Annotated in this window: 51 protein-coding genes and 1 riboswitch; of the genes, 45 read left to right on the plus strand and 6 right to left on the minus strand. The window is 73.2% G+C overall.

The features are described 5' to 3' along the window. Positions 1–166: 166 nt before the first annotated feature. The 17 genes from carA (at position 167) to AB0B63_RS29825 (ending at position 18,844) form a co-directional block, all read left to right on the plus strand. Positions 167–1,372, plus strand: coding sequence for a glutamine-hydrolyzing carbamoyl-phosphate synthase small subunit (carA, locus tag AB0B63_RS29745; protein WP_208570160.1), 1,206 nt, complete (start codon positions 167–169; stop codon positions 1,370–1,372). Next, positions 1,365–4,793 carry a carbamoyl-phosphate synthase large subunit gene (gene carB, locus AB0B63_RS29750; RefSeq protein WP_357024764.1) on the plus strand — a complete coding sequence of 1,143 codons (3,429 nt, stop codon included), beginning with the start codon at positions 1,365–1,367 and terminating at the stop codon, positions 4,791–4,793. The genes carA and carB overlap by 8 nt, the downstream gene beginning before the upstream one ends. A 92-nt stretch (positions 4,794–4,885) precedes the next feature. Continuing rightward, positions 4,886–5,020 carry a hypothetical protein gene (locus tag AB0B63_RS29755; protein ID WP_357024767.1) on the plus strand — a complete coding sequence of 45 codons (135 nt, stop codon included), beginning with the start codon at positions 4,886–4,888 and terminating at the stop codon, positions 5,018–5,020. Next, positions 5,017–6,069 (plus strand): quinone-dependent dihydroorotate dehydrogenase, encoded by a 1,053-nt coding sequence (locus AB0B63_RS29760; RefSeq protein ID WP_357024851.1) that lies wholly within the window; start codon positions 5,017–5,019, stop codon positions 6,067–6,069. The genes AB0B63_RS29755 and AB0B63_RS29760 overlap by 4 nt, the downstream gene beginning before the upstream one ends. A gap of 104 nt (positions 6,070–6,173) precedes the next feature. Continuing rightward, positions 6,174–6,380 carry a hypothetical protein gene (locus AB0B63_RS29765; protein ID WP_357024770.1) on the plus strand — a complete coding sequence of 69 codons (207 nt, stop codon included), beginning with the start codon at positions 6,174–6,176 and terminating at the stop codon, positions 6,378–6,380. Further along, positions 6,377–7,651, plus strand: coding sequence for an adenosylmethionine--8-amino-7-oxononanoate transaminase (locus AB0B63_RS29770; RefSeq protein WP_357024773.1), 1,275 nt, complete (start codon positions 6,377–6,379; stop codon positions 7,649–7,651). Before AB0B63_RS29765 ends, AB0B63_RS29770 begins: the two co-directional genes overlap by 4 nt. 75 nt (positions 7,652–7,726) lie before the next feature. Then, on the plus strand, positions 7,727–8,566 hold the full coding sequence (gene pyrF / locus AB0B63_RS29775) for an orotidine-5'-phosphate decarboxylase (protein WP_357024776.1): 840 nt from the start codon (positions 7,727–7,729) through the stop codon (positions 8,564–8,566). Between the two features lie 174 nt (positions 8,567–8,740). Beyond that, positions 8,741–9,058 carry an integration host factor, actinobacterial type gene (mihF, locus tag AB0B63_RS29780; protein WP_067309448.1) on the plus strand — a complete coding sequence of 106 codons (318 nt, stop codon included), beginning with the start codon at positions 8,741–8,743 and terminating at the stop codon, positions 9,056–9,058. 25 nt (positions 9,059–9,083) lie between these two features. Further along, positions 9,084–9,584 (plus strand): guanylate kinase, encoded by a 501-nt coding sequence (locus tag AB0B63_RS29785; RefSeq protein ID WP_357024780.1) that lies wholly within the window; start codon positions 9,084–9,086, stop codon positions 9,582–9,584. 160 nt (positions 9,585–9,744) lie between these two features. Next, positions 9,745–10,008, plus strand: a complete 264-nt coding sequence (rpoZ, locus tag AB0B63_RS29790; RefSeq protein WP_007075826.1) for a DNA-directed RNA polymerase subunit omega — start codon at positions 9,745–9,747, stop codon at positions 10,006–10,008. Positions 10,009–10,022: 14 nt separating this feature from the next. Beyond that, positions 10,023–11,231, plus strand: coding sequence for a bifunctional phosphopantothenoylcysteine decarboxylase/phosphopantothenate--cysteine ligase CoaBC (gene coaBC, locus AB0B63_RS29795; RefSeq protein WP_357024785.1), 1,209 nt, complete (start codon positions 10,023–10,025; stop codon positions 11,229–11,231). Positions 11,232–11,320: 89 nt separating this feature from the next. Next, entirely contained in the window at positions 11,321–12,514 is a 1,194-nt protein-coding gene (gene metK / locus AB0B63_RS29800) for a methionine adenosyltransferase (protein WP_208570167.1), read from the plus strand. A 59-nt stretch (positions 12,515–12,573) separates the two neighbouring features. Then, the gene (locus AB0B63_RS29805) at positions 12,574–14,529 is read left to right on the plus strand and encodes a primosomal protein N' (RefSeq protein ID WP_307799817.1); all 1,956 of its coding nucleotides are present in this window, start codon (positions 12,574–12,576) and stop codon (positions 14,527–14,529) included. Between the two features lie 190 nt (positions 14,530–14,719). Then, positions 14,720–15,703: an AAA family ATPase gene (locus AB0B63_RS29810; RefSeq protein ID WP_357024788.1), complete on the plus strand. Its 984-nt coding sequence runs from the start codon at positions 14,720–14,722 to the stop codon at positions 15,701–15,703. 111 nt (positions 15,704–15,814) lie between these two features. Continuing rightward, positions 15,815–16,375, plus strand: a complete 561-nt coding sequence (gene def / locus AB0B63_RS29815; RefSeq protein WP_208570169.1) for a peptide deformylase — start codon at positions 15,815–15,817, stop codon at positions 16,373–16,375. Positions 16,376–16,382: 7 nt separating this feature from the next. Beyond that, positions 16,383–17,309 (plus strand): methionyl-tRNA formyltransferase, encoded by a 927-nt coding sequence (gene fmt / locus AB0B63_RS29820; RefSeq protein ID WP_208570170.1) that lies wholly within the window; start codon positions 16,383–16,385, stop codon positions 17,307–17,309. Then, positions 17,306–18,844, plus strand: a complete 1,539-nt coding sequence (locus AB0B63_RS29825; RefSeq protein WP_357024792.1) for an RsmB/NOP family class I SAM-dependent RNA methyltransferase — start codon at positions 17,306–17,308, stop codon at positions 18,842–18,844. The genes fmt and AB0B63_RS29825 overlap by 4 nt, the downstream gene beginning before the upstream one ends. A gap of 149 nt (positions 18,845–18,993) precedes the next feature. On the opposite strand, the gene AB0B63_RS29830 is transcribed toward AB0B63_RS29825, so the two are convergent. Further along, positions 18,994–19,884 carry a septum formation family protein gene (locus tag AB0B63_RS29830; RefSeq protein ID WP_208570172.1) on the minus strand — a complete coding sequence of 297 codons (891 nt, stop codon included), beginning with the start codon at positions 19,882–19,884 and terminating at the stop codon, positions 18,994–18,996. 258 nt (positions 19,885–20,142) lie between these two features. On the opposite strand from AB0B63_RS29830, the gene rpe reads away from it, so the two are divergent. The 8 genes from rpe (at position 20,143) to AB0B63_RS29870 (ending at position 27,194) form a co-directional block, all read left to right on the plus strand. Continuing rightward, positions 20,143–20,823, plus strand: coding sequence for a ribulose-phosphate 3-epimerase (gene rpe, locus AB0B63_RS29835; RefSeq protein ID WP_208570173.1), 681 nt, complete (start codon positions 20,143–20,145; stop codon positions 20,821–20,823). Between the two features lies 1 nt (position 20,824). After that, on the plus strand, positions 20,825–21,784 hold the full coding sequence (locus tag AB0B63_RS29840; protein ID WP_307799820.1) for a response regulator: 960 nt from the start codon (positions 20,825–20,827) through the stop codon (positions 21,782–21,784). Between the two features lie 62 nt (positions 21,785–21,846). Beyond that, positions 21,847–22,016: riboswitch (FMN riboswitch) on the plus strand. A 140-nt stretch (positions 22,017–22,156) separates the two neighbouring features. Then, the gene (gene ribD / locus AB0B63_RS29845; RefSeq protein WP_219469743.1) at positions 22,157–23,218 is read left to right on the plus strand and encodes a bifunctional diaminohydroxyphosphoribosylaminopyrimidine deaminase/5-amino-6-(5-phosphoribosylamino)uracil reductase RibD; all 1,062 of its coding nucleotides are present in this window, start codon (positions 22,157–22,159) and stop codon (positions 23,216–23,218) included. A 1-nt stretch (position 23,219) separates the two neighbouring features. After that, complete coding sequence (locus AB0B63_RS29850; RefSeq protein ID WP_244253372.1) at positions 23,220–23,912, plus strand: riboflavin synthase; 693 nt, start codon at positions 23,220–23,222, stop codon at positions 23,910–23,912. Beyond that, positions 23,909–24,604 carry a nicotinamide riboside transporter PnuC gene (pnuC, locus tag AB0B63_RS29855; RefSeq protein ID WP_208570175.1) on the plus strand — a complete coding sequence of 232 codons (696 nt, stop codon included), beginning with the start codon at positions 23,909–23,911 and terminating at the stop codon, positions 24,602–24,604. The genes AB0B63_RS29850 and pnuC overlap by 4 nt, the downstream gene beginning before the upstream one ends. After that, on the plus strand, positions 24,601–25,878 hold the full coding sequence (locus AB0B63_RS29860; RefSeq protein ID WP_357024799.1) for a bifunctional 3,4-dihydroxy-2-butanone-4-phosphate synthase/GTP cyclohydrolase II: 1,278 nt from the start codon (positions 24,601–24,603) through the stop codon (positions 25,876–25,878). Before pnuC ends, AB0B63_RS29860 begins: the two co-directional genes overlap by 4 nt. A gap of 2 nt (positions 25,879–25,880) precedes the next feature. Then, a complete protein-coding gene (gene ribH / locus AB0B63_RS29865; RefSeq protein WP_357024854.1) occupies positions 25,881–26,381 on the plus strand; it encodes a 6,7-dimethyl-8-ribityllumazine synthase in 501 nt (166 codons plus the stop codon). A gap of 120 nt (positions 26,382–26,501) precedes the next feature. Then, positions 26,502–27,194, plus strand: coding sequence for an alpha/beta fold hydrolase (locus AB0B63_RS29870; protein ID WP_357024802.1), 693 nt, complete (start codon positions 26,502–26,504; stop codon positions 27,192–27,194). A 74-nt stretch (positions 27,195–27,268) separates the two neighbouring features. Here AB0B63_RS29870 and AB0B63_RS29875 read toward each other — a convergent pair whose 3' ends face one another. From AB0B63_RS29875 to AB0B63_RS29885, 3 genes are read right to left on the minus strand one after another with little or no spacing between them, the layout of a single operon-like run. Then, the gene (locus AB0B63_RS29875) at positions 27,269–28,012 is read right to left on the minus strand and encodes an amino acid ABC transporter ATP-binding protein (RefSeq protein WP_357024805.1); all 744 of its coding nucleotides are present in this window, start codon (positions 28,010–28,012) and stop codon (positions 27,269–27,271) included. Between the two features lies 1 nt (position 28,013). Continuing rightward, positions 28,014–28,883, minus strand: a complete 870-nt coding sequence (locus tag AB0B63_RS29880) for an amino acid ABC transporter permease (RefSeq protein ID WP_357024808.1) — start codon at positions 28,881–28,883, stop codon at positions 28,014–28,016. Positions 28,884–28,888: 5 nt separating this feature from the next. Further along, the gene (locus tag AB0B63_RS29885; protein ID WP_208570179.1) at positions 28,889–29,758 is read right to left on the minus strand and encodes a transporter substrate-binding domain-containing protein; all 870 of its coding nucleotides are present in this window, start codon (positions 29,756–29,758) and stop codon (positions 28,889–28,891) included. A gap of 238 nt (positions 29,759–29,996) precedes the next feature. Here AB0B63_RS29885 and AB0B63_RS29890 point away from each other — a divergent pair, with 238 nt between their 5' ends. The 9 genes from AB0B63_RS29890 (at position 29,997) to pheT (ending at position 38,100) form a co-directional block, all read left to right on the plus strand. Beyond that, the gene (locus AB0B63_RS29890; protein ID WP_132265090.1) at positions 29,997–30,260 is read left to right on the plus strand and encodes a phosphoribosyl-ATP diphosphatase; all 264 of its coding nucleotides are present in this window, start codon (positions 29,997–29,999) and stop codon (positions 30,258–30,260) included. 46 nt (positions 30,261–30,306) lie between these two features. Continuing rightward, the gene (hisG, locus tag AB0B63_RS29895; RefSeq protein ID WP_208570180.1) at positions 30,307–31,152 is read left to right on the plus strand and encodes an ATP phosphoribosyltransferase; all 846 of its coding nucleotides are present in this window, start codon (positions 30,307–30,309) and stop codon (positions 31,150–31,152) included. Positions 31,153–31,208: 56 nt separating this feature from the next. Further along, positions 31,209–31,682, plus strand: coding sequence for a PH domain-containing protein (locus tag AB0B63_RS29900; protein ID WP_208570181.1), 474 nt, complete (start codon positions 31,209–31,211; stop codon positions 31,680–31,682). A gap of 346 nt (positions 31,683–32,028) precedes the next feature. Further along, a complete protein-coding gene (gene infC / locus AB0B63_RS29905; RefSeq protein ID WP_357024813.1) occupies positions 32,029–32,679 on the plus strand; it encodes a translation initiation factor IF-3 in 651 nt (216 codons plus the stop codon). Positions 32,680–32,698: 19 nt separating this feature from the next. Continuing rightward, a complete protein-coding gene (rpmI, locus tag AB0B63_RS29910) occupies positions 32,699–32,893 on the plus strand; it encodes a 50S ribosomal protein L35 (protein ID WP_088645193.1) in 195 nt (64 codons plus the stop codon). Between the two features lie 32 nt (positions 32,894–32,925). Beyond that, the gene (gene rplT, locus AB0B63_RS29915) at positions 32,926–33,318 is read left to right on the plus strand and encodes a 50S ribosomal protein L20 (RefSeq protein WP_067305147.1); all 393 of its coding nucleotides are present in this window, start codon (positions 32,926–32,928) and stop codon (positions 33,316–33,318) included. A 31-nt stretch (positions 33,319–33,349) separates the two neighbouring features. Further along, positions 33,350–34,189: an RNA methyltransferase gene (locus AB0B63_RS29920; protein ID WP_357024817.1), complete on the plus strand. Its 840-nt coding sequence runs from the start codon at positions 33,350–33,352 to the stop codon at positions 34,187–34,189. A 211-nt stretch (positions 34,190–34,400) separates the two neighbouring features. Beyond that, the gene (gene pheS, locus AB0B63_RS29925; RefSeq protein WP_219469765.1) at positions 34,401–35,480 is read left to right on the plus strand and encodes a phenylalanine--tRNA ligase subunit alpha; all 1,080 of its coding nucleotides are present in this window, start codon (positions 34,401–34,403) and stop codon (positions 35,478–35,480) included. A gap of 40 nt (positions 35,481–35,520) precedes the next feature. After that, positions 35,521–38,100 carry a phenylalanine--tRNA ligase subunit beta gene (pheT, locus tag AB0B63_RS29930; protein ID WP_357024822.1) on the plus strand — a complete coding sequence of 860 codons (2,580 nt, stop codon included), beginning with the start codon at positions 35,521–35,523 and terminating at the stop codon, positions 38,098–38,100. A 55-nt stretch (positions 38,101–38,155) separates the two neighbouring features. Here the strand turns inward: pheT and AB0B63_RS29935 are convergent, their stop codons facing one another. After that, the gene (locus AB0B63_RS29935) at positions 38,156–39,034 is read right to left on the minus strand and encodes a Crp/Fnr family transcriptional regulator (protein ID WP_244253374.1); all 879 of its coding nucleotides are present in this window, start codon (positions 39,032–39,034) and stop codon (positions 38,156–38,158) included. Positions 39,035–39,207: 173 nt separating this feature from the next. Here AB0B63_RS29935 and AB0B63_RS29940 point away from each other — a divergent pair, with 173 nt between their 5' ends. The 10 genes from AB0B63_RS29940 to argH all read left to right on the plus strand — a co-directional run bounded on the left by AB0B63_RS29940 (position 39,208) and on the right by argH (position 50,823). Next, positions 39,208–40,026, plus strand: coding sequence for a hypothetical protein (locus AB0B63_RS29940; RefSeq protein WP_357024825.1), 819 nt, complete (start codon positions 39,208–39,210; stop codon positions 40,024–40,026). Continuing rightward, positions 40,023–42,302 (plus strand): hypothetical protein, encoded by a 2,280-nt coding sequence (locus AB0B63_RS29945; protein WP_357024828.1) that lies wholly within the window; start codon positions 40,023–40,025, stop codon positions 42,300–42,302. The genes AB0B63_RS29940 and AB0B63_RS29945 overlap by 4 nt, the downstream gene beginning before the upstream one ends. Further along, the gene (locus tag AB0B63_RS29950; RefSeq protein WP_357024831.1) at positions 42,299–43,120 is read left to right on the plus strand and encodes a hypothetical protein; all 822 of its coding nucleotides are present in this window, start codon (positions 42,299–42,301) and stop codon (positions 43,118–43,120) included. Before AB0B63_RS29945 ends, AB0B63_RS29950 begins: the two co-directional genes overlap by 4 nt. A 201-nt stretch (positions 43,121–43,321) precedes the next feature. Beyond that, the gene (gene argC / locus AB0B63_RS29955) at positions 43,322–44,323 is read left to right on the plus strand and encodes an N-acetyl-gamma-glutamyl-phosphate reductase (RefSeq protein ID WP_357024834.1); all 1,002 of its coding nucleotides are present in this window, start codon (positions 43,322–43,324) and stop codon (positions 44,321–44,323) included. Positions 44,324–44,438: 115 nt separating this feature from the next. Then, complete coding sequence (gene argJ / locus AB0B63_RS29960) at positions 44,439–45,611, plus strand: bifunctional glutamate N-acetyltransferase/amino-acid acetyltransferase ArgJ (RefSeq protein ID WP_357024837.1); 1,173 nt, start codon at positions 44,439–44,441, stop codon at positions 45,609–45,611. Continuing rightward, entirely contained in the window at positions 45,608–46,534 is a 927-nt protein-coding gene (argB, locus tag AB0B63_RS29965) for an acetylglutamate kinase (protein WP_357024840.1), read from the plus strand. The genes argJ and argB overlap by 4 nt, the downstream gene beginning before the upstream one ends. Further along, the gene (locus AB0B63_RS29970; RefSeq protein ID WP_357024843.1) at positions 46,531–47,838 is read left to right on the plus strand and encodes an acetylornithine transaminase; all 1,308 of its coding nucleotides are present in this window, start codon (positions 46,531–46,533) and stop codon (positions 47,836–47,838) included. The genes argB and AB0B63_RS29970 overlap by 4 nt, the downstream gene beginning before the upstream one ends. Next, the gene (argF, locus tag AB0B63_RS29975; RefSeq protein ID WP_208570192.1) at positions 47,835–48,764 is read left to right on the plus strand and encodes an ornithine carbamoyltransferase; all 930 of its coding nucleotides are present in this window, start codon (positions 47,835–47,837) and stop codon (positions 48,762–48,764) included. The genes AB0B63_RS29970 and argF overlap by 4 nt, the downstream gene beginning before the upstream one ends. Next, positions 48,761–49,270 (plus strand): arginine repressor, encoded by a 510-nt coding sequence (locus tag AB0B63_RS29980; RefSeq protein ID WP_208570193.1) that lies wholly within the window; start codon positions 48,761–48,763, stop codon positions 49,268–49,270. The genes argF and AB0B63_RS29980 overlap by 4 nt, the downstream gene beginning before the upstream one ends. 89 nt (positions 49,271–49,359) lie before the next feature. Beyond that, a complete protein-coding gene (gene argH, locus AB0B63_RS29985; protein ID WP_219469788.1) occupies positions 49,360–50,823 on the plus strand; it encodes an argininosuccinate lyase in 1,464 nt (487 codons plus the stop codon). Positions 50,824–51,571: 748 nt separating this feature from the next. Here argH and AB0B63_RS29990 read toward each other — a convergent pair. After that, complete coding sequence (locus AB0B63_RS29990) at positions 51,572–51,979, minus strand: DNA-binding protein (RefSeq protein ID WP_357024847.1); 408 nt, start codon at positions 51,977–51,979, stop codon at positions 51,572–51,574. A 170-nt stretch (positions 51,980–52,149) separates the two neighbouring features. On the opposite strand from AB0B63_RS29990, the gene AB0B63_RS29995 reads away from it, so the two are divergent. Continuing rightward, positions 52,150–52,755, plus strand: coding sequence for a DNA-3-methyladenine glycosylase (locus tag AB0B63_RS29995; protein WP_357024857.1), 606 nt, complete (start codon positions 52,150–52,152; stop codon positions 52,753–52,755). Positions 52,756–53,061: the final 306 nt, after the last annotated feature.

The following is a 53,061-nucleotide window of genomic DNA, read 5'->3' on the forward strand; positions in this document are numbered from 1 at the left end:
ACGTAGCGAAGCGGAGTCCCGCAGTCCGGATCGGAGGTGGGCGCGTGATCCGAGCGAGGAACGTAGCGAAGCGGAGTCCCGCAGTCCGGATCGGAGGTGGGCGCGTGATCCGAGCGAGGAACGTAGCGAAGCGGAGTCCCGCAGTCCGGATCGGAGGTGACGTGTGATGGGTAGGCGCAGATCGGCGATCCTGGTCCTGGAGGACGGGCGCACCTTCCACGGTGAGTCGTACGGCAGTGTCGGGGAGACCTTCGGCGAGGCGGTCTTCAACACCGGGATGACCGGTTACCAGGAGACCCTGACCGACCCGTCCTACCACCGGCAGGTGGTGGTGCAGACCGCCCCGCACATCGGCAACACCGGGGTCAACGGCGAGGACGACGAGTCCGACCGGATCTGGGTCGCCGGGTACGTGGTGCGCGACCCGGCCCGGATCGGTTCCAACTGGCGGGCCACCGGCGGGCTGGAGGACCGGCTCGGCGTCGAGGGTGTGGTCGGCATCGCCGGGGTGGACACCCGGGCGCTCACCCGGCACCTGCGCGAACGTGGTGCGATGCGGGTCGGCATCTCCAGCGTCGAGGACGACCCGCGCGCCCTGCTGGAGCGGGTCCGGCAGTCCCCGCAGATGGTCGGCGCGGACCTCTCCGCCGAGGTGAGCACCGCCACCCCGTACGTGGTCGAGGCCGAGGGTGAGCACCGCTACACCGTCGCCGCGCTGGACCTGGGCATCAAGCGCAACGTGCCGCGGCGGCTGGCCGCCCGGGGGGTCACCACCCACGTGCTGCCCGCCAACTCCAGCATCGACGACCTGCTGGCCACCGGCGCGGACGCGGTCTTCTTCTCGCCCGGCCCGGGTGACCCGGCCACCGCCGACGGGCCGGTGACGCTGGCCCGGGAGGTGCTGAGCCGGCGGATCCCGCTGTTCGGCATCTGCTTCGGCAGCCAGATCCTCGGCCGGGCGCTCGGCTTCGGCACCTACAAGCTGGGCTACGGCCACCGGGGCATCAACCAGCCGGTGCTCGACCGGGCCACCGGCAAGGTCGAGGTGACCAGCCACAACCACGGCTTCGCGGTGGCCTGGCCGGGCCGCGAGCCCGGGGCGGCGGCCGGCGCGGTCGTCCCCGACGAGGTCATCGAGACCGAGTTCGGTGGCGTGCAGGTGTCGCACGTCTGCCTCAACGACAACGTCGTCGAGGGGCTGCGGGCCGTGGACGTGCCCGCCTTCACCGTCCAGTACCACCCGGAGGCGGCAGCCGGTCCGCACGACGCCGACTACCTCTTCGACCGCTTCGCCGAGCTGATCGAGGGCCGTGGCCCCGACGGGCAGCCCGGTGCGGGCCGGAACCACAGCGAGGGGCGCACGAATGCCTAAGCGCGACGATCTCAAGCACATCCTGGTGATCGGCTCCGGGCCGATCGTGATCGGTCAGGCCTGCGAGTTCGACTACTCCGGCACCCAGGCCTGCCGGGTGCTGCGCAGCGAGGGGATCCGGGTCAGCCTGGTCAACTCCAACCCGGCGACCATCATGACCGACCCGGAGTTCGCCGACGCCACCTACGTCGAGCCGATCACCCCGGAGTTCGTCGAGCTGGTCATCGCCAAGGAGCGCCCCGACGCGCTGCTGCCGACCCTGGGCGGGCAGACGGCGTTGAACACCGCGGTCGCCCTGCACGCGGCGGGCGTCCTCGACAAGTACGGCGTCGAGCTGATCGGCGCGAACATCGAGGCGATCAACCGGGGTGAGGACCGCCAGCTGTTCAAGGAGATCGTCGCCAAGGCCGGCGTACGGCTGGGGCTGGCCGACCCGGCCGGCCTGGTGCCCCGGTCGCGGGTCTGCCACTCGATGGACGAGGTCCGGGAGACCGTCGCGGAGCTGGGCCTGCCGGTGGTGATCCGGCCGTCGTTCACCATGGGCGGCCTGGGTTCCGGCATGGCGCACACCGACGAGGACCTGGAGCGCATCGCCGGGTCCGGCCTGGCCGCCAGCCCCGTGCACGAGGTGCTCATCGAGGAGAGCGTGCTCGGCTGGAAGGAGTACGAGCTGGAGCTGATGCGCGACCGGCACGACAACGTGGTGGTGGTCTGCTCGATCGAGAACATCGACCCGATGGGCGTGCACACCGGCGACAGCGTCACCGTCGCCCCGGCGATGACGCTCACCGACCGGGAGTACCAGAACCTGCGTGACCTGGGCATCGCGGTGCTGCGCGAGGTCGGGGTGGACACCGGCGGCTGCAACATCCAGTTCGCGGTCAACCCGGCCGACGGCCGGATCGTGGTGATCGAGATGAACCCCCGGGTGTCCCGGTCGTCGGCGCTGGCGTCGAAGGCCACCGGCTTCCCGATCGCCAAGATCGCCGCGAAGCTGGCCATCGGCTACACCCTCGACGAGATTCCCAACGACATCACGTTGAAGACCCCGGCCGCGTTCGAGCCGACGCTGGACTACGTGGTGGTGAAGATCCCCCGGTTCGCGTTTGAGAAGTTCCCCGGCGCGGACCCGGAGCTGACCACCACGATGAAGTCGGTCGGCGAGGCGATGAGCCTGGGCCGTAACTTCACCGAGGCGCTCAACAAGGCGATGCGCTCGATGGAAACCAAGTCGTCGGGTTTCTGGACCACCCCGGACCCGCAGGGGGCGACGCGGGAGAACACCCTCGCGGCGCTGGGGACGCCGCACGACGGGCGGCTCTACACCGTCGAGCGGGCGCTGCGGCTGGGCGCGTCGGTCGCCGAGGTCGCGGCGGCGTCCGGCGGTATCGACCCGTGGTTCCTGGACCAGATCGTCAGCCTGGTCGAGCTGCGGACCGAGATCGTGGCCGCCCCGGTGCTCGACGCCGACCTGCTGCGCCGGGCCAAGCGGGCCGGGTTGTCCGACCGGCAGCTCGCCGCGCTGCGCCCGGAGTTGGCCGCCGAGGACGGCGTGCGCACCCTGCGGCACCGGCTCGACGTGCGCCCGGTCTACAAGACGGTGGACACCTGCGCCGCCGAGTTCGAGGCGACCACCCCGTACCACTACTCGACGTACGACGAGGAGACCGAGGTCGCCCCGTCGGGCCGGCCGAAGGTGCTGATCCTCGGGTCGGGGCCGAACCGGATCGGGCAGGGCATCGAGTTCGACTACTCCTGCGTGCACGCCGTCCAGGCGCTGCGCGCCGCCCCGCTGCCCGGCCCGGACGGTTCCGGTGCCGGGTCGGGTGCCGGCGGTGGGTCCGGCTCCGGCGGTGGGTCCGGTGCCGGCGGCTACGAGACCGTCATGGTCAACTGCAACCCGGAGACGGTGTCCACCGACTACGACACCGCCGACCGGCTCTACTTCGAGCCGCTAACCTTCGAGGACGTGCTGGAGGTGTGGCACGCCGAGGACTCCTCCGGCAAGGCGGCCGGCGGCCCCGGCGTGGTCGGGGTGGTCGTGCAGCTCGGCGGGCAGACCCCGCTGGGGCTGGCGCAGCGGCTCAAGGACGCCGGGGTGCCGGTGGTCGGCACCTCCCCGGAGTCGATCCACCTGGCCGAGGAGCGCGGCGCGTTCGGCCTGGTGCTGGCCCGGGCCGGCCTGCGTGCCCCGGCACACGGCATGGCCACCTCGTACGACGAGGCGAAGGCGATCGCCGACGAGATCGGCTACCCGGTGCTGGTCCGCCCGTCGTACGTGCTCGGCGGGCGGGGCATGGAGATCGTCTACGACGACGCCACGCTGCGCGACTACATCGGGCGGGCCACCGACATCTCCCCGGACCACCCGGTGCTGGTCGACCGGTTCCTCGACGACGCCATCGAGATCGACGTGGATGCGCTCTGCGACGCCGACGGTGAGGTCTACCTGGGCGGCGTGATGGAGCACATCGAGGAGGCCGGCATCCACTCCGGCGACTCGTCGTGCGCGCTGCCGCCGATCACGCTGGCCGGTTCGCACCTGACCGAGGTACGCCGCTACACCGAGGCGATCGCCCGGGGGGTGGGGGTACGTGGCCTGCTCAACGTCCAGTACGCCCTCAAGGACGACATGCTCTACGTGTTGGAGGCGAACCCGCGGGCCTCGCGTACCGTCCCGTTCGTCTCCAAGGCCACCGCCGTGCCGTTGGCGAAGGCGGCGGCCCGGATCGCCCTCGGCGCGACCATCGCCGAGCTGCGCGCCGAAGGACTGCTCCCGGCGACCGGCGACGGTGGGGTGCTGCCGCCCGACGCCCCGATCGCGGTCAAGGAGGCGGTGCTGCCGTTCAAGCGGTTCCGCACCCCGGCCGGCAAGGGTGTCGACTCGTTGCTCGGCCCGGAGATGAAGTCCACCGGCGAGGTGATGGGCATCGACACCAGCTTCGGGCACGCCTTCGCCAAGAGCCAGTCCGCCGCGTACGGCTCGCTGCCGACCACCGGGAGGATCTTCGTCTCGGTGGCCAACCGGGACAAGCGGGCCATGATCTTCCCGGTCAAGCGGCTGGCCGACCTGGGCTTCGAGATCGTCGCCACCACGGGTACCGCCGAGCTGCTGCGCCGGCACGGCATCGCCTGTGAGCAGATCCGCAAGCACTACCAGGCGGGCGAGGGCGCGGACGCGGTGTCGATGATCCTCGCCGGTGACGTGGCCCTGGTGGTGAACACCCCGCAGGGCTCCGGCGCGAGCGCCCGCTCGGACGGCTACGAGATCCGTAGCGCCGCCGTCACGGCCGACATCCCGTGCATCACCACCGTGCCGGGGGTGGCTGCGGCGGTGATGGGCATCGAGGCCCGCATCCGGGGCGACATGCGGGTACGCCCCCTCCAGGAACTCCACGCCGCCCTCCGGGCCGCCCAATGACCCCCCACCCCCCGCTCGGCCCGCGCTCCCCGCTCAGGCCGGTGATCAAGAGGTTTCGGTCACCGGACGGCGGTTGTGGTGACGCAAACCTCTTGATCACCGACGAGGGCGCCACCGACGAGGGCGCCACCGACGAGGGCGTCACCCACGAGGGCGCCGGCCGGGGGAGCGCCACCGACGAGGGCGCCGGCCGGGGGAGTGTCGGTTGGGGGGCCGGGGCGTGGTGATGTTCGAGAAGGGGGTCCGGAGGGCCCTGTTCCGGATCGGGGGCGGGGACGCCGAGGCGGCGCACGAGTGGACGTTGCGGCGGTTGGCGACCCTGTCGCGGCGGCCGGCGGCGCTGGCCCTGCTGCGGGCCCGCAACCTGCACCGGGCACCCCGGACGGTGTTCGGGGTGGAGTTCCCCAACCCGGTGGGCCTGGCGGCGGGGATGGACAAGAACGGGGTGGCCCTGCCGGCCTGGCCGGCGCTGGGGTTCGGCTTCGTCGAGGTGGGCACGGTCACCGCGCACGCCCAGCCGGGCAATCCCCGGCCCCGGCTGTTCCGGCTGCCCGACAGCGCGGCCGTGATCAACCGGATGGGCTTCAACAACGCCGGCGCGCAGGCCCTGGCCGACCGGCTGGCCGCGCTGCCCCGCCCGCTCGGGGTGCCGCTGGGCATCTCGCTCGGCAAGTCCAAGGTGACCCCGCTGGACGAGGCGGTCGAGGACTACCTCGCCTCCTACCGGGCGTTGCGGGGGCACGGCGACTACTTCGCGGTCAACGTCTCCTCCCCGAACACCCCGGGTTTGCGGTCGTTGCAGGACAAGGCACACCTGGATGCCCTGCTGACCGCTCTGGTGGGGGAGAAGCCCGTCCTGGTGAAGATCGCCCCGGACCTCACCGAGCCGGCCGTGGCCGAGCTGTTGGAGGTCTGCCTGGCCCGGGGTGCGGCCGGTGTGATCGCCACCAACACCACCCTGGACCGGGCCGGTCTCGCCCCCGCCGACGCGGAACGTGGCGCGCAGGCCGGCGGCCTGTCCGGTCGTCCGCTGACCGGACGGGCCCGGGAGATGGTCGCCTTCGTCCACCGGGAGACCGGCGGTCGGCTCCCGGTGATCGGCGTCGGTGGCATCCTCGACCCGGACGACGCGGCCCGGATGTTCGACGCCGGTGCCAGTCTGGTGCAGCTCTACACCGGTTTCATCTACCGGGGCCCGGCTCTGGTCCGGGCCGCCGCCCGCGTCTCGACCGGGTCCGGGGTGCCGACGGGTGATCCGGCGGTGAGCGGCCGGTGATCCGGCGGGCGCGTCCGGTGTATCCGGTCGTGCCCGCCGTGGTGCCGCCCGGGAGCGGATCCGACCCCGGCCGGGCCGCCGCGCGCCGCCACGGGCGCGGGCGCGTGACACCCCCGCGGGTCGCCGCCGCCGCAGCCCTGCGGCGGTCCGGGGGCATCGCCGTCCCTGTCGCCGCGCAGCCGGGGCGGGGCGTGGCCGTCGGGGCCACCGCGCGGCAGGTCCAGACCCGCCGCCGTCGCCGTCAGGGCAGCAGAGCAGCGCAGGCCGCCGGTGGTGCGGCGGCTGACGAGGGTACGGAGGAACGCGCGTGACGCCCGAGCAGATCCTGGCCGTCGACCGGGCCCGTGTCTGGCACCCGTACGCGGCGCTGCCGCCGGCTCACCCGCCCTACGTGGTGCACAGCGCCGAGGGTGTCCGGCTGCGGCTGGCCGACGGCCGGGAGCTGGTCGACGGGATGTCGTCGTGGTGGGCGGCGATCCACGGTTACCGGCATCCGGTGCTGGACGCGGCGGTCACCGACCAGCTCGGCCGGATGAGTCACGTGATGTTCGGTGGGCTCACCCACGAGCCGGCGGTCCGGCTGGCCGAGACGCTCGTCGAGTTGGCCCCGGACGGCCTGGAACACGTCTTCCTGGCCGACTCGGGCTCGGTGTCGGTCGAGGTGGCGATCAAGATGTGCCTGCAGTATCAGCGGGCCACCGGCCGGCCGCAGCGCCGTCGGCTGGCCACCTGGCGGGGCGGTTATCACGGGGACACCTTCCACCCGATGAGTGTGTGCGATCCCGAGGGTGGGATGCACCACCTGTGGGGCGACGTGCTGCCCCGGCAGGTCTTCGCCCCGGTGCCGCCCGGTGGCTTCGCCGACCCGCCCGACCCGGCGTACGTGACGGCGCTGACCGACGCGGTCGCCCGGCACGCCGACGAGTTGGCCGCGGTGATCGTCGAGCCGGTGGTGCAGGGGGCCGGCGGGATGCGCTTCCACCACCCGGGGTACCTGCGGGTGTTGCGCGAGGTGACCCGGGCGCACGGGGTGCTGCTGATCTTCGACGAGATCGCCACCGGGTTCGGCCGGACCGGGCGGATGTTCGCCGCCGGGCACGCCGGGGTGACCCCGGACGTGCTCTGCGTGGGCAAGGCGCTCACCGGGGGCTACCTGACCCTCGCGGCGGCGCTGTGCACGCCGGAGGTGGCCTGGGGGATCTCCGCCGACGGGGTGTTGGCACACGGCCCGACGTTCATGGGCAACCCGTTGGCGTGTGCGGTCGCCAACGCCTCCCTGGGGCTGTTGCGGGCCGGTGACTGGGTCGCCGGGGTGGCCCGGGTGGGTGCGGGGCTGCGGGCCGGCCTGGAGCCGTTGCGCGGGACGCCAGGGGTGGTGGACGTGCGGGTGTTGGGTGCGATCGGCGTGGTGCAGTTGGATCACGAGGTGGACGTGGCGGCGGCGACGGCCGCCGCGGTGGCCCGGGGCGTGTGGCTGCGCCCCTTCCGCGATCTGGTCTACGCCATGCCGCCGTATGTGACCGGGGAGGACGACGTGGCCCGGATCGCGGCCGGGATGACCGCCGCGGTGGCGGCCGGCTGACCGGCCGGCCGGGTCCGACGCCGCGGTGGCGACCGCCGCTCGCGGTGAACGCAGGAGCAGACGAGAGGAGCATCGATGGAGACCTTCGGATTTCGATTGCACCGGGCGGTGGCGGAGCGTGGGCCGCTGTGCGTGGGCATCGACCCGCATCCCGGGCTGCTGGCCCGCTGGGGGCTGCCGGACGACGTTGACGGCTTGGAGCGGTTCGCCCGGACCGTCGCGGAAGCGCTCGGTGACCGGGTTGCGGTGATCAAGCCTCAGTCGGCCTTCTTCGAGCGATTCGGGAGCCGCGGAGTGGCGATTCTTGAGTCAACTATCCGACAGTTGCGCGAAGCTGGCGCGCTCGTTCTCCTCGACGTCAAGCGTGGCGACATCGGTTCGACCGTCGCCGCGTACGCCTCCGCGTACCTTGATCCATCCAGCCCGCTGTATGTCGACGCGGTCACGGCGAGCCCCTACCTGGGAGTAGGTTCGCTGGCCCCGATGTTCGAGTCGGCCGTCGCGCACGGTGGCGGAGTGTTCGTGTTAGCGCTCACCTCCAACCCCGAGGGGGCTCAGGTGCAGCGTGCCGTCACGGCCGGTGGGCGGACGGTCGCGCAGCTTGTTATCGATGAGATTTCGCAGCTCAACAGGGGTGTGGAACCGCTCGGCAGCATCGGGTTGGTGGTCGGCGCGACCATCGGCGACACCGGTCACGACCTGTCCCGGGTCAATGGCCCACTGCTCGCGCCGGGGCTCGGTGCCCAGGGTGCGACGGCCGCAGACCTACCCACCGTGTTCGGTTCGAGCCTGTCCGCAGTGCTGCCGTCGTACTCCCGGGAGGTGCTCAACGCGGGCCCGGACGCCGACGCGTTGCGGGCCGCCGCGGACCGGGCGGTGGCCGACTGCCGGCACATCCTGGCTGCCCGACACTGACTGACGGCTCGGTCACTTTACGTTGATCATCGCGCGTCCACGTTGCCGAAAGCTCCGCCGAACGCTAGTTTTCCCCGCGCTGGGAACCACGGACCCCTTTGGTTTTCAGCGACACCACGTTTCACAGAGCGACGGTGCGTTCCGCCCGTCGCGATAGGGACCTGAGGAGAACTGGTGCCGCTCCCGTCACTGACCCCCGAGCAGCGCGCTGCCGCGCTGGAAAAGGCCGCGGAGATCCGCAAGGCCCGTGCTGAGCTGAAGGAGCAGCTCAAGCAGGGCAAGACCACCCTGGCCGCCGTCCTTGCGCGAGCCGAGTCCGACGACGTCGTCGGCAAGCTCAAGGTGTCGGCCGTGCTGCAGGCGATGCCGGGTATCGGAAAGATCCGGGCCACCCAGATCATGGAGAAGCTCAAGATCGCCGACAGCCGCCGTCTGCGTGGTCTGGGCGAGCAGCAGCGTAAGGCGCTGCTTGGAGAGTTCGCCGCCAACTGATCGCCGCAGCAGGTAGAAACAAGCGGTGAGCACGGTTGACGAGGCGTGCCCGGCGGCGCGGCTCACCGTCCTGACCGGACCTTCGGGTGCCGGTCGGGGCGGTGTGGTCGGAGCGGTCCGGGCACGTTCTCCCGCCGTGTGGGTGCCGGTCCCGGTGACCACCCGGGCACGTCGCCCCGGCGAGTCCGACGGCGTCGACCGGCTCTTCCGGGAGCCGGCCGAGTTCGATCGGATGATCGCCGCGGGCGAATTGCTGGAGTGGTCCCGGGCCGGGCCGTACCGGCGGGGCACCGCGCGTGCCCCGCTGATCGACCGACTGACCCGGGGGTGGCCGGTGCTGCTCCCGTTGGACCCGCCCGGGGCGCTCGTGGTGACCGAGGCCCTGCCATCGGCCCGGCTGGTGCTGCTGCTCCCGCCCGGACACCGCGCGGACCCGGCCCTGGCGGCCCTCGTCGAGCGCACCGTCCACCACGACCACACCGAGCGTGCTGCCGCTGAGCTGGTAAGCTTGCTCGGTTCGTCCTAATCTGGCTCCCGTCCGACCGCAGACCGTGTTCGAGCGACCAGCAGTGTTCGAGCAACCAGCAGTGTTCGAGTGACCAGCCGCGGTCGAGCGACCAGCCGCCTCCGCGCGGCGAGCGACCAGCCGCGTCCGCGCGGACACCTTTCAGACGCAGAGGTATTTCGTGGGATCCATCGCCAACCCCGAGGGCATCACCAACCCGCCGATCGACGAGCTGCTCGAGAAGACCACCTCGAAGTACGCGCTGGTGATCTTCGCTGCCAAGCGTGCGCGTCAGGTCAACGCCTACTACAGCCAGCTCGGTGAGGGCCTGCTCGAGTACGTCGGCCCGCTCGTGGAGACCACCCCGCAGGAGAAGCCGCTCTCCATCGCCATGCGCGAGATCAACGCGGGCCTGCTCACCGCCGAGCCGACCGACCAGCCGTAACCCCCGTACCCCCGATGTCCGCCGAGATCGTGCTCGGAGTCGGCGGTGGCATCGCCGCCTACAAGGCGTGTGAGCTGCTGCGGCTCTTCACGGAGTCGGGTCACCGGGTCCGGGTCGTGCCGACCGCGTCGGCGCTCCGCTTCGTCGGGGCGCCGACCTGGGCGGCGCTGTCCGGCCAGCCGGTCGCCGACGACGTCTGGGCCGAGGTGCACGAGGTCCCGCACGTCCGGCTCGGCCAGCGGGCCGACCTGGTGGTGGTCGCGCCGGCCACGGCGGACCTGCTCGCCCGGGCCGCCCACGGCCTCGCCGACGACCTGCTCACCAACACCCTGCTCACCGCCCGCTGCCCGGTGGTGCTCGCCCCGGCGATGCACACCGAGATGTGGGAACACCCGGCCACCGTCGCCAACGTGGCCACCCTGCGGTCCCGGGGGGTGCGGGTGATCGAGCCCGCCGTGGGCCGGCTCACCGGGGCGGACAGCGGCAAGGGCCGGCTGCCCGACCCGGCCGAGATCTTCGCGGTCGCCCGCCGGGCCCTCGCCCGGGGCGTCGACGCCCCCGCCGACCTGGCCGGTCGACACCTGGTGGTCACCGCCGGCGGCACCCGGGAGCCCCTCGACCCGGTCCGCTTCCTCGGCAACCGTTCCTCCGGCAAGCAGGGGTACGCCTTCGCCCGCGCGGCCGTCGCCCGGGGCGCCCGGGTCACCCTGATCGCCGCCAACGTCGCCCTGCCCGATCCGGCCGGGGTCGACCTGGTCCGGGTGGGCACCACCGAGGAGTTGCGCACGGCGACCCTGGCCGCCGCCGTCGACGCCGATGCGGTGGTGATGGCGGCGGCGCCGGCCGACTTCCGTCCGGCGACGTACGCGCCCGGCAAGATCAAGAAGTCGGACGACGGCAGCACGCCGACCATCGCCCTCGTCACCAACCCGGACATCGCCGCGGAGCTGGGTCGAACTCGTCGTCCGGAGCAGGTGCTGGTGGTGTTCGCCGCCGAGACCGGTGACGCCGAGGCCAACGGCCGGGCCAAACTCGCCCGCAAACGCGCCGACCTCGTCGTCGTCAACGAGGTCGGCGTCGACAAGGTCTTCGGGGCCGAGACCAACGCGGCCACCGTGATCGGCGCCGACGGTGCCGTGCACCGCCTGCCTGAGCAGGCCAAGGAGGATCTGGCCGACCGCGTCTGGGACCTCGTGCTCGCCCGGTGGCCCGCCCGGTCCTGAACGGTGGATGCCGACTCGCCGGGTCGTGAGCGGTACGTGAGGGTGACTAGACTGCTGCGCAACGATTATCTAAAGAGCTTAGGAGTGCCGTGACACGCCGCCTCTTCACGTCCGAATCGGTCACGGAAGGCCACCCGGACAAGATCGCCGACCAGATCAGCGACGGGATCCTCGACGCCCTGCTGACCCAGGACCCGCACAGCCGGGTGGCGGTCGAGACCCTGATCACCACCGGTCAGGTCCACGTCGCCGGTGAGGTGACCACCAAGGCCTACGCCGACATTCCGACCATCGTCCGCGAGACGATCCTCGGTATCGGCTACGACTCGTCGAAGAAGGGCTTCGACGGCGCCTCCTGCGGCGTCAGCGTCTCCATCGGCGCCCAGTCGCCCGACATCGCGCAGGGCGTCGACAACGCCTTCGAGCTGCGCACCGGGGCCTCGGAGAGCGCGCTGGACGCGCAGGGCGCCGGCGACCAGGGCATGATGTTCGGCTTCGCCTGCTCCGAGACGCCGGAGCTGATGCCCCTGCCGATCGCGCTGGCACACCGGCTGGCCCAGCGGCTGTCCGCGGTGCGCAAGGACGGGACCATCCCCTACCTGCGGCCGGACGGCAAGACCCAGGTCACCATCGAGTACGAGGGGCTGCGTCCGGTCCGGCTGAACACCGTCGTGGTGTCCAGCCAGCACGCCGCCGACATCTCGCTGGACTCGCTGCTCACCCCGGACGTGCGCGACCACGTCATCGCCCCGGAGCTGCAGAACCTGGGCCTGGACACCGAGGGCTACCGGCTGCTGGTCAACCCGACCGGCCGGTTCGAGATCGGTGGCCCGATGGGTGACGCCGGCCTGACGGGTCGGAAGATCATCGTCGACACCTACGGCGGGTACGCCCGGCACGGTGGTGGTGCGTTCTCCGGCAAGGACCCGTCCAAGGTGGACCGCTCGGCCGCGTACGCGATGCGTTGGGTGGCCAAGAACGTCGTCGCCGCCGGCCTGGCCGAGCGCTGTGAGGCGCAGGTCGCGTACGCGATCGGCAAGGCCCACCCGGTCAGCCTGTTCATCGAGACCTTCGGCACCGAGACGGTGCCGGTGGCCGCGATCGAGAAGGCGGTCGGTGAGGTCTTCGACCTGCGGCCGGCCGCCATCATCCGGGACCTCAACCTGCTCCGCCCGATCTACCGGCAGACCGCCGCCTACGGCCACTTCGGCCGGGAGCTGCCGGAGCTGAGCTGGGAGAGCACCGACCGGGCCGCCGACCTGAAGTCGGTAGCGGGCGCCTGACCGGCACCACGCCCAGCGACCGGCGACCCGCGGACGGGTCGCCGGTCGCGCGGGTTTGCGTGGACGTCCCGCTGCCGCACCTCGACCGGCCCTTCGACTATCTGGTCCCCGCCGGCCTGGCCGCCGACGCGGTCCCCGGGGTGCGGGTCAAGGTGCGCTTCGCCGGTCAGCTGGTCGACGGGTGGCTGCTGGAGCGGGTCGACGCCTCGGCGCACGGCGGCAGGTTGGCCTACCTGGAGAAGGTGGTCTCCGCGGAGCCGGTGCTGGCCGCCGAGGTGGCCCGGCTGGCCCGGGCGGTCGCCGACCGGTACGCCGGCAACCTCGCCGACGTGCTCCGGCTGGCCGTGCCGCCCCGGCACGCCCGGGTCGAGAAGGAACCCCGCACCGCCCCCGAGCCGCCTGTCGCCGATCCGACAGTTCCCGTTCCTGGCGGCGGCGCGGCGGCGCGGCGGCGGGCGGTACCCGACCCGCGCGGGTGGCGGGACTACCCGGCCGGCCCGGCCTACCTGACGGCGCTCGCCGACGGGCGGGCCCCCCGGGCCGTGTGGTCGGCGCTGGCCGGGGAGGACTGGGCGGCCCGGTACGCCGACGCGGTCGCCGCCACCCTCGCCGGTGGCCGGGGCGCCCTGGTGGTGGTCGCCGACGCCCGGGACCTCGACCGGCTCGACGCGGCGTTGACCGCGCTGCTCGGCCCGGGGCGGCACGTGACCCTCTCCGCCGCGCTCGGCCCGGCCCGCCGCTACCGGGCCTTTCTGGCCGTCCGGCGGGGCGACGTGCCGGTGGTGATCGGCACCCGGGCCGCCATGTTCGCCCCCGTCGACCGGCTGGGTCTGGTGGCGATCTGGGACGACGGTGACGATCTGCACGCCGAGCCGCGCGCCCCCTACCCGCATGCCCGGGAGGTGCTGCTCACCCGGGCCCGGCTCGGCGAGGCCGCCGCGCTGGTCGGTGGCTGGACCCGGACCGCCGAGGGGCAGCTGCTGGTGGAGACCGGGTGGGCCCGTGAGGTGGTGGCGGACCGGGCGACGCTGCGGGCGCGTACCCCGGCGATCGCCCCGACCGGGGACGACCCGCAGCTGGCCCGCGACCCGGGCGCGGCGACGGCCCGGCTGCCCAGCCTGGCCTGGACCACCGCCCGGGACACCCTGCGCGCGGACGCGCCGGTGCTGGTCCAGGTGCCCCGCCGGGGCTACCTGCCGTCGGTCTCCTGCGCCGACTGCCGGACCCCGGCGCGCTGCCCGCACTGCGCCGGCCCGCTGGCGTTGCGCGCCGCCGACGCCCCGCCGGCCTGCCGCTGGTGCGGCCGGGTCGCCGCCGCGTACGCCTGCCCGCAGTGCGGGGGGCGACGGCTGCGGGCGGCGGTCACCGGGGCCCGGCGGACCGCCGAGGAGCTGGGCCGGGCCTTTCCCGGGGTGCCGGTGCGCACCTCGGGCCGCGACGAGGTGCTGACCGACGTCCCGGCCGGCGCGAGCCTGGTCGTCGCCACCCCCGGCGCCGAGCCGGTGGCCGAGGGTGGGTACGGCGCGGTCCTGCTGCTGGACTCCTGGGCCCTGCTCACCCGGGCCGATCTGCGGGCCGGCGAGGAGACGCTGCGCCGGTGGCTGTCCGCCGCCGCCCTGGCCCGGCCCGCCCCGGCCGGTGGCAAGGTGGTGGTGGTCGCCGACGGCGCGCTCGCCCCGGTGCAGGCGTTGCTGCGGTGGGACCCGGGCTGGTTCGCCGCCCGGGAGCTGGCCGAGCGTCGGGAGCTGGGTTTCCCCCCGGCGGTGAAGATGGCCAGCGTCACCGGCGGCGCGGACGCGGTGGCCGACCTGCTGGCGCAGGCCCGGCTGCCCGACGGGGCGGAGGTGCTCGGCCCGGTCCCGGCCGATCAGGACCGGGAGCGGATGCTGGTCCGGGTGCCCCGGTCCCGGGCCGCCGCGCTGGCCGAGGCGCTGCACACCGCCGCCGGGGTACGCAGCGCCCGCCGGGCCGCCGACCCGGTCCGCCTCCAGGTCGACCCGCTCAGCCTTTTCTGAGTCACCAGTCAGCTTTGGAGTGCACCTGGCCAGTTGTCCGTCGCACACCGCGTGCGGCGGGAGGCGACGGGCCGCGTGATAGCATCGCCCGTCATACCCGGGCGCACGATGGCGCGACGAAGGCGCAAACGCGTCGGGCCGACGCCGGATCGATGAAGTCAAGCAGCCGGTGAGCAGGGGTGGGTCAGTCGTGACCGTTCGTCAGTCGATCGTCTTCAACGGTGACCTCGGCAGCGGCAAGAGCACCGTCTCCGTCGAGATCGCCCAGCGGTTGGGCCTGCGCCGGGTCAGCGTCGGTGACCTCTACCGGCAGATGGCGCAGGAGCGGCAGATGACCGCCCTCCAGCTCAACCTGCACGCCGAGCTGGACCAGGCCGTCGACGGCTACGTCGACCAGCTCCAACGCGACATCGCCGCGTCCGGCGAGTCGCTGGTGATGGATTCCCGGCTGGCCTGGCACTTCTTCACCCACGCGCTCAAGGTGCACATGATCACCGAGCCGGCCGAGGCGGCCCGCCGGGTGCTGCTGCGCCCCTCCGGCCCGGCGGAGAGCTACACCTCGCTGGACGAGGCGGAGGCCAAGCTGCGCGAACGCAGCGAGAGCGAGCGTAACCGGTTCATCCTGCGTTACGGCGTCGACAAGGCCCGGCTGCGCAACTACGACCTGGTCTGCGACACGACCCGCGCCTCCGCCGAGGAGGTCATCACCCACATCGTCGACGTGTACGAGGGTCGCCTCGGTGCCGACGTGCTGCGTGACGCCCCGCCGCTGCTGCTGCTGGACCCGGCCCGGGTCTACCCGACCGAGGACGTCGCCACCCTGCGCGGGCTCGACGGGTCCGAGTTCGTCGGCGGGCTCGCGGCGGCCGGCGACGAGGCGCTCGAACCGCTGCGGATCGGCTTCACCGGCGATTACTTCTTCGTCGTCGACGGGCACCGTCGGCTCAGCGCCGCCCTACGCAACGGGTTCTCCCTGGTGCCGGCGCAACTGGTCGCCGAGGTGGACGAGCCGGTCGTCGGGCAGACCAGCGCCGTCGACTACTTCGCCGCCCACGTGCGCCCGAGCCTCGTGCACGACTGGGAGGCCGCCCACGGCACCCGGCTCCCGCTGCCCGCGCACGCCCTGCTCGGCGACCACGCGGTGCTGGCCGGCGAACCGGGCGCCAACGCCTGACGTCGGCGTCAGCGGCACCATCCCGACCCGTCGCGGTACGCCGGCCGACACCACCTCGGCACTCCGTAGACTGGTACGGCACCACGCCGTCCAACGAAGGAGCCACCCCGCGTGACCGTCCAGCCCATCCGTCTGTTCGGGGACCCGGTGCTGCGCACGCCGGCCGATCCGGTCGTCGACTTCGACGTCGAGCTGCGTAGGCTCATCGCCGACCTCACCGACACGATGCGTGACCGTGGCGGCGCCGGGCTGGCCGCCCCCCAGCTCGGGGTGGGCCTGCGGGTCTTCACCTTCGAGGTGGACGACGTGCTCGGCCACCTGGTCAACCCGGTGCTGGAGTTCCCCGACACCGAGGAGCAGGACGGCCCGGAGGGCTGTCTGTCCATCCCCGGGCTCTACTTCGACACCAAGCGCCGGCAGAACGTCGTCGCCAAGGGCTACAACGGCTACGGCGACCCGTTGCAGATCGTCGGCACCGGGCTGATGGCGCGCTGTGTCCAGCACGAGACCGACCACCTCGACGGGGTGCTCTTCCTCGACCGGTTGGACCCTGCCGGGCGCAAGGAGGCGATGAAGGCGATCCGCCAGGCCGACTGGTACGACGACGCCGCCCCACCCACCGTCAAGGTCAGCCCGCACGCCGCCGGTGGCCCCTTCGGTCTGGGCCGGTGACCCGCCGATGCGTCTGATCTTCGCCGGCACCCCGGCGGTCGCCGTCCCCGCCCTGGCCGCCGTGCACGCCTCCGGGCACGACCTGGTGGCCGTGGTGACCCGCCCCGACGCCCCCGCCGGGCGGGGCCGGGGGGTGCTCCGCTCACCCGTCGGCGCCTGGGCCGACGAGCACGGCGTCGAGGTGCTCACCCCCGCCCGGCCCCGGGAGCCCGAGTTCCTCGACCGGCTCGGCGCGCTGGCACCCGACTGCGTGCCGGTCGTCGCGTACGGCGCGCTGGTGCCCCCGGCGGCGCTGGAGATCCCCCGGTCCGGCTGGATCAACCTGCACTTCTCGCTGCTGCCCGCGTGGCGGGGCGCGGCACCCGTGCAGCACGCGGTGCTGCACGGCGACGAGCTGACCGGGGCCAGCGTCTTCCAGCTGGAGCAGGGGCTGGACACCGGCCCGGTCTACGGCACCCTCACCGACGAGATCCGCCCCACCGACACCTCCGGCGACCTGCTGGAGCGGCTCGCCCACTCCGGTGCCGGGCTGCTGGTGGCCGTCCTGGACGCGATCGAGGCGGGCACCGCCCGGGCCGAACCGCAGCCCGCCGACGGGGTGTCGCTGGCCCCGAAACTGACCGTGGACGACGCCCGGGTGCGCTGGACCGACCCCGCCTTCGCGGTGGACCGTCGGATCCGCGCCTGCACCCCGGCCCCCGGCCCGTGGACGACCTTCCGGGGCGAGCGGGTCAAGCTCGGCCCGGTCACCCCGGTCGGCAACGGCCCCGAACTGAAGCCTGGAGAACTGCTGGTGGAGAAGTCCCGCGTGCTGGCCGGCACGGCGACCGTACCCGTTCAACTCGGTGAGGTGCGCGCAGCCGGCAAGCGGGCCATGCCGGCGGCCGACTGGGCGCGCGGCGTGCGGGCCGGTGCCGGGGAGGAACTCGCGTGACCGGGCCGACGCAACGACCCGGGCGCCCTGTCGACGGCGGGCGACGTGAGCAACGCGGCGACGACCGGCGACCTGATCGGCCGGGTGGCGGCTTCCGGGGGGACCGCCCCGCCCGCACCGGCGGCTGGGGTGGCCGCGACGACACGCGGGGCGGGCGGCCGGGCCGACCGGTCCGCCCGGCCGTGGACCTGCCCCGGTACGCGGCGTACCAGGCGGTCGCGGCGGTGCACCGCGACGACGCGTACGCCAACCTGGTGTTGCCGGTGATCCTGCGCGAGCAGGGGCTGACCGGTCGGGACGCCGCCTTCGCCACCGAGCTGACCTACGGCACGCTGCGTCAGCTCGGCACCCTGGACACCATCCTCACCGCCGCGGCCGGCCGGGACGTCGAGCGGATCGACCCGCCGGTGCGTGACGCGCTGCGGCTCGGCGCCTACCAGCTGCTGCACACCCGGGTGCCGGCGCACGCCGCCGTGTCGTCCACGGTCGACCTGGTCCGCACCGTGGGGGAAGGCGCCACCGGGTTCGCCAACGCGGTGCTGCGCGAGGTGGCCGGCCAGGACCTCGACGCCTGGGTGACCAAGCTCGCCCCGTCCCCGACGGCCGACCCGATCGGCCACCTGGCCGTGACCTACAGCCACCCGCAGTGGATCGTGCGGGCCTTCGCCGACGCCCTCGACGGTGACCTGGGTGAGGTCACCCGGCTGCTGATCGAGGACAACGAGCGCCCGCCGGTGCACCTGTGTGCCCGTCCCGGCCGGGCCGACCCGGTCGAGCTGGCCGACGAGGTCGGCGGCGCTCCGGGCGCGTTCTCCCCGTACGCGGTCTACCTGGCCGGTGGGGCCCCCGGTGACCTGCCGGCGCTGGCCGACGGCCGGGCCCACGTGCAGGACGAGGGTTCCCAGTTGGTGGCGAACGCGCTGGCGGCGGGCCCGCTGGACGGCCCCGACGGGCGCTGGCTGGACCTGTGCGCCGGCCCCGGCGGCAAGGCCGGGCTGCTCGGTGCGCTCGCCGCGCAGCGGGGTGCCCGGGTGACCGCGGTCGAGGTGTCCGAGCACCGGGCCCGGCTGGTCGAACAGGCCACCCGGGGGTTGCCGGTGAACGTGCTGCACACCGACGGGCGCACCGTCGGGGCGGACCCGAAACTGCCGGAGGGGCACTTCGACCGGGTGCTGGTCGACGCCCCGTGCACCGGGTTGGGTTCGCTGCGTCGTCGGCCGGAGTCGCGCTGGCGGCGGCAGCCGTCGGACCTGCCTCCGTTGACCCGGTTGCAGCGGGAGCTGCTCGCCGCCGCGCTGCGGGCGACCCGCCCGGGTGGTCTGGTCGCCTACGTGACCTGTTCCCCGCACACCGTGGAGACGCACGTGACGGTCACCGAGGCCGCCCGTCGCGCCGGGGTGCCGGCGGACTTCGTGGACGCCCGTACCCTGCTCCCGTCCGGCATGCCCGGCCTGGGCGACGGCCCCACCGTCCAACTCTGGCCTCACCGCCACGGCACCGACGCCATGTTCCTGGCCGTCCTCCGCCGCAACTAACCCCACCCCGAAACCCCAAACCCCACCCCCGTCCACCCTCACCACCCCCGCCTGACCTCGGTGATCAAGAGGTTTACGTCACCCGCCAGCGCGATCCTGACGTAAACCTCTTGATCAACTCGGGTGGGGGCGGGGAGGGCGGGGTGGGGTTAGGTGATGGGGAGGCCTTTGGGGCCGGCGCCGCGCATCGAGCGGGTCAGTTTGCGGTCGTCGCTCCAGAGGAAGCAGCGGATGCCGCGGTCGCCCTCCTCCCACTCACGCTGCGACGGCGGATAGAAGATCGACCCGGCCCGGTACGGCAACTCGCTGTTGTTGGGGACCTCGGCGAAACCGGCGATCAACGCCATGCACCGCCGGTGCACCCGCTGGTTGGCGCGACTGAAATCGGCCCAGCTCAGGTCGCTGCGTTCCAGGTAGACGCCGACGAACTCGGCGCGGTGCGGCTCGGAGCACAGCACCGGGGCCATGTAGTTGAGGTTGTTGCCGATCAGCTTGGGATCGAAGCAGCGGTGGCTGAGCGGGTTGTCACCGACCATCGCCCCGCGCAGGCTGCCGACCCGGTTGACCGGCCGGGTGTTGTCGATGCTGTCGGTCTCGCTGAGGTCGCACCGGAACCAGCGGGCCCCGCTGTTCCACGCCGAGTTGGACGGCAGCGCGATGTTCATCGTGAGCCGGGCCGAGTGCCAGTCGCCGCCGAGCACGGCCCGGGCCCGCTGGTCGCACTCGGTGCGGGCGGGACGCAGCGCGGCGGAGCCCGGCTCGGGCCGCTCACCCCGGGTCACCGCGCCGGTGAAGGTACCGACGTGGACGGCCTCGGCCAGGTGGCTGCGCGCACAGTCCACCGTCTCGTAGGTGCCGGCCTGCACGACGGGGGTGATCCGGGGCAGGCAGGCGTCGGTGGCGGGCACGAACGACTGGGCCACCGGGAGCACCGGCCAGTCGTCGAGCAGGTCGCCGTCGGCGCTGTGCTGCGACACGCAGCCGCTGAGCGCCACCGTCACCGCGCCGGCCAGCGCCACCGCCACGATCCACCGTCGCATCCTTCGCCCTTCCCGCGCCATGACGGTCCGTCGCCGTGCCCCATGTGGCGTCACCCGTCGACGGGCGAGCAGCATACGTGACCATCCCTGATGGAGTGTCGTCATTTCGGTGCCGTTCGGCCAGTCGCCACCGGCCATTCGTCCCGTACTCCCGCCGACGGGAGCCGATGCTGCACCATGGGTCACGCCTGGATCACAGGGCGTCGCTCATGGTGCCGTGCTGTCCGCGGCGGATGGCCGCGTTCGTACACTTGCCCTGTGACCGTACCGCCGTCGATCATCGCGCCCAGCATCCTCGCCGCCGATTTCGCCCGCCTCGCCGATGAAGTCCGCGCCGTCGAGGACGCCGCGGACTGGCTGCACGTCGACGTGATGGACAACCACTTCGTGCCCAACCTGACCATCGGCCTGCCCGTGGTGCAGAGCCTGCGGGCGGTGACCCGGCTCCCCTTCGACGTGCACCTCATGATCACCGACCCGCGGCGGTGGGCCCCCGGGTACGCCGACGCCGGGGCGTACAACGTCACCTTCCACGCCGAGGCGTGCGACGACCCGGTGGCCCTGGCCAAGGACCTGCGCTCGGCCGGGGCCAAGGCCGGGTTGGCCATCGACCGGGACACCCCGATCGAGCCGTACCTCGACCTGCTGCCCAGCTTCGACACCCTGCTGATCATGACGATCAAGGCCGGTTTCGGCGGGCAACGGTTCATCCCGCAGCTGCTCGACAAGGTGCGGGTGGCCCGGCGGCACGTCGACAGTGGCCACCTGGAGCTGCGCATCGAGGTCGACGGCGGGATCGCCGCCGACACCATCGAGCAGGCCGCGGCGGCCGGCGCGGACGCCTTCGTGGCCGGCACCGCCGTGTACGGGGCGGCCGACCCGGCCGAGGCGGTCCGCCGCCTGCGCGGGCTCGCGGAGCGCGCTGCCCCCGGGGCCTGAGGTGGAACCCGCAGGCGACCGTCCCGACGTGATCCTGGTCGTCGACGACGACGAGGACATCGCCCGCTTCGTCGAGTTCAACCTGCGGCTGCACGGCTTCGAGGTGCTGCATGCCGGGGACGGCCAGGAGGCGCTCGACATGATCGAGCAGCACAAGCCGGACCTGGCCGTGGTGGACCTGATGATGCCGCGCATCGACGGCCTGGAACTGACCCGCCGGCTGCGCGCCAACCCGATCACCTCGGCGCTGCCGGTGATCATGCTGACCGCCAAGGGCATGACCGTGGACAAGGTGCACGGGCTCAGCGCCGGCGCCGACGACTACCTGGTCAAGCCGTTCGACACCGCCGAGCTGGTGGCCCGGGTCAGTTCCACGCTGCGCCGCAACAAGGAGTTCCGCGAGGTCTCCCCGCTGACCGGCCTGCCCGGCAACAGCCGCATCCGCCGGGAGATCAGCGACCGGGTCCGCAGCGGCGTCGACTACGCCGTCGGCTACATCGACATCGACCGGTTCAAGAGCGTCAACGACCGGTACGGCTTCGTCCGGGGCGACGAGTTCATCTCCGCGCTGGCCCGCAGCCTGCACCGGGCGGTGGTGGCGATCGGGCTGCCGCCGGCCTTCCTCGGTCACGTCGGCGGCGACGACTTCGTGATCGTCTGCGCCCCCGAGCAGATCCGCCCGCTGACCTCCCGGGCCGTGGTCGACTTCGAGAAGTCCGCCGACACCCTCTACGACCCGACGGACCGGGAGCGCGGCTTCGTCGAGCTGAAGGACCGTCGGGGCAACATCCGGCGGGCCGCCCTGGTCACGCTGTCGATCGGCGTTTCGCTCTCGGACGCCCGCAAACGCTTCACCGACCCCCTGGACGCGATCGCCGTGGCCAGTGAGATGAAAACGGTCGCCAAGAGCCAACCGGGGTCATACGTCGCGGTGGACCGCCGCCGCGCCGACGGGGTGTGAAGTAGCACGCTGGAGGTGGCGGACCTCCCGGGGTGACGTGTAAGACTTCGCATGTACCCACCACGCGCTGGCGGGGCTCGGTGAAATTCCGAACCGGCGGTGATCCACGTAACAGTGGTAAGCCCGCGACCCGGACGGCTGTGCCGCCCGGTGGACCTGGTGAGAATCCGGGGCCGACGGTGGGGGAGCGGTCCGTCCGCACCCCCGACAGTCCGGATGGGAGACAGCGCGCGGGCGGGGCGGGCCTGCGCGGGCGTCATCCGGCCGCGCGTGGGCTCCCCCGGGGGCGGCCCTGCCGTTCCCGGTTCCGCCGCCGCCTGCCCGTTCCTCCCGTACCGCCCGCGCGCGGACCGGCGAGGGAGAGGGCAGGGCATGGGCGGCGTCTCCGTGGACGAGGCGATGCGTCGTGCCATCGAGCTGGGTGCCCGGGGCCTCGGCACCACCAGCCCCAACCCGGTCGTCGGCTGTGTGCTGCTCGACGCGGACGGCACGGTCGTCGGGGAGGGCTTCCACGCCTACACCGGCGGGCCGCACGCCGAGATCGTCGCGCTCGCCCAGGCCGGTGAGCGGGCCCGGGGCGGCACCGCGGTGGTCACCCTGGAACCCTGCGACCACACCGGTCGCACCGGCCCGTGCAGTCACGCGCTGATCCGCGCCGGCATCGCCCGGGTCGTCGTCGCCGTGCCCGACCCCAACCCGGTCGCCTCGGGTGGCGCCGCCACCCTGCGCGCCGCCGGGGTGCGGGTCGAGTTCGGGGTACGCGCCGACGAGGCCGAGGCCGGCAACGTCGCCTGGCTGACCTCGATGCGGCGCGGCTGGCCGTACCTCATCTGGAAGTACGCCGCCACCCTCGACGGCCGGTCGGCGGCGGTCGACGGCAGCAGCATGTGGATCACCTCCGAGGCCGCCCGGATGGACGTGCACGCGCTGCGCGGCACCGTGGACGCGGTGATCGCCGGGGTCGGCACCGTGCTCACCGACGATCCCCGGCTGACCGCCCGTAACCTGCGCGACGGCACCCTGGCCATCCGGCAGCCGCTGCGGGTGGTGGTGGACAGCGCGGGGCGTACCCCGGCCGACGCCCGGGTCCGCGACGGTGCCGCCCGCACCTGGATCGCCACCGTCGCTGAGGTCGGGGCCGGCCCGGACGGCCGGGTCGACCTGCCGGCCCTGCTGGCCGAACTGCACCACCGGGGGGTACGCGCCGCGCTGCTGGAGGGCGGCCCCCGGCTGGCCGGGGCGTTCCTCGCCGCCGGCCTGGTCGACCGGGTCGTCGGTTACGTCGCGCCGAAGCTGCTCGGGGGTGGCCCCACCGCATTGATCGACGCCGGTGTGACGACCATCGCCGACGCCATCGATCTGGAACTCACCGACGTTACCCGGGTCGGATCCGACCTGCGGATCACCGCGCTGCCCCGGAAGAGGGAGGCCTGACATGTTCACCGGCATCGTCGAGGAGTTGGGCGAGGTCGTCCGGATCGCCGACACGGGGGGTGACTCGGCGCTGGTCGCGATCCGCGGCCCGCTGGTCACCTCCGACGCCCGGCACGGCGACTCCATCGCGGTCAACGGGGTCTGCCTGACCGTGGTCGACGTCGACGGCGGGGTGTTCACCGCCGACGTGATGGGCGAGACACTGCGCCGCTCGGCGCTCGGCGGGCTGCACCCCGGTGACCCCGTCAACCTGGAGCGGGCCGCCGCGCTGAACAGTCGGCTCGGCGGGCACCTGGTGCAGGGCCACGTCGACGGGGTCGGCGAGGTGCTCTCCCGGGAGCCGGCCGCGCAGTGGGAGACCCTGCGGTTCCGGCTCCCCGCCGCCCTGGCCCGGTACGTGGTGGAGAAGGGCTCGATCACCGTCGACGGGGTGTCGCTGACCGTGGCGGCGGTGGGCGACGACTGGTTCACCGTCGGGCTGATCCCCACCACCCTCAAGCTCACCACGCTCGGCGGTCGGGGCGTCGGTGCCCCGGTCAACCTGGAGGTGGACGTGTTGGCCAAGTACGTCGAACGTCTCCTCGGCACCCGCCTGCCCGGCGACGGCGCACCGCCGTCCGCAGGTCCCCACGGGCCGGTGGCCGGCAACGCCGGTGGCCCGGTGCTCCCGCCGGTCGGCGGGGGTGCGCGGTGACCGGGCCGATAGGTTGGCTGCTCGACGCCCAGGTGCAGGTCGTCGGTTCCCCGGTGCTCGTCCGGGAGATCGTCGGCAACGCCTTCGGGCTGGTCTCGGCGCTGCTCGGGTTGCGCCGGCTGGTCTGGGCCTGGCCGGTCGGCATGATCGGCAACGGGTTGCTGTTTACGGTCTTCCTCGGCGGCGTGTTCGCCACCCCGCAAGCGCACGACCTCTACGGCCAGGCAGGCCGGCAGGTCTTCTTCTTCGCGGTCAGCGTCTACGGCTGGTGGCGCTGGTCGAGCAACCGCCGCCAGGGTGGGGACGCCCCGGCGGTCACCCCCCGCTGGGCCACCGGCCGGGAACGGCTGGGCCTGCTGCTCGCCGCCGTCGTCGGCACCGCGCTGGGCTATCCGCTGCTGGCCGCGCTCGGCTCCTGGGGGCCGCTGCCGGACGCCTGGATCCTCACCGGCAGCCTGCTGGCCACCTACGGGATGGCCCGGGGCTGGGTGGAGTTCTGGCTGGTCTGGATCGCCGTGGACGCGGTCGGCGTACCACTGCTGCTGCGCGGCGGTTTCTATCCCTCGGCGGCGATGTACCTGGTCTACGGCGCACTCTGCGGCTGGGGCTTCGCCGCCTGGTGGCGCACCTCGCGGGCCGCCCGTACGGCGTCCGCGCCGATCCCGCCCACCTACTCGGAGGTCGTGGCATGAGCACGCACGGTGTCACCTTTGCCCGCATCGAGGAGGCGGTGGCCGACATCGCCGCCGGCCGGCCCGTCGTGGTGGTCGACGACGAGGACCGGGAGAACGAGGGCGACCTGATCTTCGCCGCCGAGCTGGCCACCCCGGAGCTGCTCGCCTTCATGGTCCGCTGGACCTCCGGTTACGTCTGCGTACCGCTGACCGAGGCGGAGTGCGACCGGTTGGACCTGCCGCCGATGCACCACACCAACCAGGACCGGCGCGGCACCGCGTACACGGTGACCGTGGACGCCCGGGAGGGGGTCAGCACCGGCATCTCCGCAGCCGACCGGGCGCACACCATCCGGCTGCTCGCCGACCCCGGCACCGACCCGACGGATCTGGCCCGCCCCGGCCACGTGGTGCCGCTGCGGGCCCGCGCGGGCGGGGTGCTGCGCCGACCCGGGCACACCGAGGCGGCGGTCGACCTGACCCGGCTGGCCGGGTTGCGGCCGGCCGGGGTGCTCTGCGAGCTGGTCAACGACGACGGCACCATGATGCGGCTGCCGGATCTGGAGAAGTTCTGCGTCGAGCACTCGCTCACCCTGGTCACCATCGCCGACCTGGTCGCCTACCGGCGGCGGCACGAGAAGCAGGTCGAGCAGGTCGCCGAGGCCCGGATGCCCACCCCGTACGGGGTGTTCCGGGCGCTGGGCTACCGGGCCGAACACGACCCGGCCGAACACGTCGCGCTGGTCTTCGGCGAGTTGGGCGAGGGCGACGACGTGCTGGTCCGGGTGCACTCCGAGTGTCTCACCGGGGACGTCTTCGGGTCGCTGCGCTGCGACTGCGGGCCGCAGTTGCAGGCGTCGCTGGCCCGGGTCGCCGGGGAGGGGCGGGGCGTGGTGCTCTACGTGCGCGGCCACGAGGGGCGGGGCATCGGCCTGCTGCACAAACTCCAGGCGTACCAGCTCCAGGACCAGGGCCGCGACACCGTGGACGCGAACCTCGACCTGGGGTTGCCCGCCGACGCCCGGGACTACGGCACCGGCGCGCAGATCCTCTACGACCTGGGGGTGCGGTCGATGCGGCTGCTCACCAACAACCCGGCCAAGCGGGCCGGGCTGGAGGGGTACGGGCTGACCGTCACCGGTCGGGAGGGGCTGCCGGTCCGACCGCACCCGGAGAACGTCCGCTACCTGCGGACCAAGCGGGACCGGATGGGCCACCTGTTGGACGAGCTGGACGAGGTGACCGAGGCCCCGATGGGCCGGCCGGTCCCCGGCGACGAGATCGGAGCATGACCATGGCGGGTTTCGGTGAACCGGGAGTGACCCCGGTGGACGCCACCGGGTTGACGGTCGGGGTGGTGGCCGCGCGTTGGCACGGCGAGCTGACCGACCACATGCTCGACCGGGCGGTGGCCGCCGCGCAGGCGTGCGGTGCGCGGGCCGTGACGGCCCGGGTGGCCGGCTCGGTGGAGCTGCCGGTGGTGGCCCAGGCCCTGGCCCGGCGTTGCGACGTGGTGGTGGCCCTGGGCGTGGTGGTGCGCGGTGCGACCGCCCACTTCGACTACGTCTGCCGGTCGGTGACCGACGGGCTGACCCGGGTCGCCCTGGACGAGGGCAAGCCGGTGGCGCACGGGGTGCTGACCGTGGAGACCCTCGACCAGGCCCGGGACCGGGCCGGGCTGCCCGGTTCCGCCGAGGACAAGGGCTGGTCGGCCACCGTCGCCGCCCTCGACGCCGCCCTGGCGATCCGCGACGTCACCACCGCCAACGGCCACCGCGTCGGCTTCGCCCACTGACCACCCGCCCCGCCAGGTGTAGGGAAGGGTCCCTTCCTCACCTGCGGTGCGTCAGCTCTGGCACCCGGGGCAGCACCCTGGCCGGCCGACGAGGAATCTATCGCCATGATTGACTGAGGCATGGGGAAGATCGAGTTCGCGAAGTTGCCGGGCCTACGGATGGCGTACCGCAGCTGGGGCCCGCCGGCCGGACGACCGTTGGTCGCACTGCATGGCGGCTCCACGGACGGTCTCATCTGGGCGGGTCTGGCCGCCGCGCTGGGCGACACGGCTCGGCTGTACGCCCCGGACCTGCCCGGCTACGGCAGCACCGATCACACCGGCCGATACGCCCTGACTGACCTGCGCGATGACGTCCGTGCGCTGCTGGATGCGCTGGCGCTGACCCGGGTGACCCTGGTCGGCCACTCGCTCGGCGCGGTGCTGGCCTACCAGTTCGCTCATGCGTACCCAGACCGGGTGGCCGCCCTGGTCCTGACCGAGCCGCCACCGCCCGTCCCGCTCGGCTTCCGTCTCCCGCCCCGACCCGCCGAGCCGCAGCCCTTCGACTGGGCGGTGCGGGAGACGGTGGTCGCAGAGCTGAACGATCCCGACCCGGCGTGGTGGGACCGGCTGGCGCAGCTCACTGCGGCGACGCTGGTCGTTGCGGGTGGGCCGACCAGCCATCTGCCGCAGGACCAACTCGCCAGGATGGCCGCCCGGCTGCCCGCCGGTGAGTTGCTCACCATTGACGCGGGACACGCCCCGCACATCCATCGACCGGCCGAGTTCCACGCCGCAGTACGGGCGTTCCTGGACCGCACCCTCGGCTGATCCCGGGTCCCGCTGTCGCGCTGGTCGGGAAGAGCCCCTTCCTGTACGGGAGGCGCTGGTAAGGGGGCCCTTCCTTACAGGCGGCCGGCGTCGATGATCCGCTTGAGGAACTGGCGGGTCCTTGGGTGGGTCGGCTCGCCGAGCACCTGGGCGGGTGGCCCGGCCTCGACCACCCGGCCGGCGTCGAGGAAACAGACCTGGTCGGCGACCTCCCGGGCGAAGCCCATCTCGTGGGTGGCCAGCACCATGGTCATCCCGGCGGACTTCAGGTCCCGGATCATCGCCAGCACCTCCCCGACCAGCTCCGGGTCGAGCGCCGAGGTGACCTCGTCGAGCAGCATCAGCCGGGGCGAGTTGGCCAGCGCCCGGACGATCGCCACCCGCTGCTGCTGGCCGCCGGAGAGCCGGTCCGGGTAGGCGTCGGCCTTCCCACCCAGGCCCACCCGGTCGAGCAGTTCCCGGGCCTGCGCCTCGGCCTCGGCCCGCTCCCGCCGGTGCACCCGGCGCGGCGCGAGGGTGACGTTGTCCAGCACGCTCAGGTGCGGAAACAGGTTGTACGACTGGAAGACCATGCCGATGCGCTGGCGGACCCGGTCGGGGTCGACCCGGGGGTCGGAGATCTCCACGCCGTCCAGCTCGATGGTCCCGTCGTCCAGCTCCTCCAGCAGGTTGACGCAGCGCAGCAGGGTCGACTTGCCCGACCCGGACGCGCCGATCAGGGCGACCACCTGGTGGTCCTCGACGGTCAGGTCGAGCCCGTCGAGGACCACCTGACCGCCGAACTCCTTGCGCAGCCCCCGGCAGGTCAGCACGGGCATCTCAGCCTCCGGACTGGCGTCGGGCCGAGCGCAGCGTCACCCAGTCGGTGACCGCGATCAGCGGGATGGCGAGCAGCACGAACAGCACCCCGGCCAGGATGTAGGGGGTGTAGTTGAAGGTCTGCGCGGTGGCGATCTGCGCCGCCCGGACGGCGTCGATCGGGCCGGCCAGGGAGACCAGGCCGACGTCCTTCTGCAACGCCACCACGTCGTTGAGCAGCGGCGGCGCGACCCGTCGGACGGCCTGCGGCAGCACCACGTGCCGCATGGTCTGCCGGTAGGTCAGGCCCAGCGAGCGGGCCGCCGCGAGCTGGCTCGGGTGGATCGACTCGATGCCGGCCCGGAACACCTCCGCCAGGTAGCCGCCGTAGGTGAGCACCAGCGCCAGCCCGCCGAGCACCAGCACCGGGGGCATCCCCTGCAACCGCAGGCCGGGCACGCCGAGGGTGAGCACGTACAGCACGATGATCAGCGGCAGACCCCGGAAGGTGTACGTGTAGCCCGCGGCGAGCGCACGGACCGGGAAGAAGACCGGTCCGCGCAGGGTCCGCAGCAGCGCGATCAGCAGGCCGAGCAGCAGCGCCCCGACGGCGCAGCAGGCCAGCAGCCGGACGTTGAGCCACAGCCCGGCGAGCACGTCCGGCAGGGCGTCCAGGGCGATCTGCGGGTCCAGGAACGACCGGCGGACCCGGTCCCAGCCGGGCGCGCCGGTGACCGCGACGACCAGCAGCGTGCCGAGCACCGCCGTGGAGGCGGCGGCGACCAGCACGCTGCGGGTCGTCTGCCGACGCCGGTACGCGGCCCGCTGCCGCTGCGCGGTCGACGCGACGTGTCGCCGGGGCGCGGCCGGGCTGTCGTGGTGTGGTGACACCCGGCTCACTGGAGTTCGGTCGCCCCCGCCACCTGGGCGAGCCACTTCTGCTCCAGTTGCTTGAGCGTGCCGTCCCCGGAGAGCTCACCGACGGTCTTGCTGACGCACAGGGTGATCGGGGAGTCCTTGTCCAGCAGCAGCCCGAACGCCTCCGGCGCACCCACCTGCGGCAGCTGGCCGACGATGGTGGCTTCGGGCAGCTCCGACCCGGTGATATAGAACGCGGTCGGCAGGTCGACCACCAGACCGTCGAGCTGACCGTTCTGCAGGGCCTTCTTGGCGTCGTCGTTGCTGTTGTAGACCTGCGGCTTCACCGTCGGCTTGATCAGCGCGGTGATCGCCTGGTAGCTGGTGGTGCCCACCTGGGCGCCGAGCTTGGCGTTCTTGAGGTCCGCCACCGACTTCTTCCCGGCGATCTTCGAGGACTTGAGCGCGATGACCGTCTGCCGCACCAGGTAGTACGGGGCGGAGAAGTCGACCGCCTGCTTGCGCTCCTCGGTGATGGAGAACTGGTTGATGTCGAAGTCGAAGGTCTTCGGGCCGGGGGCGATGGCGGTGTCGAACTTGACCCGGGTCCAGGTGACGTCCCCCCGGGCGTAGCCGAGCTTCTCTGCCACCGCGTACGCGACGGCGGCCTCGAAGCCCTCGCCGGTGTCCGGTTTGTTGCCCTTGAACCATGGTTCGTACGCGGGTTCGTCGGTGGCGACGGTGAGCTTGCCCGGCGTCCGGGTCTTCAGGCTGTCCTTGGCGCAGGTGGCCGCCGTGGGGACGGCGTCGGGGGTGGGGGTCACTTCCTGGGGTGCGCATCCGGCCACCGCGACGAGGAGAACGGCGGCGGTGGCGGCGGCGCGGGCACGTGAGCTACTGCTGACCATGGCCGCCAGGATAGAGAAGAGCGCCGATCCCTCGAAGGGTGTCCCATCAGGTAGATGAGAGATCGATGTCCAAACGTGTCCGGTCCGTTGCCGGGGTGCCGTCCGGTCGTCCCGGCTGGGCCGGCACGCCACCGGGCCGGCGGGCGCGTCCCAGCCTGCGGGAACCCGGCGTGGCCGGACGACTCGGCCGGACCCCGGAGCGCACGGCGTCGGGGGGCGGCTGGAAGAATCCGGTCCCGTGAAGACGTTCGAGGAGTTGTTCGCCGAGCTCCAGGCCAAGGCCGCCGCCGGCACGCCGGGCTCGGGCACGGTCGCCGCCCTGTCCAAGGGGGTGCACTTCGTCGGCAAGAAGGTCGTCGAGGAGGCGGCCGAGTCGTGGATGGCCGCCGAGCACGAGGGGCCGGAACGCACCGCCGAGGAGATCTCGCAACTGCTCTACCAGGTGCAGGTGCTGATGCTGGCCAGCGGTCTGGAGCTGAAGGACGTCTACCGACATCTGTGAGTGCGCCCGCGTCGTTGATCTGATCCGATCGAAGGAGCACTCCGTCATGCTGCGTGTCGCCGTACCCAACAAGGGCGCCCTGGCCGAGAAGGCCGCCCAGATGCTGCGCGAGGCGGGCTACCGCCAGCGCACCGACCCCAAGGACCTGGTCTGCCCGGACGAGGCCAACGACATCGAGTTCTTCTACCTGCGCCCGAAGGACATCGCCACCTACGTCGGCTCGGGTGACCTCGACGTCGGGATCACGGGCCGGGACCTGCTGATCGACTCCGGCGCCCCCGCCGAGGAGGTGGTCGACCTGGCCTTCGGCCGGGCCACCTTCCGCTTCGCCGCCCGCCCCCAGGACGTCGGTGACGTGCAGGAGTTGGGCGGGCACCGGATCGCCACCGCGTACCCGGGGCTGGTCGAGCGCTACCTGGCCGACCTGGGCGTCAAGGCCGACGTGATCCGGCTCGATGGCGCGGTGGAGAACGCCATCCGGCTCGGGGTCGCCGACGTCGTCGCCGACGTGGTGGAGACCGGCGCGACGCTGCGCCAGGCCGGGCTGGTGGTCTTCGGGGACCCGCTGCTGCGCTCCTCGGCGGTGCTGGTCCGCCGGGCCGGTGCGCCGGCCCACCCGCAGGCGGAGCAGTTGCTGCGTCGCCTGCACGGGGTGCTGGTGGCCCGCCGGTACGTGATGCTCGCCTACGATGTGCCGGCCGGTCTGCTCGACCGGGCCAGCGCCCTCACCCCGGGCATCGAGTCGCCGACGGTCTCCCCGCTGCACCGGGAGGGCTGGGTCGCCGTGCAGGCGATGGTGCTCCGCGACGACGTGCACCGGATCATGGACGAGCTGTACGAGTTGGGCGCCCGCGCCATCCTGGTCACCAACATCCACGCCTGCCGCCTCTGATCCCGCCACCGGGTGGCGGCGCGGGGGTGGGCTGCGGCGGGTGGCAGACTGGAGCGGTGAGCGACACCGAGTTGATCCGCCTGAAGCCGCGCCGTATCCGGGTCGTCTGTTGGGCCTCGGCGATCGCCCTGCTGGTGGTCTTCAGCCTGGTGGCCACCTCGTTGACCGGGGCGACCGGCGAGGGCTACGGCACCTTTCAGCGCGGTGACCAGTTCGCCATGATCGGCCTCGGGGTGTTCGGCGCGCTGGGCATCCTGCTGTTCACCCGGCCCCGGGTCGAGGCGGACGCCCGGGGGGTGCGGGTGCGCAACATCCTCGGCTCGTACGAGTTGCCCTGGGAGGTGGTGCGGGGGGTGCGCTTCGACCGGGGTGCGCCGTGGGCCAGCCTGGAGCTGCACGACGACGACCTGCTGCCGATGGTGGCGCTCCAGGCCGCCGACAAGGAGATCGCGGTCGACGGGGTGCGCGCGTTGCGCCGGTTGCACCAGGCCCACCTGGCCCGCCTGGGCGGCGCCCCGACCCGGGGCTGAGGATTTTCCACCCCCACTGACCTGCGGGCCCGGTTTGGGGATGGCTGGGGCGGGGGTGTAGTGTTTCGGAGTCGACCAGACTGCCTCCGCCTCCGGCGGTCAGGCGGTCCCGAAGCGGAGCGCCTGCTCCCACCCGAGTCGCCCCAGTCGGTGGCCGGGTCCGGTCACCGGTTCCGGGCATGTCCCGGTGCCGGATGCGCGATCATGTGATCGTGCCGACCGGTCGAGCGGGCCCTGGCATGTGCCGGGGCCTTCTGCTTTCCGAGTCGTCCCCACCCGGGGGCCGCGCGGAGTCGGCCACACAGCAGACTCGACTCGAGGAGGCCCCATCAGCGTCGAACCACGCGTGAACGAGCAGATCCGGGCACGTGAGGTCCGACTGGTCGGCCCTGAGGGTGAGCAGGTGGGCATCGTCCCGCTGGAGCGCGCCCTGCAGCTGGCCGCGGACGTCGACCTGGACCTGGTCGAGGTTGCGCCGATGGCGCGCCCGCCGGTGTGCAAGCTCATGGACTTCGGCAAGTTCAAGTACGAGAGCGCACTCAAGGCGCGCGAAGCGCGGCGTAACCAGCAGCAGACCGTCATCAAGGAGATGAAGCTCCGGCCGAAGATCGACCCGCACGACTACGAGACCAAGAAGGGTCACGTGGTGCGGTTCCTCAAGGCGGGCGACAAGGTCAAGGTGACGATCATGTTCCGTGGTCGGGAGCAGAGCCGCCCGGAGCTGGGTTACCGGCTCCTGCGCCGGCTCGAGTCCGAGATCACGGACCTGGGATACGTCGAGGCCGCTCCGAAGCAGGACGGTCGGAACATGATCATGGTCCTCGCGCCGCACCGGGCCGTGAAGGCCTCCGCGGTCGCCGCCACGGCGTCCCGCACCGGCCCCCGGGACCGGACCGCGGACGAGTCCGCGTCGCCGGCAGACGGCGAGGCCCCGGTGGCCGGCGAGACCGCAGCAGCCGGCGAGACCGGCCCGACCGCTGACACCAGCGGCCAGTAACAGGGAGAAGACGTTCCACATGCCGAAGATGAAGAGCCACACGGGTATGGGCAAGCGGGTCAAGGTGACCGGCAAGGGCAAGATCGTCGCCCAGCAGGCCGGCCTTCGCCACAACCTGGAGAAGAAGCCGTCCACCCAGACCCGGCGGCTGACCGGCACGGTCGAGCTGGCCAAGTCCGACGTCAAGCGCATCAAGAAGCTGCTCGGCCGCTGACGCGCGCCACCTTTACCTAACAAGGAGTTGAGATGGCACGCGTCAAGCGGGCTGTGAACGCCCAGAAGAAGCGTCGTACCCTGCTGGAGACCGCGAGTGGTTACCGCGGTCAGCGCTCCCGGCTGTACCGCAAGGCCAAGGAGCAGGTGCTGCACTCGATGCAGTACGCCTACCGGGACCGTCGTGACCGCAAGGGCGACTTCCGGCAGCTCTGGATCCAGCGCATCAACGCTGGCGCCCGGGCCAACGGCATGACCTACAACCGGCTCATCCAGGGCCTGCGCCTGGCCGGCATCGAGGTCGACCGCAAGATCCTGGCCGACCTGGCCGTCCACGACGCCGCGGCGTTCGCCGCGATCGTCGAGCTGGCCCGGGCCGCCGTGACGGCCGAGGGCACCGGTGGCGCCGCGGCCCAGGCCGCCTGACCCACCCCGGCAGCAGATCGAGGCGTCTCCCATGCAGTCACCAGCGCGCGGGAGGCGCCTCGACGCCGTCGCCGGCCCGTTCACCCCGCGTACCCCCAGGGTGGTCGCCGCCCGGCGGCTGCACCGGCGGCGGGACCGCGACGCGGCGGGCCGCTTCCTCGCCGAGGGGCCGCAGGCGGTCCGCGAGGCGCTCGACCGCACCGGCACGGTCGTGGAACTCTTCGGCACGCCGACCGCCCTGGACCGGCACGCCGACCTGGCGTGCCGGGCCGCCCACGCCGACCTGCCGGTCTCCGAGGTCACCGACGAGGCCCTGGCGGCGCTGACCGAGACCGTCGCCCCGCAGGGGCTGGTCGCCGTCTGCCGGCACCTCGACGTGCCGCTCGCGACCGCCCTGGCGCGCGGACCCCGCCTGGTCGCGGTGCTCGCCGGCATCCGTGACCCGGGCAACGCCGGGACCGTGCTGCGCACCGCCGACGCGGCCGGCGCGGGCGCGGTGGTCTTCGCCGGTGACACCGTCGACCCCTACAACGGCAAGTGCGTGCGGGCCTCCGCCGGCAGCCTCTTCCACGTCGACGTGGTCCGCGCCGCCGACCCCGGGGCCGTGGTCGACGCGCTGCGGGCCGCCGGGCTGGCGGTCCTCGCCACCACCGGGTACGGCGACGACGACCTCGACGACCTCGTCGACCACGGCCGGCTCGCCGCCCCCACCGCCTGGCTGTTCGGGGCCGAGGCGCACGGTCTGCCTGAGGAGTTGACCGCCGTCGCCGACGCCCGGGTCCGGGTGCCGCTGCACGGGCGGGCGGAGAGCCTGAACCTGGCTGCGGCTGCCGCCGTCTGCCTGTACGCTTCAGCCCGAGCACTGCGCTGACCCCGGTCGGCGCACACCCAGCAGGGGAGTCGGTCACGTGCGGAACGCGCCACGGCGTTCGTTTACCCAGCCCGCCGGTGTCGGCGGGCGGCGGGCCTGACCCTTCCCCGCGCGCAACTCCCACCGGCGGGCTGCGGCGAAGCCGCGCGTCCGTAGACTCGCCTAGCCGCCCGGGAGGGTCGGCGCCGCCGTGAGGGAGTGCCCGTACGCCATGAGCTACCGCAACGATCCGTACGACCCGAAGCAGGTCGCCCTGCTCGACCCGGCCGCCCTGGCCGAGGCGGTGGCCACCGCCGAGCAGGCGTTCACCGCCGCCACCGACCCCGACGCGTTGACCGCGCTGCGCCCCGCGCACCTCGGTGACCGGTCCCCGGTGTCGCTGGCCCGCCGGGAGATCGGCGCGCTGCCGCCGGCCGCGAAGTCCGACGCCGGCAAGCGGGTCAACGAGGCCCGCCGGGCGATCGAGTCCGCGTACGCGGCCCGCGCCGAGGTGCTCGACCGGGAGCAGGCCGCCCGGGTGCTGGTCGAGGAGCGGGTCGACGTGACCCTGCCGTACGACCGGCGGCCCCGGGGTGCACGCCACCCGCTGTCGACCCTGATGGAGCAGATCAGCGACCTGTTCGTCGGGATGGGCTACGAGGTGGCCGAGGGTCCCGAGGTCGAGTTGGAGTGGACCAACTTCGACGCGTTGAACATCCCCGCCGACCATCCGGCGCGTGGGTTGATGGACACCTTCCACATCGCACCGCCGGCCGGCGCGGACACCTCCGGCCTGGTGCTGCGCACCCACACCTCGCCGGTGCAGGCGCGCACCATGCTCACCCGCAAGCCCCCCATCTACGTGGTGGTGCCCGGCCGGGTCTACCGCACCGACGAGTTGGACGCCACCCACGCTCCCGTCTTCCACCAGGTCGAGGGCCTGGTGGTGGACCGGGGCATCACGATGGCGCACCTGCGCGGCACCCTCGACCACTTCGCCCGGGCCATGTTCGGCGCGGGGGCGAAGACCCGGTGGCGGCCGCACTACTTCCCGTTCACCGAGCCGTCGGGGGAGTTCGACGTGTGGTTCCCCGAGCACCGCGACGGCCCGCGCTGGGTCGAGTGGGGCGGCTGCGGCATGGTCAACCCGAGGGTGCTGCGGGCCTGCGGCATCGACCCGGAGGTCTACTCCGGGTTCGCGTTCGGCATGGGCATCGACCGGACGGTGATGTTCCGGCACGGGGTCAGCGACATGCGGGACATGGCCGAGGGCGACGTGCGGTTCACCCGCGCGTTCGGGGCCGGGGCGTAGGGCGATGCGGGTACGAGTCACGGAGACGGTGGTCTGAGTCATGCGAGTTTCTGTCAGTTGGCTGCGGGAGTATGTCGATCTCCCCGTCGACCTGCCCACCGAGGATCTGGAACAGGCCCTGGTGGACCTCGGCGTCGAGGTCGAGTCCGTGGTGGACCTGCGCCGCACGGTCACCGGTCCGCTGGTCGTCGGTGAGGTCCGCGAGATCGAGGAGCTGACCGGGTTCAAGAAGCCGATCCGGCACTGCCTGGTCGACGTCGGCGCCGCCAACGGCACCGGCGAGTTGCAGCAGATCGTCTGCGGGGCGCGGAACTTCGCCCCCGGCGACCGGGTCGTGGTGATCCTGCCCGGCGGGGTCCTGCCCGGCGACTTCACCATCGGCGCCCGCAAGACGTACGGCCGGATGTCGGCCGGCATGATCTGCTCGGCGCAGGAGCTGGGGCTGGGTGACGACCACTCCGGCATCATCGTGCTGCCGCCGGACACCGCCGCCCGACCCGGCGACGACGCCCGGCCGGTGGTGGGCCTCGACGACGTCGTGGTCGAGCTGGAGATCACCCCCGACCGGGGGTACGCGTTGAGCGTGCGCGGCATCGCCCGGGAGCTGGCGTACGCCCTGGGGTTGTCCTTCCGTGACCCGGGCCTGGTGCCCGCGCCGGCCGGGACGGACGAGCCGGCGTACCCGGTGCAGTTGCGCGACACCGTCGGCTGTGACCGGTTCGCCGCCCGGATGGTCCGGGGTGTCGACCCGACGGCGACCACGCCCGGCTGGATGCGGCAGCGGCTGACCGTGGCCGGCATCCGCAGCATCTCGCTGCCGGTCGACATCACCAACTACGTGATGCTCGAGTTGGGTCAGCCGATGCACGCCTTCGACGCCGACCGGATCACCGGTCCGCTGGTGGTGCGCCGGGCCGAGGCGGGCGAGAAGGTGACCACGCTGGACGGGGTGGTCCGCGCGCTCACCGCCGAGGACATGGTGATCTGCGACGCCGGGCTGCCCAACTCCCTCGCGGGCGCGGGCGACGGCGTCCCGATCTCGCTGGCCGCGGTGATGGGCGGCGAGACCAGCGAGGTGGTCGGCGGCACCACCAACGTGCTGCTGGAGGCCGCCCACTGGGACCCGGTGATGGTGGGCCGCACCGCCCGCCGGCACAAGCTGTTCAGCGAGGCGGCCAAGCGGTGGGAGCGGGGGGTCGACCCGGCGCTGCCGCTGGTGGCCCTCCAGCGCGCCGTCGAGCTGCTCACCACGCACGGCGGTGGCGAGGCCGGCGCGGAGGTCCTCGACCTCGACCACGTCCGGCCGATGCGCCCCGTCACCCTCCCGGCCGACCTGCCGTCGCGCCGGATCGGGGTGGACTACTCCCCACAGCGGGTGGTCGACCTGCTGGAACAGGTGGGTTGCACGGTGATCCGGGGCGGCGACCGGCTGGCCGAGGACCCGGGGACGGTCGGGACGACCGCCGGTGCCGGCGACGTGCTCACCGTCACCCCGCCGACCTGGCGGCCCGACCTCACCGACCCGGCCGACCTGGTCGAGGAGGTGGTCCGCCTCGACGGCTACGACCGGGTGCCGTCGGTGCTGCCGACCGCGCCGCCCGGCCGGGGTCTGACCTGGCAGCAGCGTCGCCGCCGGGCGGTGGCCCGCTCACTGGCCGAACGCGGCTACGTCGAGGTGCTGGGCCTGCCGTTCGTCGCCCCGGAGCTGGCCGACCAGCTCGGGCTGCCCGCCGACGACCCGCGTCGGCCGGCGGTGCGGCTGGCCAACCCGCTGTCGGAGGAGGAGCCGCTGCTGCGCACCACGCTGCTCGGCCCGCTGCTCGGCATCCTCAAGCGCAACCTGGGCCGGGGCCACCGTGACCTCGCGCTCTATGAGATCGGCACGGTGTTCCACCCGCGGGCCGGGGTGGGTGCGCCGCCGGTCATGGGGGTGGACCGTCGCCCCACCGACGCCGAGTTCGCCGCCGCCGACGCGGTGGTGCCGGCCCAGCCCCGGCACGTCGCGGTGGTGCTCACCGGGGACGTGGACCCGGCCGGCTGGTGGGGTGCGGGCCGCGCCGCCGGCTGGGCCGACGCCGTGGAGGCCGGCCGGGCGGTGCTCGCCGCCGCCGACCTGCCGGCGGACCGGATCGAGGTACGGGCCGCCGAGCACGCCCCCTGGCACCCGGGTCGGTGTGCCGCGCTGCTGGTCGACGGGGTGGTGGTCGGCCACGCCGGTGAGCTGCACCCGACGGTGGTGGCGGCGTTGGAGCTGCCGCGCCGCACCAGCGCCATGGAACTGGACCTGGACGCCCTGCCGGCCGCCCCGGTGGTGTCCGCGCCGACCGTGTCGGGGTTCCCCCCCGCGTTGATCGACGTGGCGTTGGTGCTGGACGAGTCGGTGCCGGCCGCCGAGGTCCGGGCCGCACTGGTCGAGGGGGCCGGTGAGCTGCTGGAGCACGTCCGCCTCTTCGACGTGTACGCCTCGGAGTCGCTCGGCGCGGGCCGCCGGTCGCTGGCGTACAAGCTCACCTTCCGGGCTCCGGACCGGACGCTGACCGTGGAGGAGGCGGTGGCCGCCCGGGACGCCGCCGTCGCCGTCGCCACCCAGCGGTTCGGGGCGACCCTGCGCGGCGCCTGACGCGCACCGGCCTGACGACGGCCCCGATCCGGTAACCGGGTCGGGGCCGTCGCCGTCACGTCTCGTCGGTGATCTCCCCGCAGGCGCGCAGGGCGGCCAGGTCGCGCACGGTGATCCGCCGGTAGTCGGTCTCCACCAGCCCGTCGGCGCGCAGCTCCCTCAGCGCCTTCTGGATCGAGGTCTCGGCGGCCCCGCAGATGGTGGCGAGTTCCGGTTGGGTCAGCCGGACGTCGATGACCACCGCGTCGCGGTCCTGTCGACCGTGTGAGCGGCACAGGTCCGCCACCACCCGGGCCACCCGGATCTTCACCGAGTACGAGGAGAAGTCGATCCGGCGGCGGTTGGACCAGCGCAGCCGGTCGGAGACCATGGCGGCCAGTTCCAGGGCGGCGTTGGGGTGGCCCCGCAGGAAGGTCTTGAACTGTTCGGGCTGGATGACGCTGTAGCTGGTGGGCCCGCAGGTGGTCACGGTCGCCGATCGGGGGCGGTCGTTGAGGGCCGACATCTCGCCCACCAGGTCGCCGCCGACCCGCAGTGCCAGCAGGGCGGTCCGCCCGTCGGGCAGGGACGCCGTGACCTTTGTCAGGCCGTCCTCCAGCAGCACCAGGTGCGCCTCCCGGTGACCCTCGTGGATGAGGATCTGCCCGGCCGGTACCTGACGCCGGACTCCGGACGCCAGCAACGCGGTCCGCACCGGGTCGTCGAGCCGTTGCAGGAAGGTCCCGTACGGCCAGTCGCCGTCGGGCCGGTCGTGTGGTAGCCGCATCAGCATCAGCACCTTCCTCAGCAGACGAGAAGTGTCGAAGCGTATCCGTGTGGATACGCGTCGCACCGCCCCGCTGCGGACCGCGAGAGCCTCGACGACCAGCAGGGCGAGGATCGCGGCGGGGGACACCCCGAGCGCCAGGAGCAGTTCGGTCAGGTTCGTCCACATGCTGGGCAGCAGACCGGATGCCGGCTACCACGACATCTGTCCACGGTGGGATGACCGGATGCCGACAGTCCCGCCGATGCCGTACTTCTGAGGGGTCTGCGGGCGTCGGGCCGGGTTCGATGTGCCCGGTGGTGCCCGCTCGCCGAGCGGGCCGGCGACGAAGGGTGTGCCGGATGCGACATCCCGAACGGCGTCTGCTGGTTTCCGTGGACATGGAGCGGTACAGCCGACGCAGCAATCTTCAGCAGTACGAGGCACAGGAGAACTTCCACACCCTGCTGCATGCGGCGGCGACCGAGGTGGGCCTGGACCGGGTCGCCTGGACCACCCAGCAGGCCGGCGACGGCGAGCTGGCGATCCTGCCCCGCGACGTCCCGGAGTCCCGGGTCATCGGCCGGTTCGTACCGGAACTCAACCGGCGGCTGCGGGCGTTCAACAGCAGCCGGACCGCTCCCGCGCAGATCCGGTTGCGGGTGGCCGTACACCAGGGTCTGGTGCACCTGGACGGGGCCAACGGTTTCCCCGGCCACGCGGTCGTGCACGTCTGCCGGCTCTGCGACGCCACCCCGGTGCGGCAGGCGCTCGCCGCGTTCCCCGACGCGGGGGTCGCGCTGGTCGTCTCGACGGAGATGTACCGCGACGTGGTCTGCGAGTATCCGGAGGAGATGCGGCCGGAACGGTTCCGCCGGATCGAGGTCGAGCACCCGGCGAAGGAGTTCCGGGAGCCCGCCTGGCTCTACGTGGTCGACGAGGACATGTCGTCGTGGCCACCGCCGCAGGAGCCGTCGTCGCCCACCGGGGGACCGCCACCTCCCCGGCCGGACACCGGGTCCGGCACGGCCGGGAAGGACACCGGGGCCGGCACGGCCGGGTCGGGAATCCGCACCGGCGACATCCGGGTGCAGGGGCAGAACGCGATCGGCCCGAACGCGACGGCCATCGGATCGGTCGGCCGCGACGCCGTCTTCGGCGGCGGGAGCGGCGGCCGATGAACGGGACGGCGGATTCGTGGGACCCACCGGACCCGGACGACGTCGAACCGCCCGCACCGGTCGACGCCGCGCCGGACTCCGCCCGCTCCGACGAACGGGGGTCGGACGAGACCGTGGTCGGGCGGCCCGCGCCGACGGATGCGCCCTCGCCGGGGTCGGCCGCCGAGGACGAACCGCAGGACGAGCCGGAGGAGGCACCGGACCCGGCTGCCGTCCTCGCCCGGCTCACCGCACTGCTCGGTGCCCCGTCGAGCATCGGGGTCGGTGACGTACGGGTCCGGGGCCAGAACGCGACCGGTCCGGGGGCTACCGCGATCGGCACCGTGAACATCACCACGGCGACCGTGGGGGCGGGCGGCCGGACCTGGTCGGAGACGCTCAGCGGCACCTGGGTGCGGCAGTTGGCCGACGGCTACGCCCCCGCGCCGAGCGACCAGCGGCTGGACCGGCAGCTCAAACTGCGCCACCTGGTCTGCCTGACCGGCCCCGACGGAACGGGGCGACACACCGCCGGCTGCCTGGCCTCGGCCCGACGCTACGGCTACGACCGGGTCGGCGTGCTCGACGCGGAACACCTGTCGGACCTGTTGGGCGCCGACGCACCCGTTCGGCCCGGCCACGGCTACACCCTGGCGCTCGGCGACGAGGCGGTCCGGGAGTTGGACGGCCTGACCCTGGTGGGACTCGCGGCGAGGTTGGAGACCCTCGGGAGCAGCCTGGTGCTGGTCGGGGACTTCGCGCACCGGGAGCAGGAGTTCACCGGGCAGCTGGTGCCCCACCGCCCGGCGGCCTCGGTGGAGGTGTTCCGGGCGCAACTGCGCCGGCTGCTGCGTGGGCAGTGCGTCGGCTGGTGCGCCGACCACTGCACCGGTGACTGCGTCGACGCGTACGTCGAGGAGGAGTGCGTCCCGCATCCGCTGCTCGCCGCCCACCTGGCCGGCGGTCCGCGCGCCGGTGAGGTCGTCCGGCTGGCGGAGCTGATCGCCCAGGCGCCGCCGCGCGGCGGCGATCTCACCGAACGGCTGGAGCGACTGCTGCCCCGGCAGTTGCGCGAACGTGCCCGACGGGTGCTCTGCGTCGAGGAAGACGGTGTCGACGGGTCGTCCCGGTGGGACGTCGACCAGCGGCGGGCGTTCCGGCTGTCCTGCGCGGTGCTGGCGGGACAGTCGGTGGTGGAGGTCCAGGCGGCGGCCGGACGGTTGCTGACGGGGCCGGCACCGGACACCGACGGCGCGACCACGCCACCGGTGGGGTTCCTCGGTGGGGTGGTCGACCTGCTGCTCGGACCGGTGCTGCGGCAGGCCGTCGTCCTGGTCGACGACGACCGGCTCAGCGGTGGGCGGCGGATCGAGTTCTCGCCCGGCAACGACCAGTTGCGGACCAGCCTCCTGGAGGTCGCCTGGTCGGACTGGTGGCTGCCGGAGCATCTGCTCGGTTGGCTCGCCACCCTGGTGCGCACGGGGTCGCCCGGGGTCCGGGAGGCTGCTGCGGGAGCGGTGGGCTGGTCGGCCCGGCACGGGGTGCGGGTCGCCCTGGAGACCGTGGACCAGTTGGCCCGGGAACGCCGGGCCGGCGTCCGGCAGGCCGCCGCCATCGCGTTGGTCGCCATGGCCATGCAACCGGAGCTGCGCCAGCGCGTACGCACGGAACTGGACCGGTGGGCGTCCGTAGGGCCGGCCCACCTGCGGGACACGGTTGCCCGCGCCTACGCGTTGGGGCTCGCCCGGCTCTGGCCCGACACCGCCCTGCTGCATCTGCGCCAGATCGCCGGGGCGCGGATGCAACGCTGGCACCACTCGGTGGTGCGGGGCCTGGTCGAGGTGCATACGGCCGGTCACCAGGCGACCGTTTTGCCGGCCCTCGCGCAGTGGACCCGGTCGCCGGACCCGGAGGTGTGGCTGCACGCCGGACGGGCGTTGCGGGTGCTCGCCGACCGGTGGGCGCCCGCCCCTCGGGAGCACTGGCCGGAGCTGCTCGATCTGGCGCGGGTCGGCACCGTGTCGACGACCGACCTGGCCGACTGCTGGGCCAACGCGCTCAGCCTGCCCACGACCGCCTACCGCGCGTGGCGCACGCTCGGTTTCTGGCTCAACCGGGCCGACGGTCACCCCGAGGTCGCCGCCCACTGCCTGGAACTGCTCGCTCTGGTGGTGGCGGGCCGGGCACCCCTGCGGCACCGGCTGGACCACCAGCTGAGCCACGTCTGGGGACCCCTGATGCCCCACAACTCCCTGCTCGCCGCCGTACGCCGACTCACCGACGAGGATCACCGATGAACCCGCACCCCAGCACCGCCATGGGCAGCCAACTTCCGGTGCCGCAGCGCCGCCACTGGTGGCAGGGCCTGTTCGGCTCGCCGGCTCCGCTCGAGCCGGTGCCGCCGCTGCCACCGCCGCCGCCCGTCACGGTGTCGTTCCGCCAGGACGTCCCGCATCCGCTGCTGGTGCCGGCGAAGGGGGACGCGTTCGATTTCCGGGTGCACCCCGTGTATCTGTGGACCGGCCGGCGGATGACGTTCGACGAGTTGAAGTTCCGTGCCGAGCGGTATCTCGACTGGGCCGGTGGGATCGTCCGGGAGCGGATCGTGGACGTGTCCCGGGAGTTCGAGCCGCACCGCTCCCATGAGCTGGAGCGGGTGCTCAACGAACGGCTCGCCGGGCAGCGGTGGCCGGCGAACGAGTCGCTGCCGCAGTTCACCGCCCACGTGCGGGTCAGCCCCGACGAGCGGGTGCGTGACCGGCTGCGGCCGTACTGGGAGGAACGGATCCGGCTGGAGTGTGACCACGAGTTGCAGAAGATCCGGGCCCGGCACGTCGACGACCTGACCCGCCGGTGGTGTGCGGTGCTCCAGGCGTTGGAGGCCGATCCGGTGACCGCGCACGCGGCCCGGTTGACCGGGGAGCAGTTCGCCGACGTCTTCCGCCGTTACGTCGACGAGCGTCGCGGAACGGTGCCGGAGCTGGTGGCCCTGCTGCGGGAGGCGGTCCGGGGACACCACGACCTCAACCTGGGCCCGTCGGAGTACACCGAGGCCTGGGACGTGGCGCTGCGGACCTACCAGCGGCAGCACGGGTTGGCCGAGCGGGCGAACTGAGCCGGTGGTCGGGTCCCGGGCCGGCAAGCCGGGACCCGGCCACCTCTGGGTCGGTCGACGTAGCCAGGACAGCAGGTTCGCCCAGGGTGGTCGGGGCGTGACCGATGGTCAGGTTTATCATTTACATGCGGACGGATGTATTAACTTGCATCCAGCGCAGGTGCGGACTAGCCTTCTCTGCATAGTCATGCGGAGGTAGGAATGGGTATCCGAGTTGCGGTCGCCGGAGCGAGTGGTTACGCCGGGGGCGAGCTGCTGCGCCTGATCGCCGGTCATCCCGAGTTCGACCTGGTCACCGCCACCGCCCACCGTCAGGCCGGTGCGCCGGTCACCGCCGTACACCCGCAGCTCGTGGGGTTGGACCTGGTGTTCGCGGCGACCGATGCGGCGACGCTGGCCGACGCGGACCTGGTCTTCCTGGCCCTGCCGCACGGCGAGTCGGCGGCGCTCGCCGCCGAACTGCCCGAGTCGGTGCGGGTGGTCGACCTCGGCGCCGACCACCGGCTGCGCGACGCCGACGCCTGGTCCCGCTACTACGGCGGCCCGCACGCCGGGGCGTGGACGTACGGCCTGCCGGAGCTGCCCGGCCAGCGGTCCGCGATCGCCGGGGCGACCCGGGTCGCCAACACCGGCTGCTACGCCGTCGCCATCACCCTGGCCCTCGCGCCGCTGATCGCCGCCGGTGCGGTCTCGCCGGCCGACGTGGTCGTGGTCGCCGCCTCCGGCACCTCCGGGGCCGGGCGGGCCGCCAAGACGCACCTGCTCGGCAGCGAGGTGATGGGGGACCTGTCGCCCTACAAGGTCGGTGCCCACCAGCACGTCCCGGAGATCAAGCAGGCCACCGGCGCGACCGGGCTGTCGCTGACCCCGGTGCTGGCCCCGATGCCGCGCGGCATCCTCGCCACCGTCACCGCCGTGCCCACCGGCGACGCCGACCCGCGTGCGGTGCTGGCCGACGCGTACGCCGACGCGCCGTTCGTGCACCTGCTGCCCGAGGGGGCGTGGCCGCACACCGCCGCCACCGCCGGGGCGAACTCCTGCCACCTCCAGGCCACCGTCGACGTCGACTCCGGCCGGGTGATCGTGGTCAGCGCCATCGACAACCTCGGCAAGGGCGCCGCCGGCCAGGCGGTGCAGAACGCCAACCTGATGCTCGGCCTGCCCGAAACCACCGGCCTGCCCCTCTTTGGAGTTGCCCCGTGAGCGCGAGGAGCGCAGCGCAGCGGAGCCCCGCAGTCGCGAACGAAAGGTCGGTTCGGGTGAGCGCGAGGAGCGCAGCGCAGCGGAGCCCCGCAGTCGCGAACGAAAGGCATGCACTGTGAGTGTCACCGCCCCTCGGGGGTTTCGTGCGGCCGGAGTCGCAGCCGGGTTGAAGAGCGGCGGGGCCACCGACGTGGCCCTGGTCGTCAACGACGGCCCGGACGCCGGGGTCGCCGGCGTCTTCACCACCAACCGGGTCAGGGCCGCGCCGGTGCGCTGGACCCAGCAGGTCGTCCGGGGCGGTGTGGTCCGCGCCGTGGTGCTCAACTCCGGCGGGGCGAACGCCTGCACCGGCCCGGCTGGCTTCCAGGACACCCACGCCACGGCCGAGCACACTGCCGCCGCGCTCACCGCGTCCAGCCCCCGGCTGCGGCTCGGTGCCGGTGACGTGGCGGTCTGCTCGACCGGCCTGATCGGTGAGCGGCTGCCGATGGACAAGCTGCTTCCCGGGGTGCGTACCGCGATCCGGGGACTGGCCCGCGACGGCGGTCCGGCCGCCGCCGTGGCGATCATGACGACGGACACCCGGCCGAAGACCACCGTCGTGCGGGGGGCCGGCTGGACGGTGGGCGGAATGGCCAAGGGGGCCGGGATGCTCGCCCCCGGCATGGCCACCATGCTGTGCGTGCTGACCACCGACGCGGTGGCCGGGCCGGAGCTGCTGGACGCCGCGTTGCGGGCCGCCACCCGGGTCACCTTCGACCGGGTCGACTCCGACGGGTGCATGTCCACCAACGACACGGTGCTGCTGCTGTCCAGCGGGGCGTCCGGGGTGGAGCCCGACGAGGCCGAGCTGACCGCCGCCGTCACCGCCGCCTGCCACGACCTGGCCCAGCAGTTGGTGGCCGACGCCGAGGGGGCGACCAAGCAGGTCGCCATCGAGGTGGTCGGTGCCGCCGACGAGGACGACGCGGTCGAGGTGGGCCGGTCGGTAGCCCGCAACAACCTGGTCAAGACCGCGCTGTTCGGCAACGACCCGAACTGGGGTCGGATCCTCGCGGCGGTCGGCACCACCGCCGCCGCGTTCGACCCGGACGCGGTGGACGTGGCGGTCAACGGGATCTGGGTGTGCCGTGGCGGTGCCGCCGCGGAGGACCGGTCCAAGGTCGACCTGACCGGGCGGGATGTCACCATCCGCATCAACCTGCACGCGGGTGCGGCGGCGGCGACGATCTGGACCAACGACCTGTCGCACGCGTACGTGCACGAGAACTCGGCGTACTCGACATGAGCCTGTCCGCGGATCTCACCCGGGCCCAGGTGAAGGCCGAGACGCTGATCGAGGCGCTGCCCTGGCTGGCCCGTTTCTCCGGGGCCACCGTGGTGGTCAAGTACGGCGGCAATGCGATGGTCGACCCGGCCCTGCAACGGGCCTTCGCCGCCGACATGGTCTTCCTCCGGTACGCCGGGCTCAAGCCGGTCGTGGTGCACGGCGGCGGGCCGCAGATCTCGGCGATGCTCGGTCGACTCGGCATCGCCAGCGAGTTCAAGGGTGGCCTGCGGGTCACCACCCCGGAGGCGATGGACGTCGTCCGGATGGTGCTGGTCGGCCAGGTCGGCCGGGAACTGGTGGGCCTGATCAACGCGCACGGCCCGTTCGCCGTCGGCCTGTCCGGGGAGGACGCCGGCCTGTTCACCGCCGTGCGGCGGCCCGCCTGGGTCGACGGCGAGGCGGTCGACGTCGGTCAGGTCGGTGACGTGGAGTCGGTGGACGTCTCGGCGGTGACCGACCTGATCGCGGCCGGCCGGATCCCGGTCATCTCCACCGTCGCGCCGGACGTCGACGGGGTGTTGCACAACCTCAACGCCGACACCGCCGCCGCCGCGTTGGCGATCGCCCTGCACGCCCGCAAGCTGGTCGTCCTCACCGACGTCGCCGGTTTGTACGCCGACTGGCCGGACACCACCAGCCTGGTCAGCGAGATCGACGCCGACGTGTTGGCGGCGCTGCTGCCGTCCCTGGAAGCGGGGATGGTGCCCAAAATGGAGGCCTGCCTGCGGGCGGTGCGCGGGGGAGTGCCCGCCGCGCACGTCGTCGACGGTCGGGTCGCGCACTCCACTCTGCTGGAGGTCTTCACCTCGGAGGGGTTCGGCACGATGGTCGTCGACACCCCGTCCGGGTCCACCCACGAGGAAGGCACGGTCGGCGCATGAGCACGCTGGTGCAACGCTGGGGTGAGTCCATGATGGACAACTACGGCACCCCGCCGCTGGCGCTGGTCTCCGGCTCCGGGGCGGTCGTCGTCGACGAGGCCGGCCGGGAGTACGTCGACCTGCTCGGCGGGATCGCGGTCAACGCGCTCGGGCACGCCCACCCCGCCGTGGTGGCCGCCGTCTCCAAACAGATCGCCACCCTCGGCCACGTCTCCAACCTGTTCGTGGCGGAACCCCCGGTGGCCCTCGCGGAGCTGCTGCTGGCGTTGGCCGGCCGGCCCGGCCGGGTGTTCTTCGCCAACTCCGGCGCCGAGGTCAACGAGGCCGCGTTCAAGCTGTCCCGGCTCACCGGCCGGTCGCACGTCGTGGCCACCATCGGCGGTTTCCACGGCCGCACCATGGGGGCACTGGCGTTGACCGGCCAACCGGCGAAGGCCGACCCGTTCCGCCCGCTGCCCGGCGACGTCGACCACGTCCCGTACGGCGACGTGGCGGCGCTGGCGGCGGCCGTCACCGACGCCACCGCGATGGTGATCCTGGAGCCGGTCCAGGGCGAGAACGGGGTGGTCGTCCCGCCGCCCGGCTACCTGGCCGAGGCGCGGCGCATCACCGCCCGGCACGGGGCCCTGCTGGTGCTCGACGAGGTGCAGACCGGCATCGGACGCACCGGTCACTGGTTCGCCCACCAGGCCGACGGGGTGGAGCCGGACGTCATCACCCTGGCCAAGGGGCTGGGCGGTGGGTTGCCCATCGGCGCGTGCCTGGCCTTCGGTCGGGCCGCCGATCTGCTCCGGGCCGGTTCGCACGGCACCACCTTCGGCGGCAACCCGGTCAGCTGCGCCGCCGCCCTCGCGGTGGTCTCCACCATCGCCGGCGAGGGCCTGCTCGACCACGTCAAGCGCACCGGTGAACGGCTGCGTCGGGGCGTCGAGGCGCTGGGCCACCCGCTGGTGGCCGAGGTACGCGGAGCCGGGCTGCTGCTCGGCATCGTGCTCGCCGCACCGGTCGCCGGCCCGGTGGCCGGCGCGCTGCGCACGGCGGGGTTCCTGGTCAACCCGGTCCAGCCGGGGGTGATCCGGCTCGCCCCGCCGCTGATCCTCACCGGCGAGCAGGTCGACGCGTTCCTGGCCGCCCTCCCCGCTGCCCTCGACGCTGCCGCCCTCGACGCTGCCGCCCTTCCGGCCGCCGCTGCCCTCGACACCGCGGTTGCCCCTGCCGACGGCACGCCGGCCGCGCCGGGGGCGCAGACCCGCGCCGTGGCACCACCCACTCCCACCCCGACCCCGACGGAGACCCGCACATGATCCGGCACCTGCTGGCCGACGACGACCTCACCCCGGCCGAACAGTCGGCCGTGCTCGACCTGGCCGCCCGGATGAAGGCCGACCGGTTCGGGTTCACCCCGCTGGCCGGGCCGCGTTCGGTGGCGGTGCTGTTCGACAAACAGAGCCTGCGGACCCGGATCTCCTTCGACGCCGGCATCGCCGAACTCGGCGGTCACCCGCTCGTGGTGGACACCCAGGTCACCCACTTCGGTCGGGGCGAGACACTCGCCGACGCCGGCCGGGTGCTGTCCCGCTACGTCGCCGCCATCGTGCTGCGTACCCACGGCGACGACCGGATCGCCGAGGTCGCCTCGCACGCAGGCGTGCCGGTGATCAACGCGCTCACCGACGGCTACCACCCGTGCCAGCTCCTCGCCGACCTGCTCACCGTCCGCGAGCACTGCGGCGGCACCGCCGGGCGGACCCTGGCGTACGTGGGGGACGCGGCGAACAACCTGTCGCACTCGTACCTGCTGGCCGGGGCGACCGCCGGGATGCACGTGCGGGTCGCCGGGCCGGCCGGGTTCCAACCCGATCCGGGGGTGCTGGACCGGGCCGGGAAGATCGCCGCGGGCACCGGCGGGTCGGTACGGGCACTTGTCGATCCGGTCGAGGCGGTCCGGGACGCCGACGTGGTCGCCACCGACACCTGGACCTCGATGGGCCAGGAGGACGACGGGCTGGACCGGATCACCCCGTTCCTGCCCTACCAGGTCAACGCCGCGCTGCTCGGTCACGCCGGGCCGGATGTGAAGGTGCTGCACTGCCTGCCCGCCCACCGGGACGAGGAGATCACCAGCGAGGTGCTCGACGGCCCGCACAGCGTGGTCTTCGACCAGGCGGAGAATCGGCTGCACGCCCAGAAGGCGCTGCTGACCTTTCTCCTGGAGGCATCCTCATCATGACCGCCCCGACCCGCGCCGCCCGGCACGCCCGCATCGTCGAGTTGATCCGGGCCAGGGCGATCCGCTCCCAGACCGAGCTGGCCGACCTGCTCGCCGCCGACGGGGTGCAGGTCACCCAGGCCACCCTCTCCCGGGATCTGGAGGAGTTGGGCGCGGTGAAGGCCCGGGGCGGGGACGGGCGGGCCGGCTACCTGATCCCCGAGGACGGCCACCGGCCGCTGCGCGACGCCGAGGCGGCCCCCGCCCGGCTGATCCGGCTGCTGCGGGAGCTGCTCAACGGGGTCGACTCCAGCGGCAACATCGCCGTGCTGCGTACCCCGCCGGGTGCGGCGCACTACCTGGCCAGCGCCGTGGACCGGGCGGGCCTGACCGAGGTCGTCGGCACCATCGCCGGTGACGACACCATCCTGGTGGTGGCCCGCGAGGCCGACGGTGGGGCCGCGCTTGGCGACAAGCTCGCCGGGTGGGCCCGCCGCGACGAGGCCGGGGAAGGAAACACCCCGTGACCGCACCGGTCACGGGTTTCCGTACGACGGACGAGCCGGTGCCGGGAGTGAACCCCGCAGTCGGTGAGCGAAAGGTGAGCACTGCCAGAATGAGCGGCGTGGACGACAAGAGCCTGACCGAGAACAGCGCCGCGACGAACCGGACGAGCCTGTGGGGTGGCCGGTTCGCCGGTGGCCCCGCCGAGGCCCTGGCGCGGCTGTCGGTGAGCGTCCAGTTCGACTGGCGTCTCGCCCCGTACGACATCGCGGGTTCCCGCGCGCACGCCCGGGTGCTGGCGGGCGCGGGGTTGCTCGACCCCGACGAGCTGGGGCGGATCCTGGCGGCGTTGGACGACCTGGAGGCGGCCTGCGCGTCCGGGCAGTTCCGCCCGACGATCGACGACGAGGACGTGCACACCGCGCTGGAGCGGGGCCTGCTGGAGCGGCTCGGCAGCCTCGGCGGCAAGCTGCGCGCCGGCCGGTCCCGCAACGACCAGGTCGCCACCGACCTGCGGCTCTATCTGCGCGACCACGCCCGGGGGGTGGCCGCCCGGCTGGTGGAGCTGGCCGAGGCCCTGGTGGAGCAGGCGGAACGGCACGTCGACACGGCCGCGCCGGGGATGACCCACCTCCAGCACGCCCAGCCGGTCACCTTCGGGCACTGGCTGCTGGCCCACGTCCAGCCGCTGCTGCGGGACCTGGAGCGGCTGCGCGACTGGGACCACCGTACGGCGATCAGCCCGCTCGGCGCGGGCGCGCTGGCCGGCTCGGGCCTGCCGCTGGACCCGGTGGCTGTCTCCAAGGAGCTGGGTTTCCGGACGTCCTTCGCCAACTCCATGGACGCGGTCGCCGATCGGGATTTCGTCGCCGAGTTCCTCTTCGTCACCGCGCTCGTCGGGGTGCACCTGTCCCGCCTCGGCGAGGAGGTGGTGCTCTGGACGTCGCACGAGTTCGGTTGGGTCGAGCTGGACGACGCGTTCGCCACCGGGTCGTCGATCATGCCGCAGAAGAAGAACGCTGACATCGCCGAGCTGGCCCGGGGCAAGTCCGGTCGGCTGGTCGGCGGTCTGATGAGCGTGCTCACCATGCTCAAGGGCCTGCCGTTGGCCTACGACCGGGACATGCAGGAGGACAAGGAGCCCGCGTTCGACGCGGTCGACACCCTGGAGCTGCTGCTCCCGGCGCTGGCCGGGATGATCTCCACGATGACCGTCCGGGTGGACCGCCTGGTCGCCGCCGCGCCGGTGGGCTTCTCGCTCGCCACCGAGGTCGCCGACTGGCTGGTCCGGCGCAACGTGCCGTTCCGCGACGCGCACGAGATCACCGGCAAACTGGTGGCGCTCTGCGCGGCCCGCGACTGTGCCCTCGACGAGGTCTCCGACGCCGACCTGGCGGCGGTCAGCGAGCACCTCGACCCGTCGGTGCGTGACGTGCTGTCGGTCCGTTCGGCGCTGGCCGCCCGGATCACCCCCGGCTCGACCGGCCCCGGCCCGGTCGCCGACCAGCTCGCCGCCGCGTCCGACCAGCTCACCGGCTGGCGGGAGTGGGCTGCCGAGCGGGTCGTACCCCGCTGATCTGACGCGTGCCGGTCGTCCGCGCCCCGCAACGCGGGGGCGGACGACCGGACCTGGGCCGGCTGGCCGCCGCTGCGGGCGTCCGCGCCGAACGGCCCTCCGGTGTGGACGGTGATCAGGCAGGGGCGCTCGGGTAGGAGATGCCGCCGCCCAGGTCCAGCGCGTTCCATCCGGCCCGGCCGACGTACCGCCCGGGCCGTAGTTGCGGCCGGTCGTCGCGGGCGGTCCGCCCCCGTCGCCGGGCTCGCCCCCGTCGCCGGGCTCGCCCCCGTCGCCGGGCTCGCCGTCGTCGCTGGGCTCGCCGTCGTCGCGGCGGCTGTGACCGTCGCGGCGTGCCGTTTTCGTCGCGCTGGCGGTTGCGGTGCGTGAGCGAGCACCTCCCGTTGCGGAGAGCAATGTTCCTCCGGCGAACACCATGACACCTTCGCGCCCTTTGCTCTGCTGCCCAATTCGCGCCACGCCGCTGACCAGGTGAATTGTTGGAGCTGGCATGACGGTTCGGCGCGGGAGGCTGTGACGCTAAGTGCCTGTCGCGTCGAGGTCAGCAGAGCAAAGGGGCGGCAGGGGGGTAATGGGTGGTTGCGCGTTCACTACTCTCAGTATCGAGCGGCGAGCCTGGGGTGGTGGGGCCGCAGCCGACCAGGCGGTCCCAGCGGGTCAGGCGGTTCCAGCGCCTCAGGCGGGTCAGGCGGTTCCAGCGCCTCAGGCGGGTCAGGCGGTTCCAGCGGGTCAGGCGGTGCTGGGTGGGTCAGGCGGTGCGGGCGGCCAGGCGTTCGTGGCGTTGCTTGGCCGCCTGCGCGCTGCCCAGGCCGAGCCCAAACGCGATCGCCTGCCAGGTCAGTCCGCGGGCCCGGGCCATCGTCAGCAGGCCCACCTCCAGCGCGTCGAGTTCGGCGCGCAGGTGTGGCAACAGGGTCAGCGCGGCGGTGAGGTCCGCGTCGTCGACGGGCTCCTCGTCGACCTCCCGGGCCGCCCCGCCGGCGGCAAGCGCGGTGACCACCGAGACGGCCTCCCACGGGTCGGCCAGGTACGGGTTGGTGTGCCGGCGTCGTCGTGCGTCGGTGTCGGCGTGCCGGGTGCTGATCCGGTGCAGCGCGGCGTAGGTCCGCTCGGCTCGGGCGCGGGCCGCGTCAGGTGCGCTGAAGGTGTCGGTCATGGCACCCATTCCATGTTGACAACTATCCGTTGTCAATACAATGTTTAAGCAATCCGTCGGGCTGCCCACCGTGACGACCGGCCGGCATGACGACGTCTGCCTGCCCCGGATACCGGCGGGAACACGGTCCTCGGTTTGCCGATCTTCCGCAGGTGCCGTTATCTGGAGCGGTGGACTACCCGTGGCTGCACGCCCCCGCCGCCGAGGTGGCCGAGACGGCGCGCACGCTGCTCGGCTGGGAACTCGCCGCCGGTGGCGTCCGGATCAGGCTGACCGAGGTCGAGGCGTACGCCGGCACCGGCGAGGACCCGGCGTCGCACGCCCACCGGGGACCCACCCCCCGGACCAGGGTGATGTTCGGGCCGGCCGGGCACGCCTACACGTACTTCGTGTTCGGCATGCACTGGTGTCTCAATATCGTCTGCGGTCGCGACGGTGAGGCGGCGGCCGTACTGCTGCGGGCCGGGGAGGTGGTCGACGGGCTACCGACGGCCCGCACCCGCCGGGGGGACGTCGCCGACCGGGACCTGGCCCGGGGGCCGGCCCGGCTGGCCGTCGCGCTCGACGTCACCGCGTCTGCCAACGGCACCTGCGTGCTCGACGGGAGCGGTCCCCTGCTGCTGAGCCCGCCGACCCGCCCGGTCGCCCGCGCCGAGGTCACCGCCGGTCCCCGGGTCGGGGTGGCCGCCGCCCACGACGTGCCGTGGCGTTTCTGGATCACCGGCGACCCGACGGTCAGCGCCTACCGCCGGCACGTGCCCCGCCGGCGCGGCTGACCCCGGCCCACCATGCCGACCGCCGACGGTGGGCCGGAGACCGACGGTGGGCCGACCGCCGGCGGCGGGCCGACCGGCCGATGGTGGGCCGACGGTGAGCTGGGGTCGACGGTGGGCCGGGGCCGATGGGGGGGGGGCGGAGCCAAACAGAGGACGGAGACAAAAGAAACAAAAAACCAACAAAAAACCACAAAAAAAACAAAAAACCCCACCCGCCCCCCCCCCCCACCCCCCCCACCACCAACAAACCCACCCAACAAAAAAACACCCCCCCCACCAAACCCCACCACCCCCCCCCCCCCCCCC

The sequence above is a fragment of the Micromonospora sp. NPDC049081 genome (genome assembly GCF_040648835.1).
Lineage (GTDB): Bacteria > Actinomycetota > Actinomycetes > Mycobacteriales > Micromonosporaceae > Micromonospora > Micromonospora antibiotica.

Coding starts and splice junctions, on each gene's coding strand:
- rpmI (WP_088645193.1), top strand. CDS start 32,699: ATGCCGAAGATGAAGAGCCACACGGGTATGGGCAAGCGGGTCAAGGTG.
- AB0B63_RS29935 (WP_244253374.1), bottom strand. CDS start 39,034: ATGTGGACGAACCTGACCGAACTGCTCCTGGCGCTCGGGGTGTCCCCC.
- AB0B63_RS29945 (WP_357024828.1), top strand. CDS start 40,023: ATGAACGGGACGGCGGATTCGTGGGACCCACCGGACCCGGACGACGTC.
- AB0B63_RS29920 (WP_357024817.1), top strand. CDS start 33,350: ATGCAGTCACCAGCGCGCGGGAGGCGCCTCGACGCCGTCGCCGGCCCG.
- AB0B63_RS29990 (WP_357024847.1), bottom strand. CDS start 51,979: ATGACCGACACCTTCAGCGCACCTGACGCGGCCCGCGCCCGAGCCGAG.
- AB0B63_RS29830 (WP_208570172.1), bottom strand. CDS start 19,884: ATGCGACGGTGGATCGTGGCGGTGGCGCTGGCCGGCGCGGTGACGGTG.
- argH (WP_219469788.1), top strand. CDS start 49,360: ATGAGCGGCGTGGACGACAAGAGCCTGACCGAGAACAGCGCCGCGACG.
- hisG (WP_208570180.1), top strand. CDS start 30,307: ATGCTGCGTGTCGCCGTACCCAACAAGGGCGCCCTGGCCGAGAAGGCC.
- AB0B63_RS29875 (WP_357024805.1), bottom strand. CDS start 28,012: ATGCCCGTGCTGACCTGCCGGGGGCTGCGCAAGGAGTTCGGCGGTCAG.
- argB (WP_357024840.1), top strand. CDS start 45,608: ATGAGCCTGTCCGCGGATCTCACCCGGGCCCAGGTGAAGGCCGAGACG.
- pheT (WP_357024822.1), top strand. CDS start 35,521: ATGCGAGTTTCTGTCAGTTGGCTGCGGGAGTATGTCGATCTCCCCGTC.
- argC (WP_357024834.1), top strand. CDS start 43,322: ATGGGTATCCGAGTTGCGGTCGCCGGAGCGAGTGGTTACGCCGGGGGC.
- argF (WP_208570192.1), top strand. CDS start 47,835: ATGATCCGGCACCTGCTGGCCGACGACGACCTCACCCCGGCCGAACAG.
- AB0B63_RS29885 (WP_208570179.1), bottom strand. CDS start 29,758: ATGGTCAGCAGTAGCTCACGTGCCCGCGCCGCCGCCACCGCCGCCGTT.
- AB0B63_RS29970 (WP_357024843.1), top strand. CDS start 46,531: ATGAGCACGCTGGTGCAACGCTGGGGTGAGTCCATGATGGACAACTAC.
- fmt (WP_208570170.1), top strand. CDS start 16,383: ATGCGTCTGATCTTCGCCGGCACCCCGGCGGTCGCCGTCCCCGCCCTG.
- AB0B63_RS29940 (WP_357024825.1), top strand. CDS start 39,208: ATGCGACATCCCGAACGGCGTCTGCTGGTTTCCGTGGACATGGAGCGG.
- pheS (WP_219469765.1), top strand. CDS start 34,401: ATGAGCTACCGCAACGATCCGTACGACCCGAAGCAGGTCGCCCTGCTC.
- coaBC (WP_357024785.1), top strand. CDS start 10,023: ATGTCCGCCGAGATCGTGCTCGGAGTCGGCGGTGGCATCGCCGCCTAC.
- AB0B63_RS29870 (WP_357024802.1), top strand. CDS start 26,502: ATGGGGAAGATCGAGTTCGCGAAGTTGCCGGGCCTACGGATGGCGTAC.
- pyrF (WP_357024776.1), top strand. CDS start 7,727: ATGGAGACCTTCGGATTTCGATTGCACCGGGCGGTGGCGGAGCGTGGG.
- AB0B63_RS29980 (WP_208570193.1), top strand. CDS start 48,761: ATGACCGCCCCGACCCGCGCCGCCCGGCACGCCCGCATCGTCGAGTTG.
- carA (WP_208570160.1), top strand. CDS start 167: ATGGGTAGGCGCAGATCGGCGATCCTGGTCCTGGAGGACGGGCGCACC.
- rplT (WP_067305147.1), top strand. CDS start 32,926: ATGGCACGCGTCAAGCGGGCTGTGAACGCCCAGAAGAAGCGTCGTACC.
- carB (WP_357024764.1), top strand. CDS start 1,365: ATGCCTAAGCGCGACGATCTCAAGCACATCCTGGTGATCGGCTCCGGG.
- ribH (WP_357024854.1), top strand. CDS start 25,881: ATGGCGGGTTTCGGTGAACCGGGAGTGACCCCGGTGGACGCCACCGGG.
- ribD (WP_219469743.1), top strand. CDS start 22,157: ATGGGCGGCGTCTCCGTGGACGAGGCGATGCGTCGTGCCATCGAGCTG.
- AB0B63_RS29950 (WP_357024831.1), top strand. CDS start 42,299: ATGAACCCGCACCCCAGCACCGCCATGGGCAGCCAACTTCCGGTGCCG.
- AB0B63_RS29850 (WP_244253372.1), top strand. CDS start 23,220: ATGTTCACCGGCATCGTCGAGGAGTTGGGCGAGGTCGTCCGGATCGCC.
- AB0B63_RS29860 (WP_357024799.1), top strand. CDS start 24,601: ATGAGCACGCACGGTGTCACCTTTGCCCGCATCGAGGAGGCGGTGGCC.